The organism is Paenibacillus phytohabitans (assembly GCF_013141775.1).
GTDB classification, from domain to species: Bacteria; Bacillota; Bacilli; order Paenibacillales; family Paenibacillaceae; genus Paenibacillus_AQ; species Paenibacillus_AQ phytohabitans.
On the sequence record NZ_WHOB01000030.1, the window covers coordinates 1 to 57,671 of the forward strand.

Below are 57,671 nucleotides of genomic sequence, written 5' to 3' on the forward strand. Positions count from 1 at the left end.
CATATTAAATTTCATAGTTTCGGGATGTAGCTCAGCTTGGTAGAGCACCTGGTTTGGGACCAGGGGGTCGCATGTTCAAATCGTGTCATCCCGATAACACAGCTAGTAGCTGGCAATGAACTCTTACTTCGGTAAGAGTTTTTTGTTGCACGATTAAAGGAACATACGTTCCTTTAATTCTCTAAAAAAAAGACAACCTCTGCCGGGATGCCGATCCTTGCATAATAGCTCTGTAAAGATTCATCCTGCTCGATAGAAGTGCCAGCGGATAGCAGCTTCACTGCGAATATATTAGCCTGACGCTCCAGCTTCCCCGGTGAGAAAAAAGAGTTTTCCTCTAGAAAAAAACGGTTAACCCCTTTATGCAGACGGTCATGGGCCAATTCATGCGCACATACAAACCGCTGCCATTCCAGAGGTAGCTCATTATGAATGACGATAAACCTTCTTCTTAACTTACGGTAATACAAGCCCTTGGTGCCTTCGCCCAGATTCATGAACCTGATGTGAATGCCGAGGGCCGCAGCCAGCTCGAAGGGGCTGTTGGTTTTATATTTTTTGACCAGACGCTTGATTAGCTCATCCATATTCTTCACCCGCAGCATGTTAATAGTTGTATGATAGCCTGGCTATTCCTTCGTACCTGAATCGTGCTTGGGCTTGGTTCTTTTGTTCATCTGCTTGGCCTCCCAGAATAGACCTGTCAATACATCCTTGATCCGCTGCTTATCTTCCTTGTTCAGTGGGATCCCGTCAAACATCAGCTCACCGTCATCCTCAAGCATTTGGCGGAAATCACGCTTATCCTTACTCGTAGCCCATGCAGGCACTGACCCTCCAGTACCTCCAGTACTACTCTGTGATTCGGTTAAATGACCGGCATGGCCCATAAGCTCCTCATAAGAGACATCGGTCGCTTCAGCAATCTTACGCAGTGTAGCCGGCTTAGGGACACCCCGTAGTCCATTCTCTATCCGCGAAATTTGTGCTCCGCTAATTCCGGCAAGGGATGCCAACTGATTGATTGTCAGTCCCTTTCCTTCCCGAAGCCGTTTCAGATAGTTCCCGAATTCCTCTGCCATTGTTAACCACTCCTTATCACCTAATAAGCTGTTGCTATTAATATAAGCTATTTATGCCAATAGGTAAACAATAAAGCGGCTATTATTGCCAAAAGGTAAGATAATTAATGAATATAGCATGTTTCTGCTCTAAAACGGGCTTAAATGGGATTTTACGGAATTGGCAGATAAGTGGTATATTATTGAAAAAGGCGAACAATATACGAACAAGTAGAATTCTACCACATTTCGCTGCAAAGGTCCGCAATAAAGTTCTCAAATCTGTTCAACATCAAAGGAGTGGTTCACATGATGATTCTAGCTTCGCTGCCCGAGCTTGACCGCCGTCTTACTCAGGTCACTATAGAGAATATGCTGGAGAAATACCGTATTTTTAAGACCGTAACTTTCGAGGCTAAAGAGGCCGGAATTACGTACTCCTATACGGAAAGATTTCATGGCGCGACTAATTCGGTTACGGATCAGACGGCGGCTATAGCAACTCATAACGTGGATGTGCCTGCGGCAAGAAGAGCATACTGTGCACTGATAGATTCCGTAGTAGAAAGGCTTACACTTAGGGAACAGCAGCTTGTGAGGGAGCGTTACTTGCGCAGAGAGGAGAGCTATGACTACACGATCTATAATCATGTGTTCGATCCCCCGGTGAGTAAGGACACTTATGTGAAAATAAGGTCGAAGGCGTTCTATAAAATGGCACTCGCGCTTGCAGATCTGCAGTTGTTATCATTAGCTGCGCTTGAGAAAACATCTTCTGGGGCCCGGAAGGAGAAATAGCAGACTGTCTGCTGAAGCTGAACCTTCTCGCGGAAATTGCCTGGAGATTCAGTTGTTTTAGATAATAAGTAGTGCACGAAGCTGTATTGCCCAATGGGTGATGCGGCTTTTTTTACGTGGACCACTGGCACCACCTTTTTTCATCCCAAGGGTCTCTGGAAGTTAGTCATTTCTCCTCTATAATAGCGTCTGCGCAGAGATTCAAAGGGTCTATATTTATAACATGGCAAATGAAGCAGAAGGACACCGCTGGAGCATGAATGCTCTACAAGATACAGTCCCTTGGGGGCTGAGGCATAAGCGTGGTGAAAGCTCCTTCAGCAGAGGCCTAATACGAGGCGGATATTATTCTTGTCAGGAATCTATCCGTTTGTGATTTCCAGAAGGGGGGAGGGATTATCACAACTTATCTTGAGAGGAATGAAATCATGACTGTACAACAATTGCGGGAGAACATCACAGATGCGCTGGCAGAGTATTATCCGGATGTACCTGTCTATGTGGAAGGGGACAAGCCGCAGTCAGCCTACTTCAAACCGGAGCTAATCTCGGCAACGTACGACCGGCAACGTGAAGGCCGATACATGGCGGTGTACCGTTTCGGTATCCGCTACGAGCAGGGAAGTTTGCTGGATGCAGAGAGCATGGCGGACGGCTTGTGTGAAGCGCTGGCGGCCAGGGAAAGCGGGAATTCATCCTTTCGTGTGATTCGCCAGTCATGGGAGGCAGGAGCAGAGGGACATGGGCCGCTGTTCACAGTGGACTATATGCTCTATCTCCAGAAGCAGAAGCAGCCGCAGGGCGAGGCAGAACTGATGGGTCACTTCACAGAAGGAGCACGGCTGAAATGAGTTCAAAGAAAACGAATGCAAGTGAGCTGAAGCGGGGCGGGGAAGAGCAGAATGCTTTTGGCAAGAAGCAGATTATGGGTTCTGTCTTATTTTCGCCGAAGGAAAAAGATGTACTGGAAGTAGTTCTGCAAGAGAGCGGGAGCTACAGCCTGGAAGAGGCTAAGAAATTAATGAAGCTTTATCTAAATAAGGAGGTTATCTAATGGCTGGAGGAACATGGACAACACAAAACAAGGTGCGTCCGGGAGTATACGTAAATGTGGCTTCGAACGGAAGCGTGTCAGGTAAAATGGGGGAACGCGGTACGGCGGCCTTGGCGCTTACGCTGCCTTGGGGACAAGCTGGAGTCATGCTTAAGCTTACAGCCCAGGATGATTTCATGCAGAAGCTGGGATTTGATCTGACGGATGCGCAGCTGCAGCCGGTAAGAGAGGTACTGAAACGGGCAGGTACGCTGCTGCTCTACCGTTTGAATCAGGGAGTGAAGGCTACAGTCACCAATAACGGGGTGCAGGCTACGGCGCTGTATGGCGGAGAACGCGGTAATGCACTCAAGATTGTTATCGAAAAGAATATCGACGACAACGCTCAGTTCGATGTGCGGACTTTGCTTGAGAATACAGAGGTGGATAAGCAGACAGTAGCTGCGGCTGCCGGGCTGACTGCGAACGATTATGTAGAATTCAAGCCGAATGGACCCGGTGCACTGACGTTAACGGCTGGAATGCCGCTTGTAAGCGGTGCGAATGGTACGGTAACGAATGCAGAACATAGCGACTTCCTGGCGGCGCTGGAGGTTCAGGACTTCCAGACTGTGGGGCTGGTATCCGAGGATAACACGCTCAAGGCGCTATATAGCGCTTATGTGAAGCGTCTGCGCAATACGGAAGGCAAGAAGGTCCAGGCGATATTGTCCGATTATGCTACGGCTGACCATGAGGGCATTATCAGTGTGGCAAACGGTGTGGTGCTGAGTGATGGGACTGTTGTGGATAAAGCTCATGCCGTAGCTTGGGTAGCCGGTGCTACCGCCGCTGCTGCGGTGAACGAATCCCTGACTTATCAGGCCTATGATGATGCCGTTGACGCGGATGTGCGATTCAGCCATTCCGAGACCGTAGCCGCGCTTACAGACGGTGAACTGCTCTTTACGTATAATGGCGGCCGGGCTGTGGTCGAGCAGGATATCAACACGTTCACTTCCTTTTCACCAGACAAGGGCAAGGCGTTCTCCAAAAACCGTGTGCTGCGCGTGCTGGATGGAATCGCCGGAGATTTGAAACGGATTTTTGAGAATTACTTCATCGGTAAATTGCCGAATAATGAAGACGGGCGTGCGCTGTTCTGGTCGCAGTGCGTTACCTATATGAATGATCTGCAGAACCTGGGGGCGATTGAGAACTTCAACGCACAGAGCGATATTGTAGTTACCCCCGGAGCGGACAGTGACAGTGTGGTGCTGGATGTGGCTGTGAAGCCGGTGGATTCCGTAGAAAAAGTATATATGAAAGTGAAGGTGGTTTAAGATGACATTCTTGAAAGCCAGCGATACGCTATCCGGCCAGGAGGGCCGGGCTTATGCCACAATTAACGGACAGACGGAAGAAATGTTCTATGTAAAAACGCTGGAAGCCACGGTGGAGAAGCAGAAGGCGGAAGTGAAAACGCTTGGTCGCCGCGGGGTGCAGCATAAGGCAACCGGATGGTCGGGTAGCGGTACGATGACGATTTTCTATATGACGAGCCGTTTCCGCCAAATGATGCTGGAATACATGAAGACGGGGATTGACCAGTATTTCAGTATTATTGTGACGAATGAAGACCCGTCCTCTACAGTTGGCGCACAGCGCATCATGCTGAAGGATGTCAATCTGGACAGTGTCATTATGGCCTCGCTGGATACGGAATCGGATGCGCTTGAGGAAGAGGTCAGCTTTACTTTTGAGGATGTGGAATTGGTTCAGCCCTTCAGTGCCCCGGCAAATTCCGGCCAATAAGATTAAGCAGGCATATCCATAGACAACAGCTGGAAAGACCCGGGCGTATTATATGGCGGCGGGTCTCTTCTTTTGTTGATACACAATAAGAATCTGGGAGGAACAACATGAGTGAATTAAGTTTATTTTTTGCGCAAAATGCGGCATGTGATACAACAGAGGAGTTTGTGGTCTCGCAACGTTTCAAGGATAAGGAAGGTAAAGCTGCCGTCTGGAAGCTGCGCAGCATGAATGAAGATGAGAACCAGGAATGCCGCAAAGCCGCAACCCGCAAGGTCAAAGGAAAGAACGGTACCTACACCACCGAGATTGATCCGAATGAGTATATGGCCAAGCTGATGACGGCAAGCGTAGTGCATCCGGATCTGAAGAACACCGAGCTGCAGCGCTCTTATGGGGTGATGGGGGCCGAATCACTGCTGCGCAAAATGCTGCTGCCCGGTGAGTTCGCGGCGCTTGGTGAGCGGGTACAGGCTCTGAACGGCTTCGCTACAGATATGAACGAGCTGGTAGATGACGTAAAAAACTAATCAACGAGGGCGATGGTGAGGCTAATCTGGCCTACTACGCCCTCCACGAGCTGCATATTTTGCCGCATGAGCTGATGAAGCTCTCCGTCCGCGAACGTGCGGCGATCTATGCCATGATTGCTGTGCGCGTGGACAAGGAGAAGCGGGAGCGCGCCCGGAGTAAGGGGAAGAAGAGATGAAGGGGGTGAATGAATGGAAATTACGAGTACAGCATTGGTTCCCGTAACAGCATTAACCGTCTGGCAAAATGTGAACTCACAGTGGGACCGGCTGAATCAGAATTTTAACCGGGCCAGCCACTCGCTGGGCGAACTGCAGCAGATACTGGAGCGGGTGTATGAAGAGAAAAACAAGTCTTTCATGGAAGGGTTCATGCAGTCTCAGGAAGCGGCCAGACGGCTCGCGGATGAAGGTGACTCTTCCAGGTCCCGCCGCTCTGCGGGCAGTTCTAACGATGACGATCCGGATAATAACGATGTCCGGAATGCCAAAAGCGGATTCATGGGTGAAGTTCAAAAAATAATGAAGGCACTGGACGTAGGCGGATTCGAACTAATCACTTACGTTGGGGATAAAGCCATAGGTTATATGCAGAACAAGAAGAAGGAAGCTGCAGCGGAAAAGGAACAAAAGGCAGCAGAAAAGGCACGGAAAGCAGCGGAGCCGGGATTCCTCTCCAAAACGAAGGACTCCTTGGGTTCACTGGACCTTGGCGGTGTGTTCGATAAGGTTAAGTCTCTGGGTACGAAAGCGATAGCTGCGAACGCAACGGAGGAAGATAAGGGGAAATGGAACAAGCTGCAGGGCAACATGGATAGCGCAGTTGAAATGATGGGTCAAAAAGCCATCGTTGCGTTGCGTCCGATTCTGGATACCTTGAATAATGCATTTCAATCTGAAGGAATGTCTACTGCACTAAATCTGATCGCGAATGCATTCTTGGTAATAGCTACTGTGATTGGAGAAGTTGTAAATGGCATCTTGTATATGTTTACAGCGTTCCAGGAGAACTGGGATGTTGTAGGGCCGATCCTTGCGGCCATTGCCATTGTCTTCATAGCTGCAATGATTGTGCAGTTATATAATCTTGCTGCCGCGTGGCTTGTAGGCATGTGGCCGATCCTTTTAATTGTTGCGGCTGTAGCGCTGCTTATCTATATTCTTCAACAAGCAGGTGTGTCCGTAAACGAGGTAGTGGCTTTTATCGGGGGAGCTTTTGGCTGGCTGAGGGCAACGATAGAGAATTTTGTTATCGGTCTGTATAATAACTTCGTTTCATTTGCAGACTTCTTCCGTAACTTGTTTATTGATCCGACATATGCTGTGCAAAAGCTATTTTATGACCTGGCCACGAACTTCCTGGGCTTCATTTACCAAATGGCGTTAGGTGTTGAAAGCTTTGCAGGCGGGTTCGTAAAGGCTATAGCAGAAGGCATCAATTTTGTGCTTAAGGGAATTCAAGTTATGGCGGGGTGGTTAAGCAAATTTCCCGGTTTTGAATTTCTGGCCGATTTCAAACCTAACTTTCTTGAAGCAGAGAATCCGCATGTCTTCAGTGATATGGTTAAGAATGCTCAAGGTACCCTGGTAGAGCCTACATCAACTAAGGATGTGTACAATACCAAAAAGAAAGAATTTGTGGATACCGCCAAAACAGTAAAGGAGTATGGGGACAAGGCATCAGATCTCCCCGCAAAATTCAATACCAAGCTGGATCGGGTCAAGCCAAAAAATGATAAATCCCAGAATCCTGCTCAAGCTGCTGCAGCGAACATCAACAGCGTCAACAAAGTGGGCGAAGTAGGTTCCATTAATGAAAAGGTGGATATCTCAAGTGATGACCTGGACATGCTGCGGGAGCTGGCGGAGATTCAGTCGATTCAAAATTTTGTCGAGCTGACGCCAACTGTTCAGGTAACAACGGGTAATATTAATAACTCCGGCGATATTGACTCCATCATCACGAAGATCGGGCAAAAGCTGAAAGAGGAATTTGTCTCTACGGCCCAGGGGGTGTACACGTAACATGGAGGAGTATGGGTTCTATCTTAGCTTCAACAACTATGAAGAGGTGATCCGGCTTCCGGTTAACCCTGAGACCCTCGAGATCAAAGAGAATGGCGACAGCAAGAGCTATACGGTCATTGATTTTGGTGAGATCAATGCTATTGCTTATCCGAAGCTGACGGAGATCACCATTGAGAGTATTTTTCCGGCACAGTATTATCCGTTTGTGGTGTATTCGGGCGAGAATGCCGGCAAGCTGCTGAAGCCCTATGAATATGTGGAGCTGATCCGGAAATGGATGCTGAGCCGCAGGCCGGTCCGGTTTGTTTTCTCGGGGCTGAAGGCTGTGAATGTGCAGGATACGCAGACTCCAGATTGGCTGAAGCAGGCGAATACGCAGGCGCAGCAGACTTTTACCGGGGACATTGGCATCAATATGGCGGTCAGCATTGAAAGCTTCTCCTGGAAGCTGAGTGCGGGTTCTTCCGGGGACATCGAGTATACTATCGGTCTCAAAAAGTATGTATTCTATCAGGCGTTAGCCATGAAGATTGACAACAAGGGTGAAGTGAAGACGCAGCAGAAACGGGCAAGCGAGAAGACAGCACCCGCCACTTATACGATCAAAGCCGGGGATACCCTCTGGTCCATTGCTCAAAAGCACCTGGGTGACGGCAGCAAAAGCAAAACTCTGCAAAAGCTTAACAGTATCCCGGACAGTGAACTGAAGAAGCTTAAAATCGGCAGAGTGATTAAGCTGTCGTAGGAGGCCATGGCGATGGAATTAATAGTAATCAATAAAGAAGGCGCGATCTGGGATGTTTCCGGGATTGCCACTGATATCTCATGGAAAACCACGCGTACCGGAAAGCCTGCTACACTCGAGCTTACGCTGGCGGACAGCGGGATTTACCAGCATGCGAAGTTCGGCATCAGTAACGGGGATATTGTGCAGTTCAGGAAAGACGGAATGGATGTATTCTACGGTTTCGTCTTCAGCATCGATACGGGAGCGAATCAAGAAATTAAGCTGACGGCGTATGATCAGATCCGTTATCTGCTGGGCAACGGCAGCTATGTGCTGCAGGATATTACTGCAAGTGAGCTGATCCGCAAAGTCGCTACAGACTATGGCCTTCGGCTCGGAGTGCTGGACCCGGCGAAGTACACGATCCCCTCCCTGATCGAGGATAATAAAAAATTGCTCGATATTATTATGGGCGCCATCGGCAGTGAGCTGCAGTATATGGGCCAGCTGATGGCTTTTTATGATGATTTCGGAAAGCTGACCCTGCGTGCGCCTCAGGCAATGCTGCTGAATGTGATCCTTGGTGCCGGTCATTATCTGTATGATTATTCGCTTAAAAGAAGCATTGACGATGATACGTACAATACGATCCTTCTCTATCAAGACAATGAGGAAACCGGCAAACGTGAGTTTTTCCCGGCAACGGATAAGGAAAATGTGGAACGCTGGGGAATTCTTCATCTGTACCAGAAGGCGGATGACAAGGCGAATGCTGCGCAAATCCAGGAGAAGGCAGGCAATCTGCTGAAGCTGCATAACCGCGAGAAGCTTAGCCTCTCTGTACAAGCGATTGGTGATATTCGGGTCCGGGCCGGAAATTTCATCTATGTACTGCTTGATGAGTTTGAGACGCAGCTGTTTCTGGTCGACCAATGCAGCCATAAGATTTCAGGAGGGGAGCATACGATGTCCCTAGACATTAAGGTGGTGTAGAAGACATGCTCGATATTATTAAACAAGCAAGCCTCGGGGCCGTATCGAATACGAATCCTGTGGCTTTTTCTTATGGAACGGTAGTCGGGGCACAGCCGTTGCAGATCCAGGTGGAGCAGCGGTTCATTCTGACGGGACCTGCGCTGGTTGTGCCAGAGTCCGTGATGGAGAGCAAGGCAGTGCTTGAGGGCAGAGAAATCTTGCTCCGCCGGGGCCTGGAAACGGGTGACCGCGTGCTGCTCGTCCGGATGCAGGGCGGACAGAGCTATATCGTTCTGGATCGGCTGGTGGACCTATGATCCCGGCAATCGGCAGATCGGGTCCGGTTACGGCAGCTCTTGAGGGGAGTGCAACAGCTTCAGGCATTAGCCCCAGCCTAACGTACCGGATGGACTTTGAGCACAAGCGGATAGCCGGACGTATGGATGGACTTGAGGCAGTGAAACAGGCAGCGGTTAAGGTGCTGCAGACCGCCCGCTTCGAGCATTTGATCTATAGTCCAAACTACGGAACGGAATGGAGTCTCGTACTGGGACAAGACAGGCTGCTGGCCCGGCCGGAGCTGCGCAGAATCGTAAGTGAGGCGCTGCTTCAGGATGAGCGGATTCAGCAGCTTGAGGATGTGGAAATTCTTTTTAACGGTGATACGGTAAGCTTCAGCTGCACAGCTGTCACGGTTTACGGCAATTTTGAACTGAGAAAGGAGGAGATTGCCGGTGTATGAAGATCAGACCTATGAGGCCCTGCTTGAACGTATGCTGGACCGGGTTCCGGAAGGGATGGACAAGCGCGAGGGAAGCATTATTTATGATGCGCTCGCTCCGGCGGCGGCCGAAATGGCCCAGATGTATATTGAGCTTGAGGTCAGCAATAATCTGTATTTCCCTGATACAGCGGGTGGTGAGTATCTGGAACGCAGCATTGCCTGGACGGGAATCACCCGTCACCCCGCAGGAAAAGCGCAGCTGAGCGGAAAGTTCTATACCAGCGGAGGGGAGCTGCTGGATGTTCCTCTGGGCAGCCGGTTTTCGCTGGGCTTGCTCCACTTTAGCGCAGCGGAGAAGCTGTCGCCCGGAACGTACCGTCTTGAAAGTGAGACCGCTGGTGCAGAGGGGAATCAGTACTCGGGTGCGCTGCTGCCCATCGATTATATCCCGGGGCTGGCACGTGGGGAGATTACGGCACTGCTCGTTCCCGGTACGGATGCGGAGTCAGATGAGGCGCTGCGCCAGCGGTACTTCGATTCGGCTAGACGGCCTTCGACGAGCGGCAATAAATATCATTATATGGAATGGGCACAGGACATCCAGGGCGTAGGGGGAGCGCGGGTCTTTCCGCTGTGGGCCGGGCCGAAGACGGTAAAGGTGGTCATTGTGAATGCGGAGCACAAGCCTGCTTCCGCGCTGCTGGTCTCTCAAGTGCAGCAGTATATCGATCCTGCTCCGGGTCTTGGCGAAGGACAAGCTCCGGTCGGAGCCGTAGTGACGGTGGAATCGGCCACAGGCAAAACCATTAACGTCACAGCCAGGGTTACGCTGGCAGCGGGTTATGCGCTGCAGCCGGTTATTAATGCTTTTACAGCGATTCTGGAGAAATACCGCAAAGAGAAAGCTTTTGCCGCCACCTATATCAGTCAATCCGTAGTTGGATCGCTGCTGCTGGATACCGAGGGTGTTATGGATTATAGCGGTCTGAAGCTGAACGGCGGGACGGGAAATGTGACTCTAACCGAAACTGAAGTGCCGCTATTCGGCAATGTCGTACTGGAGGTGTAGCGATGGGATATCCGGAGCAGATTGATGTCTTTCAGGACAAGCTGAACAAAAAAGCAAACGGCAGCAGCTATGTCGTCGAGGAGAAGCTTCTTCTTGCAGGCGGTGTGTACAGCGGGCTTCTTGCCCACGATAACATTAATAATCAGACCCTATCCGTCTATACAGGTTCACGCTATAGCGGGACTGAGGTACGGAATTACTCAGTGTCTTTTCCTGACGAGGCGCCTTGGCGGCGGATGATTAAGATCTATGCCGATGTGCTGGAAGTGTATGTGACTTACGAAACGCCGGGAGATACGGTGGAAGCGGATGATGTGAATCAGCTGCAGTCTGGGCTGACCGCTACACAAAGCGAGCTTGAACGTTACAAAAAAGCCGGGCTGATTGACGGCGGATCCTTCAAAAGAGAGGTGTAAAATGGCACAAACTATTCAAGTGAAACGCGGTACGCGGGCAGAACTGTCCACTTACGGGACGCTGAAGGCCGGTGAAATGGGCTTCTGTACAGACACGAAGGAGATCTACATCGGCGATGGAACATCCAATTCGATGGTCGGGCGGGCGCTGTCCGGTCCGGAAGCTTCGCGTCCTGCGGCAGCGTCTGTGGGCCGTCTGTATTATGTGAGCAGCGGAAGTAACAGCGGTTATTTGTACTTCGATGACGGGGCGGCCTGGCGCCGGGTGAATGCGCAGAAATTAACAGATCTGACCGGCACCGTGGATGATATCGCAGACGGCACTACCTATGCCAAAGTACTCAAGGCGGACATCACCGCAGGTCATCCGAATAAGGTGTCGGACGGCACCAATACGAAGACCGCAGCAGAGATCAAAACCCATATCGACGATGCCACTAAGCACCGGTTGATTAATGATACGGGTACGGCAATTACAGATCTGTGGTCTGCGCAAAAAATCAAAAATGAGATTGAGCTGGCCAAGCATAATATTGAGCCTCAGGCCTCGGTTAAGGATCAGAATCTGACCGCTCCGCCGGCCAGTCCGGTTGAAGGTGAACGGTATATCATCCCGGCTGGAGCTATCGGTGTATGGGCAGGGAAAACCAATCAGGTCGCCGAGTATCAGTCTGCGGTCTGGGTGTATTATGTTCCTGCGGTCGGCTGGACGGCTTATGTGGATGATGAACAGAAAATTTACAGCTGGAACGGGACCGCTTGGGTGCGGACGGGTGGAGCCCTGCAGACCATTACAGCAGGCAGCGGGCTCACAGGCGGCGGACAGGCGGATGCCGTAACGCTGAATATCGGAGCAGGCAACGGAATCACGGTAAGTGCAGATGCGATTGCTGTAACCGCCGGCAAAGGTATTACTGTAGATGCGGCAGGTGTTGCGGCCAATGTGGATGGCAGCAGTATTGTGTATGATGCGGGCAATGGCAACAGGCTGACGGTGGGCAGTATAGATGGCGGAACATTCTAGGGGGCGGTGACCATGGCACTGAAGACATTGATTCAAATTCGCCGCGGCTTAGAAAGTGCGCTGGGTACGCTTGCCGCAGGCGAGCTGGGCTACTGCACCGATACAGGCAAGCTCTACATTGGGAGTGGCAGCAGTAATTTGCTGCTGGTTGCCGCCCAAAGCACCGGCGACATGTTGAAGAGCATCTATGATACCAATAATAACGGCAAGGTCGATTACGCGCAGGCTGCGGATAGTGTGCCTTGGTCCGGTGTGGACGGCAAGCCATCCGTATTCCCGCCGGCGGCGCATACGCATGAGTATATGCCCAAAGGTCCGCTAACCTGGAATCAGCTTAAGGGGGTGTAGCCGTGGCTTACGGAGACAGTATATATGGTCTTTTGGAGTATTCGACAGATGATGTGGCGGGGGAAGGACCGGAGGTTAATGTCCCGGATCTGATGAAGTACCTGCCGGAATATTACCAGGGCGTGCCCGAGATGGAGCAGCTTCAGGCGAGCGCCGGTGCGCAGTGTGGTGAGCTTGCCTATGCGATGGCTGACAGCGATGCGCAGAAGACTCTGGAGTCTGCAACGTGGAGTCTGTCCCGCTGGGAGCGGATGCTGGCGCTGACTTCGGATACGGGTAAGTCTTACGCAACCCGCCGGGAGATGATCAAGGCCAAGCTGCGGGGTAGCGGAACGACCACTCCGGAGATGATCCGGCGGACGGCATCCGCTTTTTCCGGCGGGGATGTTGAGGTAGTGGAGGTGCCAGGAGCGTACAGCTTCGAGGTGCGTTTCGTCGGCACGCTGGGCATTCCGGCCAATATGGCGGGTCTGATCCAGATCATGGAGGAGATTAAACCGGCACATCTGGATTATAGCTTCGTGTACAGCTACACCTGGTGGGACTCTGTTAAGACGCTTACCTGGAATAGTGCACATGCCAGAACCTGGAACGAATTAAGAGTATACGAATAGGAGTGTGAGCGATGAAAACAACGGGGAATTTGGGGCTGAAAAAGCCGGATGGTACAGACATTGTAGATATAACCGATTTGAACGGCAATATGGATATTCTGGACACAGCCGTCAAGGCTGTGCAGGATCATGCCGCTGATGCGATCAAGCATATCACGGCTGCTGAGCGCACAGCATGGAATGCCAAGGCATCCACCGCCGCTGCTACTGCGTCCACCGCCGGGCTGATGGCTGCAGCGGATAAGGCGAAGCTGGACGGCGTGGCTGCCGGGGCAAATAATTATGTTCATCCCAATCATACCGGGGATGTAACCAGCACGGGAGATGGTGTTACCGCGATTGCTCCGGGGGTGATTGTGAATGCGGATGTTAATGCTGCTGCGGCGATTGATGCGACTAAGATCGGGACGGGTGTTGTGTCTAATGCGGAGTTCGGGTATTTGGATGGGGTGACGTCGGGGATTCAGGGGCAGCTGAATGGGAAGTCCCCTACTGTGGACTACGTGCGGCAGCCTGCTTATTCAATAACGTCAGGTACTGGTGCAGCTTATACTGTTAATTTGACTCCTGCACCAGCGAGTTTGCCCGAAGGATTTGGTATTACAATTGTGCCGAATCTGGTAAATACAGCAGGCCCGACACTTAATGTGAACGGTCTCGGGGCTATTCCATTGAAAGATCAAAAAGGTATCGCATACGCCGCCGGGAAGCTGCTTGCAGGCAAACCCTATATGTTCCGCAAGGTTGGAACGGATTTTTTGGCAGATAGCGCGGGTGGCTCCGGGAATGCAGTGGCCGGGGATATTCGCGCGGGAAAAACGGCGGCAACAGATGTGGGGGATGTAACCGGTACGCTGACGGTGCAAACGGGAGGGACGGTTACGCCGGGTCCCAGTGCACAGGTCAAGGCAGCGGGGATTTATGATACAGCGATTACGGTGGCGGGTGTTTCGGTTCCAGCTGCATCTGTTCTAGCCGGAACAACTATTGCGGGTACAGCAGGGACGATGCCGAACAGATCTGCGGAAAATAACAATATGCCTCCAACGGACACTGCTTATTGGCCACCCGGTGCCTACGGGAATGAGTATGCAAAAGCGCACCTTAGACCTCCAGCAGGTTACTATAACGGCTCTACTTGGGTGAGTGCGGATGCCCCGGGGTTGATAGCGAGTTACGTCCGCTCTGATGTTAATATTCTAGGTATGCAAGGCAGTATGCCCGTTATCTCCACTGGGGCAGATCCGGCTCTGTCCGTAGGCAAGTGGGGAGATGGGGCGCTTGCTGTATATCCACGAGAAGGATACCGGAAAGGTGGAGCCGGAGCCGGGGAGATCAAGGTTAGCGTTGATCAGCTTAAAAGTGTGAATGCACATTTACAGCCGTGGTACATTGCACAAGGTGCAGAGATCTTCGGCGTATATGGGACCGTGGCCCCGGCGCTGTCCGGCCGTATCGATATCAGCTTTAGTTCCGGATGGGTGGCGGGGGACGGCCGTGCTTATTTGATATGTTCGATGCCAGCGGGAACGAAACGGTTTACCTGGTCTGGTTCATCAACAGTTTACTATGACTATGGACGCTTTTCCTTATTTGTGCAGGATGGTTGGACGGGTGCTGAAGTTGGTTGGATAAATGTGGAACGGGGTGGCAACCTTTATCTTTATCCAACTGGAATGATGTATGACGCTGCAAAACGAACGCTTACGATATGGAGCGCGTCAACATATAATGGTGGGAATATGATAAGCACTGCAGCCTCAACCTATAACCTTCCGGCTAACTTTAACACTGACGCCCCTCTGAACCTATATTTCAGAGCGGATTCGGCATATAGTTACAGCCCAACAATGAGTTTGTCCGGAAGTATCACATATTCTAATTAAGGAGGGAAATACATGTCTTATTTTTGTGCATATAATGCAAGGGATGGAGTGGGGTACGTTTATGCTACGTACCACGATATGGAATCCCTGAAAGGTGTGGATGGGGTTACAGTCGATGTGTTGCCTGAGCCTGTAAGTAACGGGAAAGAACCGGTGCTGAAGGTGAATCTAACGGATGCCAGTCTCTATTTTGATTACGAAGAACCGGAGACAGCTGATCCTTACACACCGAAAGTCATCGAACTGGAACAACGGATGACGAGTGCGGAACTGGATCTGGCGATGACTCAGCTCGCGCTCACTGAAACATTTGAAGAATTGCAGGTAACTTGGCAAGAAGCAGCTGACTCTCAATTAGCCCTCACAGAGTTGTACGAGCTTATGCTAGCCGGACAAACCGGGCTGGAGGCAGAACAGCTCACTAAAGGAGGTGACGAAGACAATGGCTGAAGTATATGCAAGCTTGATTCGTAAGGGTCTCAAGACGTTAAAGCAGGTACCGGAGATTATCCGCGCCGATGTGACTAAACTGCTAGAAGAATAGATAACCGCAGGCGCCCTATAAGGCGTTTTTATTTTGTCCCTCGGACTCGTCCGGGGGCATTTCTTTTACCAACTCAGAAGGGAGTGAAGCAATGGACAGCAACGATGTTGCGAATTTGGAGAAGCTGCTGCCTTTGGCGGATAAGTATGGGCTGGCCTACATCATCGCTTTGATTCTGCTGATGATTTTTCTTGTGCTTTTGCGGTCGATTGTGAAAGGGAATCTGGTGCCGCGTGAACTGCTGGAGCGTGCCGAGGAAGACAGGGACAGGCTGCAGAATATCCTCGACAAAGAGCGGTCCGACTTCATGGCACCGACACTTGAAGTGCTGCAGCGATTGAAGATCGACCATTCAGTGGGCAACAAGAATTCGGATGATATTAATGAAGAAGACAGGGGGGGATAACGTGCTGAGTGAGTGGATCAAGCGACTATCTCCCCTGCACCGGGATAGAGAACGGAAGCTGACGCAAGCGGGAATGAGAGTATCGCTCTCTATCCGAAGGTACAAGAATGTCTCTAAAGAAATTCAAGAGGAAATCAGGAATAACGGGTTCGCCGAGTTCCTAATCTATGATCGGGGGGCAGAAGATGAGCATCATTGATATTGTGTTGTTAATAGCGTATTCCCTATCCTTTATCTGTGCGCTGCTGCTGATAGCTGCGCTTTTTTTGTATTTCCGTAAAAGGCTCCGGGCGCGCGTAGTCAGTCTGTTTATGCTGGCAGCATTCTTTTTTCTGGGGGCGTATACCGTTAAGATGGCGGTTGCCTTCTGGATCAGATTCAGCAGCACTTCCGGTTCGGACGCTGTCCTAAGCTCGCTGCAATCGGTGGCCTGGGCCATTGCCCAGACGGGCACTACTGTAGGACTGGTCATCCTGACGCTGTTAATGTACACCAAACGCCAGGATCTGTTCGTGGTGTTGTCCGGGATCAGGAAAGGGAGGAATCCGCATGCTGACTCTAACTCAGGTTCTGAATAAATCCGCTGCCCGTCTATCCGGGCTTCATCCCGATGTACTCGCCGCAGCTACAACGCTGATTGAACGCTGCTATGCTTGCGGTGTTCCCATCCTGATTACCCAGGGGCTGCGGACGACTGCCGAACAGGATACGCTCTACGCCCAGGGACGAACCAAGCCGGGGGCGATTGTCACTAATGCTCGCGGCGGCTACAGCTATCACAATTATGGACTGGCGGTGGATTTTGCGCTGCTGCTTCCGAATGGTTCAAGTGTTTCTTGGGATATGAACAGGGACGGGGACAATGACTGCACGGCTGATTGGCTGGAGGTGGTGCAGCAGGCTAAGGCGATCGGGTTTGAATGGGGCGGGGATTGGACCAGTTTCAAGGATTATCCGCATTTTCAGCTGAGCTTTGGAATGACGCTGGCAGCACTTCGGACAGGAGCGAAGCCTGCTGCGGCGGCAGTAGCGGCGGTGTATGAACGCATTAAGCTTAAGGAGGAACAAACTGTGAAGGGTGAAATTACAGCAACGGTAAAAGTGAACGGAGTAAGGATTGCAGAAGGAATAATGGAGAATGGTGTTACTTATGCTCCCGTTCGTGTGATCGCAGAAGCGCTGGGCGCACAGGTTGGCTACAATCCGGCCACAAAAACAGTGGATATTACAAGTAGCCACCAGAAGGGAGCGAACTCATGATTAACAGTGAACTATTTAACAACGTGTTAGCCTTTGCCTCAATCCTGGCTGTAATTATCCTGGCCTTGGTGCAGCTGATCAAAAATAATACCCGTCTGCCCCGTAACATTCTCCCGTTTGTAGGACTAGGAATTGGACTGCTGGTTGGAGCGGCAGCGTATCCTTTTACGGATCTCGGTATGACCCTTCGCCTCTGGGCAGGGGGGCTTGCCGGACTGTCTGCTACAGGATTATTTGAATTGGCATTCAATAACCGCTCAGGGAATACGATGAAATGAAACGTGACTTATAATTGACGGCCGGCTCTGCGGAGTCGGTTTTTTTGCTGTTTTACGTCATATAATATTACATAGTCACTACATAAAACAGACAATATAAATAGGAAGAGATACATAATTAATTCTGACTGTATAAATAACTGGATTGGTGTATAATCTTAATTGCTGTATCGCTTTACCGCGCAATAAAGTTGAAGATTTCCGGGCGGTTTTATTGTATGATATGAGGAAAGCTTTCAAATAGACAATGTTAAGAGCATTGATCCGGAAGAGGATGGGGGGAGCAGCATGACCGAACTTACGACTACCGTTAGCAAAAGCAACTCCAATAATCTGCTGCGGCGGGACGTACGGTTCCTGGGGAATATTCTGGGCGAAGTCTTGGTACACCAAGGCGGCAACGAACTGCTGGATATCGTGGAGAAGATACGTGAAACCAGTAAATCGCTGCGCTCATTGTTTTTGCCTGAACTGCACAATGAATTTAAAGAGCTAATTAGTTCACTGGATACGGAGAACCGGCATCAGGTGATACGGGCTTTCGCCATTTATTTTCAATTGGTGAACATAGCCGAGCAGAATCACCGGATTCGCCGTAAGCGCGATTATGAACGTTCTGCCGGGGAGACCGTACAGCCAGGGTCGATCGAAAGCGCGATTCAGGAGCTCCGCGAGCGGGATTTCTCCCACGAGGATGTTCATGAGATCATGAACGGCCTGTCTCTGGAACTAGTTATGACGGCTCACCCTACGGAAGCCATGCGCCGTGCGATTCTCGATATCCACAAACGGATCTCCGATGATGTCATGGGACTGGATAATCCGACTCTGACTTTCCGCGAACGCGAACAACTCCGTGAGAAGCTGCTGAATGAAGTAATTACCCTGTGGCAGACGGATGAGTTACGTGACCGCAAGCCTACCGTGCTCGATGAAGTGCGCAATGGCATGTATTATTTCCATGAGACGATTTTTGAAGTGCTGCCGGATGTGTATCAAGAGCTTGAGCGATGTCTAAGCAAATATTATCCGGGCCAGAACTGGCATGTTCCGACCTATCTGCGTTTCGGTTCATGGATTGGCGGCGACCGTGACGGGAACCCTTCGGTGACTGCGGCCGTAACCTTGCAGACACTGCGTCTGCAGCGCAAGCTGGCCATTCGTGAATATCAGCGGATTATGCGCGAATTGATGCAGTACCTGAGCTTTAGTACAAGCATCGTCAATGTGACGCCGGAGCTGCTGGAGTCCATTGAGAAGGACCGTAACATTATCAATCTTAACCGGGTTGATGCCTGGCGCAATGATAATGAACCTTACCGGATTAAGCTCAGCTATATGATCTCCAAGACACAGAATGTTCTGGATGATGAGAAAAAAGGTACGCCTGAGCGCTATTCCTCACCAGAGCAATTTATAGATGATTTGAACGTGATTGACCGCAGCCTGCGGCATCACTATGCCGACTATGTAGCAGACACCTACATTAAGAAGCTAATCCGCCAAGTGGAGCTGTTCGGCTTCCATACGTCGACCCTGGATGTCCGCCAGCATAGCCAGGAACATGAGAATGCGATGACGGAGATTCTGGCCAAAATGAATGTTACACCGGACTACTCCAAGCTGGAGGAGAAACAAAAGATTGAGCTGCTCGAAAAGCTGCTGAATGATCCGCGTCCGCTGACATCCCCTTACCAGTCTTATAGTGAAGGTACGGAGGAATGCCTTGCGGTATACCGGACGATCTTCCAGGCACAGGAGGAATACGGCAAGCAGTGTATCACAAGCTATCTGATCAGTATGGCGGAAGCAGCCAGTGATATTCTTGAGGTCATGGTATTCTCCAAAGAAGTGGGCCTGTTCCGCAAAGACAACGACGGTACGGTTGTCTGTACTTTGCAGGCGGTGCCGCTGTTTGAAACCATTGACGACCTCCATGATGCACCGCAGATTATGCATACGCTGCTCAGCATGCCAATCTACCGCGATGCCGTTACTGCGATGAATGACCTGCAGGAAATCATGCTTGGTTATTCGGACAGTAATAAGGACGGTGGTGTGGTTACTGCGAACTGGGAGCTGCGCGTTGCCCTGAAGCAGATTACAGCGACTGCCGATGAATTCGGCATTAAGCTGAAGTTCTTCCACGGACGCGGCGGAGCCCTGGGACGCGGCGGTATGCCGCTGAACCGCAGTATTCTGGCCCAGCCGGCTTCCACCATTGGCGGCGGTATTAAGATTACCGAGCAGGGGGAGGTTATCTCTTCCCGGTATTCGATGAAAGGCATTGCTTACCGCAGTCTGGAGCAGGCGACATCTGCTCTGGTTACGGCAGCGATTCACGCCAGATCGCCGCAGGCGGATCTGTATGAAGCGAAGTGGGATGAGATTATTGCCCGCATCTCTGAAGTCTCCCTGAACAAATATCAGGATCTGATCTTCCGTGATCCGGATTTCCTGACGTACTTCAAAGAATCAACCCCGCTGCCGGAGGTTGGGGAACTGAATATAGGTTCACGCCCTTCGAAGCGTAAGAACAGTGAACGCTTCGAGGATCTGCGTGCCATCCCTTGGGTATTCGCCTGGACGCAGAGCCGTTATCTGCTGCCTGCGTGGTATGCTGCCGGAACTGGACTGCAGAGCTTCTATGAGGATAAAGAAGAGAACCTGAAGATCATGCAGCATATGTATGCCAACTTCTCTTTCTTCACGACCTTGATCGATACCCTGCAGATGGCTATTGCCAAGGCGGATCTCGTAATCGCCAAGGAATATGCCGGAATGGGCAAAAATGAGGAGGCGCGTGTGCGTATCTTCGGCCAGATCGAAGCCGAGTTCAAGCTGACCTCCGAGCTCATCCTGAAGATTACTGGCCAGCAGGATATTCTGGATAATGTTCCAGTTATTCAGGAGTCGATCCGCCTGCGCAACCCGTATGTTGATCCGCTCAGCTACCTGCAGGTCCAGCTCCTTGCCGAGCTTCGTGCCCTGCGCGATGCTGAGGGGGATGACGCTGAGCTGCTGCGTGAGGTGCTGCTTACGATCAACGGTATTGCCGCCGGCCTTCGGAATACCGGCTGATGCCCTTGCTCTCCGCTCTTGACCTAGCCGATCTTGATCTTAAAGTCGGCGAAGCCGCTTTGCTTTAAAGGGTTTGACCTTGTTCTTTCGATGATCTTGCTCTTGATCTTCAAAGTCGGCGAAGCCGCTTTAAAAGGTTTGTTTGTGTCTGAAGTCGGCGAAGCCGCTTCAGGAAACCCCGTCCCCCCTCTTACCCAGAGGATGGACGGGGTTTTTATTTTTCTAAGTGAGGCCGGGAGTCATAGACCCGGCCGAACCCATGCCCTACCCCATTGTTGCCTGAGATATACTTTGGGCAACAAAAAAGAGGTCCACACTGGCTGATGGAGACGGCGGAGCGGAAATTTGGAACTGGAGGAGCGGCAGCGTTCGCCTTTATTGGCAGATTTCGACCGCAGACTGCGGTTCCAATCAGGAAATCTGCAAATAACAGCGACCGGAAGTCCAAATGTTTCGCGCAGTCCGCGACTAATCTGCCTCCCGTCCGCTTTTCAGAGCACAATATATATAAGGTAACAATACAAACCTTGATTTTTGCAAGAACTTGAATTACGATTTAAATGCTTGTACCGTGGATGATCAAGAGCTGAGATACCAAGGGCGGCAAGTCTGGGGGAGTTAACAGGTGGAGAATCTGGAAGGCAGATTGACAAAGCTCGCCTTGAAGGGCGACCAAAGGGCATTTGCCGAGCTTGTGGAACTATATAAAGACAAAATATATCATCTGGCCTACCGCATGCTGAATAACCGCCATGAGGCGGAAGATATTGTTCAGGAAACTTTTTTGCGCGTGTACCGGAATTTGGACCGTTATGATGATAAACAGAAGTTCTCAACATGGATCTACCGTATCGGCACGAACCTTTGTATTGACCGGCTGCGCAAGCGGCGGCCGACGTATTCACTGGATGCCGAGATGAACGATCAAGAGGGAATTGACGGGTATTCAATGATTCCGAGCGACAATGTGACACCGGAGACGGAACTGCTGCTCTCGGAGACACAGAGCCTCATCTATGAGGCCATTGACAGCCTGCCTGTGAAATACAGGTCGGTGATGATACTGCGCTATCTGCAGGATTTATCGCTTCAGGAGATCAGTGATGTGCTGGATATGCCTGTGACGACGATCAAGACCCGTGTGCATCGCGGACGTGAGTTTTTACGTAAAAAATTAGGCCCTAAATTGTAAAAATAGATTATTTTTTTATGAAACTCCTGCATGGCAGTGACGTATGTAAGTTAAGCAAGTCTTATGCGTCCTGCTCCTATGTCTTGAAAGAATTAAATAAGCACTCATGAAAGGATTGGCTCCTATGGAATGCAAACTGGCCGTCTCTATGATGCACGACTACCTGGATGACGACTTGCCCGAACTGCAGCAGAGGGAATTGAAGGAGCATCTTCTATCCTGTACGGATTGCCGTGCGAAGTTCAAGGAACTGGAACAGACCGATATGCTGATGTTTTCCCTGATGCACCAGACCCCTGTTGCCTCGGAGGATCTTGTAGGCCGGATTATGAATTCATTACCGAAACCCAAGAAGGAAAGAGCTTTTATCACCTGGATCAAACGACATCCGGCGCTTACGGCAGCCTCTGTGTTTATCTTCGTGATGCTGATGAGTTCTGTAACTTTTTGGAATCAGGATAGACAGCTTGTAGTCAGAGGGACTGACCTCGATCAGGTTGTTATCAAAGGGGATACGGTTATCGTACCCTCCGGCAAAATCATTTCCGGGGATCTGACGGTGGAGAACGGTAAAACTCAAGTATACGGGGAAGTCAACGGCAATGTGACGGTGATCGACGGCTCGCTGTATCAGGCTTCAACCGCCCATATTTCCGGGCAAGTCAAAAGCATAGACCAAGCGGTAAGTTGGCTCTGGTATAAAGTGACGAACATGTTCTCTGAAGTTGCCTACCGATAGCTAATGTTGGTCGCTTGTAGCAGAAAACTCATTTGCGCCTCTTTTTCCGGAAAGATGGCGCTTTTTTGTTGCCTGAAAACACCAGTTTTGCAATTTGCTTCAGCCCTAAACTTGCAACCGGAGGCTGAACGTTATAACCTAGATATGATAAAGTGCTAACAGACAATTTACATAAACCCAGCTAATTTTGAAATGACGGGGGTTTTCGGCAATGAGCTATTTTACCGACCTTACATGGAAAGAGTCCATTAAAGATATAATCGATATTCTGATTGTCAGTTACATCATCTACAAAGTTCTGAATATGGTGCGCGGTACGCGGGCCGTTCAGCTCCTGAAGGGGATTCTGGTCCTGGTTGTAATCTGGGGGGGCAGTACCCTGTTGGATTTGTACACGCTCAAATGGCTGATGAACCAGATGTTTACGTTTGGGGTATTTGCGATCTTTATTATTTTTCAGCCGGAACTGCGCAGGGGGCTGGAACAGCTCGGCCGGGGGAAATTCTTCGGGCGGACTGCGGAGAATGATGAAGAGATCAGTAAATTAATCGGTGAAGTTATTAAAGCGGTGAATTATTTAGCTGTGCGCAAAATCGGGGCATTAATCGTCTTCGAGCGGTCTACGGGACTCAACGAATATACGGAATCCGGTATTGCTATGCGTTCTGAGGTCAGCTCCGAACTGCTGATTAACATATTCATTCCGAATACACCGCTGCACGACGGGGCGCTGATTATGCAGGGGAGCCAGATTGCTGCAGCCGCCTGTTACCTGCCATTGTCAGAGAATCCATTTATCAGCAAGGAGCTCGGAACAAGGCATCGCGCCGCCATCGGCATTAGTGAAGTGGCAGACTCCGTATCTGTTGTCGTCTCCGAGGAGACCGGACAGATCTCTCTGGCCATTAACGGACAAATCGTCCGGGATATCAAGGAAGAGTCGCTGATCTCGAAGCTGCATCAAGAGCTGAGTGCAAGCTCACTCCTGAAGGATAAAAGTTCCGCTTTCTGGAAATGGAGGGGGACTAAGAACAATGGATAAATGGATGAAGAATAATAACTTCAACAAAATTCTTGCGCTTGCCCTCAGTATTATTCTCTGGACCATTGTGCATGTAGATACGGCGCCGGCGAATCAGACTACGGTTAATACCGAATCGAAGACCATCGAGAATGTCAAAGTGGAGATCGAAGGCTTCGATAGTGACACCTATGTGCTGACGAAGGATGTAGAGAGCGTCAGGATGGAGGTAAGGGGCAAAAAGTCCGATCTTACCTACAAGTTCTCCGATGCCTACCGGGTGTGGCTGGATCTTAGTGATGTGAAACCCGGCGACAATACGCTTCCCTTAATGTATTCGACGCCGAGTGGTGTAACCTTGGATGATATGGTGCCGAATCAGGTGAATGTGCATATTGAGCTGCGGACGACCAAGTCTTTTCCGGTTACCCTGAATATCACGGGGGAGCCTGCAGCAGGCTATGAAGTGGGGACTCCGGTGGTTGATCCGTTATCGGCAGAGGTGACCCTTCCGGCCAGTGAACTCGGACGGGTTGCGAAGGTACAGGGGAATATTGAGCTGGATGGCGAGAATGAGCCGTTCAGTGAGAAGAAGCTGAAGCTCTATGCTTATGACAGTGAAGGGAACGAGCTGAAGGATGCTGTGATCGAGCCTTCAACAGTGGGTGTAGAGCTGCCTATTACGCTTCCGTCCAAAACACTGCCGCTGGATATCAGCTTTACCGGCAGTCTGCCCGGTTCACTGGTCCTGTCCCGGGTTACGCCTGAACAGGATATGGTGACTGTATATGGCAGCGCGGAGACTTTGCAGAACCTATCCTCCTATGAGGCGGTTCTTAATCTAAGCTCCATTACGGCTGCCGGTACAGAACAGCTGAAGCTGGAGTTGAAGCCGCCGGAGGGGACCGGGAAGATCGAGCCTGCGGCCATGAATGTATCGGTCTCAACAGCGGAGATCGCCCAGCGGACGATCTCCGCTGTGCCTATTAAGCTGGAGGGTGTAGGAAACGGGCTGACAGCCCTTATATTAGATCCTGTGAGCACTTCCATGGATCTGACGGTATCGGGTGCGCCTACCCTGCTGGACCAGCTGGACCAGGATAATGTCAGTGTGGTTGCTGATGTGGGCGGGCTTACGGCTGGAATTCATGATATTCCGCTGCAGGTCTCCCTTCCCCGGTTCATAGCACTGCAGAATGACGGTCCGCAGCTTACGGTAAAGGTAGAACTGCTCGCTCCAGCTACACCGGAGCCTTCTGCCGGAGCTGACAACAGCACGGCGGTTCCTACTACGGAGCCCAGTGCTGAGCCGGCTGCTGTTGAGGAGACGCCCCTAGAGCCGTCTCCTACCCACACTGACGAGTCTGTAGAGCCGACCCCGACTCCTTCACACACTCCTGCAGAGAACGCGGCTACACCGGCAGCAGGCGGCAATAACGCCGCCAGTACGGGTGGAACGTAACTTTTTGTTCAAGAACACGTCTATTTATATGCATCTCATATACACGGAATAAAGAATCAATCATACTATAATTTATTAAGCTGAAGCAGCGTATTAAAAGGAGAAAAAAGATGGGTAAGTATTTCGGAACAGATGGCGTGCGCGGAGTCGCAAACCGTGAATTAACAGCAGAGATGGCCTACAGCATTGGACGCTGCGGGGGATATGTACTGGCAGGAAATGTGGAAAAGCCTAAGGTCGTAATTGGGATGGATACACGGATTTCCGGTCCGCTCCTGGAATCGGCACTAGTTGCCGGCTTATTGTCCATTGGCGCGGATGTGATCCGCCTGGGTGTGGTATCTACACCTGCGGTTGCTTATATTACAAGATTGCTCAAGGCTGATGCCGGTGTCATGATTTCAGCTTCGCATAACCCGGTGGAGGATAACGGGATTAAGTTTTTTGGCGGAGACGGCTTCAAATTGACTGATGAAACAGAGCTGCGGATTGAAGAGCTGATGGATGCCGAGCAGGATGAGCTGCCGCGTCCGGTCGGATCGGGTCTCGGAACGCTTCGGGTAGATAATGATGCGAAATATCTGTATCTGGAATATCTGAAAACGACGATCGACCAGAACTTCAAGGGCATTAAGGTAGTACTGGACTGTGCGCACGGCGCGGCTTATGAGCTGGCGCCACGGCTGTTCAGCGAGCTGGGAGCCGAAGTAATCTCCATCGGTGCAGAGCCGGACGGGCTTAATATTAATGACGGATTCGGTTCCACACATCCGGAGACCCTGCGTGCGGAAGTACTGCGCCACGGGGCGGACCTGGGACTCGCTTTTGACGGCGATGCCGACCGCCTGATTGCTATCGATGAGAACGGCGATGAGGTTGACGGCGACTTTATCCTCTGCATTTGCGGGGATGCCATGAACCGTGCGGGTAAGCTGAAGGATGGTACAATTGTATCCACCGTAATGAGCAATATCGGATTCTACAAAGCTACAGAGAAATTATCGCTGAATACAGCGAAGACTGCTGTCGGCGACCGTTATGTCATGGAAGAAATGCGCCGTGGCGGTTATAACCTGGGCGGAGAACAATCCGGCCATGTAATCTTCCTGGACTACAATACGACAGGTGACGGGATTCTGACGGCGATTCAACTGGTCAATACGATGAAGACTTCCGGCAAGAAGCTTAGCACGCTGAAGTCCATGATGACCAAATATCCGCAGGTACTGGTAAATGTGCGTGTGCAGGACAAAACCAATTATCCGAACAATCCGGCGATTGAAGCCGCGATCATAGAAGTGGAAGGCAAGCTGGGCGACAACGGGCGTGTATTGGTGCGTCCTTCGGGAACCGAGCCGCTGATCCGTGTAATGGCGGAAGGACCGGATAAGGCCGAGCTTGATCTTTTTGTAGGACAGATTGTTGAAGTGGTTCAGCGCGAGCTGGTGTAATTACGCTAATAAGGCAAGAATGGGCAGCCGGTGGACGGAGGAGTAATGTTCGTTCACCGGCTGAACCTTTAGTGTGGACGATGTTTTCAATTGAAATGGATGAAAAAGGTTTTCTTTGCCGCATCATTGCCAAAACGATGTAAGGTGCATATAATAGACTAAGTGTCATTCCAGAAGGAAAGCGGGGATAGTAAGGTTGAAGCAATGCAAGCGCCAGAGCTTGATCTTGCGCGGGGGAGAAGGGAAGACCGGAAGCTGCCATTAAGGGCAGAGCGGCCTGAACGGATCACGGCAGATGTAAGCTGACGAGGTGGAGGTGTTCGAAATGTTCGGCGGGGACCTCCCGGTGATGCACCAGAGCCGTAAATGGAAGCGGAAAATGCGAGGGCGACCTCTCACACAACGCTCCTGTGGGTGCCAATTGAAATGTACAAATCATGGGTATGCGCATATGCAGGAAACGCAGATGGTTCTGCCACGGCAGAGGAGAAGACTGTGCATTTTCAAAAGATAAGAATTTATAGGCTTCACGCTATAAATGTCCCTTATCTTTCTCGCTGAAACGGTACCGTCCTTGAAAAGGACGACAAAGCCGTTTCTACTTGTGACTATAGATGCAAGTGACAGGTTATTTTGTTGAGCTGTAACGGACAACAACATATTTGCTTTTCTTCAAAACATGCCGTACGGCACGTTTCTTTCCTCATGGCCGCCCTTACTACGAAAAATTGGACGGAGGAAAATATAATGTGTGGTATTGTAGGATATATTGGTAATCAGAATTCGCAGGGGATCTTGGTCGAGGGTTTGAAGAAGCTGGAGTATCGCGGGTATGATTCCGCAGGTATTGCCGTATTTACCAAGGAAGGTCTGCAGGTTGTAAAGGCACAGGGCCGTATGGCGAACCTGGAATCCCGTCTCGAAGCAACTCCGCTGACAGGAAGCGCAGGAATTGGCCACACCCGCTGGGCTACACACGGCAAGCCATCCGATGAGAACTCTCATCCGCACACAGATAACACCCACAAATTCTCCGTAGTTCATAACGGGATTGTTGAGAACTATCTGGATCTCAAGGAAGAACTGATTGCCGGAGGAGCTAATTTCTCTTCCGAAACAGATACCGAAGTTATCTCCCATCTGATTGCGCGTGAATACAATGGGGATATCGTGAAGGCTGTGCAAAAAGCGATTACTTACATGCGCGGAGCGTTCGCACTGGGTGTTCTGACTGAATACGAACCGGATAAACTGGTAGCAGTACGTCAGGCCAGCCCGCTTATTATCGGTCTTGGAGAAGGCGAAAACTTTATCGGGTCTGATATTCCTGCATTGCTGGAATACACCCGCAACGTATATATTCTGAACGACGGCGAAATGGCTGTATTGACACGGGATGCTGTCGAATTAATGACGATTGAAGGCAACTTTATTTCTCGGGAAATGATTACTGTCGATTGGGATGCTGTTACCGCAGAAAAAGGCGGTTATGAGCACTTCATGCTGAAAGAAATCCACGAGCAGCCAAAGGCTTACCGCGATACCATGCGCGGACGCATGAATGCTGCAGGCAACAAAGTCATTCTGCCTGAGCTTAACCTGACAGAAGAACAAATCAAGAACATCCGCAACATTCAGATCGTAGCTTGCGGTACTGCTTATAATGCTGGTCTCGTAGGACGTAACCTGATTGAGTCTCTGGTGCGCATTCCGGTAGAGAATGACATTGCTTCAGAATACCGTTACCGTGCGCCGATCGTGACTCCGGAGACACTGGTTATCGTAGTCAGCCAATCCGGTGAAACTGCAGATACACTGGCTGCTCTTCGCGAAGGTCAAGCCAACGGAGCCCATGTTCTGGCAATAACTAACGTAGTAGGCAGTTCCATTGCCCGGGAAGCCAACAGTGTACTGGTAACACTGGCTGGTCCGGAAATCGCTGTAGCATCGACCAAAGCTTACACTTCCCAGCTGATCGCATTCACGTTGCTGGGTCTGTACCTGGCTGAAGTACGCGGCACGCAGTCTGAACCAGAAGTGGCTAAGATTCTCGCAGCTATGCAGTCCCTGCCTGAGCAAGTAGAAGTAATCCTGGCCCAGAAAGATGCGATCAAAGCCTATGCTGAACAAATCGCTGAGCATAAGCACCTCTTCTTCATCGGCCGTGGCGTAGATTACGCAGTAGCCCAGGAAGGATCGCTGAAGCTGAAAGAGATCTCTTATATTCACTCCGAAGCTTATGCTGCGGGTGAACTGAAGCATGGTACACTGGCGCTGATCGAAGAAGGCGTTCCTGTCATTGCCCTGGCAACCCAGGAATCCGTGCTTGAGAAGACCGTCAGCAACATCAAAGAAGTGAAAGCCCGCGGCGCACATGTCCTGGCGATCACTCATGAAGAACACAAAAATGACCTGCTCAGATCTGTTGACCAGGTGTTCGTGATTCCTCAGACTCTGCCGCTGCTGACCGCTACTTTGTCTGTAGTGTCGCTGCAGTTGCTGGCTTACTACGCGTCGTTGGCTCTGGGTCATGATGTGGATAAGCCAAGAAACTTGGCTAAGAGTGTTACTGTGGAGTAAGGGTATTGTTACTGAACATGTGTCCAAGACTTTGGATACTTTAGAGTTATGAATTGTCTGATGTAAAATTTCAGACAACAAGCCAGACATCATGCGCCGTCCTGAAATCTCAGGACGGCTTTTTTTTGATGGAGGACAAACCCAAATTATTAAACAATTAATATTGTTAAGAGAAAATGCTTCATTAACTAACAGGGGAAAATAACGCGAAAAGTGATAAAACTAAAAATTTCTAATTATGGTAACCTGTAATTGTGAATGCTTTTAATTTGAATAAGTGAGGGTTTATTAATGAGTGACTTGAACACTGTTTATATCGAAACAGAAAGGCTGGTCGTCAGAACTTTTGACGATAATGATTTCGAGCAATTCGAAAGGCTTTTGGATTTGTATGGAGGTTGGCAAATGCAGAAGCCAAGGGCAAAAGAGTTTTTTAATTGGCACCTTTCTAACTATAAAAATATGGATATTATATCTGGAACATTATGCTTAGGTGTTTTTGAAAAAGAAACAGGTGATATTCTTGGCCAGGTCGCTGCACAAGAACATGATGAGTTACATGAACCTGAATTTGGCTATGGAATCCTCCCAAGTGCAAGAGGGAAAGGTTATGCTAAGGAGGCTGCAAAGGGAACACTTGAATGGATAGCGGGAAAATACGATATTCCCTATATCATTGGAACCGTTGAGCTTGACAACATCCCATCTCAAAGGGTTCTTGAATACTGCGGATTCCAGCTTATGGATGAGCAAAATTTGCTGATTCATATATTAAATGAGCGACATGATTTTAAGTATTACCGGTATTATTTGAGTCCTCCTGAATAGGCCGATATGCAATATATCGACACAAAGGCAGTCGGTTAATAGTCGGCTGCCTTTGTTCAACGAAAGGGCAGGATAGCTCAATAATTCCGCGAATATTCTACATATGTGGTTATTTACGAAGTACTATTGGAGGTTATTCATGGAAGTTATTATGAAAGACTCAATCGTTCAGTTGGTCCGGGGAGATATAACTAAAACGGAAGTATAAGCAATAGTCAATGCTGCCAACACTAGTCTGTTGGGTGGAGGCGGTGTAGACGGTGCTATCCATAGAGCTGGGGGAAAAACAATATTAGAAGAGTGCATGAAGATCCGCAATCAACAGGGTGGCTGTGCAGTTGGAGAAGCGGTAGTTACCACAGGAGGGAACTTGAAGAGCCGTTTGGTTATCCATACCGTGGGGCCCGTTTGGAATGGCGGATTGAACAATGAGGAACAAAAGCTAAAAGACTGTTACAGGAATTCATTAACGCAAGCGGAGTTAAACGAAGCTACAAGTATTGCTTTTCCAAATATAAGTACAGGTATATACAAATATCCGAAAGACTTAGCCTGCTACATAGCCGTAGAGGAAGTCTCTAAGTATTTATTAAATAAGGAAACAAATATTAAAAAAAGTAGTATTTGTATGTTTTGATGAAGAAAATTTTGAAATATACAAGAATGAACTAAAGAAGTATTGAAATTGACTAATTAGAGATTGACTAATTCACTAAAAAATAAAGCGAATGGCTCCGCCCCTATCATCAAAGGGCGGAGCCATTTGTGATTTCTTTAATCAGCAATAATACACTTTCTCTACCTTATATAAAGTATCCTCAATCACCGGGCAGAGAGCGGCATCTGCTTTGTAGAATTTTACCCGGAAGTACAAGCTTTTCAGGAAATTCTTAATATTATTTTTTTGCCTGAAGGCAGGCAGGAATTCGGGGCTCTTCTCAACCTCACCAAAACGTTGAATCCATTGCTCTACGTCAGTCTGACTAAGCAGTTTTCTGTTTAAAACACTGATTACGGGTCTGACCATCCGCTCATCCTCACCATCGGAGTAAACCCGTTCGGTTATGGTCATCTTGTCGTAAACCAGGTCGAGGATGGTGAAGAGGTCAGCCTGATCCAGTTCGGAGCATTGGGCCAAATCATCTAAAGCATCTGCCCCATGGGCTATGGCATGAGCCCAGCCCTTTTCTTCGTCATACCCGCGGTAATCCCGCTCTTCCTGCACACTGTAGAACACCTTCTCTTTGATCTGGTGAACTTGCTCTCTTGAGAGGAATGGGGATTCCCTATGCTTCATGATGAGGAGCGGGATGACCAGCATAGAGAAAGACCGTGTGAATACAGAGTCTGTATTGCCTTCACCAAGCTTATAGTGCAAATGGTCAGTATCCAATAGGGCAGGGAGAAGTTGCTCCAGCTCGTCTTCGGAAAACGAATTACCGGGAATCCAGTGGGATAGGGTTGTATAGATTAGATCATCACGCAGCTCGGCATCCAAGGAGCCGATGTTATGTATCATTTCTTGTACCAGCTGGAAGGGTTCCGCAGGTGTCTGGTAGTCATTTTCTTTGATTAGGATCAACTGATCTTTTAAATTCATGGTTTGCGCTCCTACTGGGTATTTTCCGGACTCTTCTCTTACTATAAGATACAGGCACGATGGGATACAACTTCATCATATCTTAATGCAATCTTAATGTCTTTGAGGAATCCTTAACGCTATATTAATGCCGGAAATGATAGGCTGAACTTGGAAGTAAATCATAGTTTACTCCGCAGAATTCGAACAGTTCCTTGCCTCTATAATCACGGAATATTCTTCTGTGGTCTTTTTGTTGTGTCTGAGTAAGGTACAGATGCTGCACTATCAAGAATTTTACAAAATAATAAGCGAGTGGTGAAACCCGTGATCTCATTTTTAAAACGATTTCTGATCGGCAGGCCCTTAAAGTCTACTGAGTTAGGGGAGCAAAAGCTAAATAAAAAGAAAGCGCTGGCCATACTGTCTTCAGATGCCTTGTCTTCCGTTGCGTACGGGCCGGAACAAATCTTGATTGTTCTCGTTACGATTGGAGCCGCTGCCTTCTGGTACTCCATCCCGATTGCGATTGGCGTATTAGTATTGTTAACCGCACTCATTTTGTCCTACCGGCAGATTATTTTTGCTTATTCGCATGGTGGTGGAGCCTATGTGGTATCCAAGGAAAACTTGGGGAAATACCCCGGACTGATTGCCGGCGGTTCGCTGTTGGTGGACTATATTTTGACGGTGGCTGTAAGTATATCGGCCGGCGCGGACGCAATTACCTCAGCTTTTCCAAGCCTGCATGAGCATAAAGTAGTTATCGCTATCGTCTTCGTGATCCTGATTACGATTCTTAACTTAAGGGGTGTCACGGAATCCGCTTCCGTACTTGCTTATCCGGTTTATTTATTCGTGCTGGCTTTATTCATTCTAATTGGTACAGGTTTGTATAACATTTTAACCGGTAACGTTCCGGCAGAGCTGCATACCTCATTGGGTACGCCGGTAGCGGGGATCAGTCTATTCCTGCTGCTGCGCGCGTTTTCTTCCGGGAGCTCTGCGTTAACGGGTGTAGAAGCGATATCCAATGCCATTCCGAATTTCAAAAGTCCGGAGGCTTCTAACGCCGCCAAAACCTTAGTAGCCATGGGAGCCTTACTTGCTGTTATGTTCTCAGGAATTGTAGTGCTGGCCTATTATTATGGTATAGCTCCCCGTGCTGATGTGACGGTCGTGTCGCAAATTGCTGAGCAAACGTTCGGCCGGAATGCGATGTATTTCTTCATACAGGGAACCACTGCATTAATACTGATTCTGGCTGCCAACACCGGATATTCCGCATTCCCATTGCTGGCTGTGAATCTGGCCAAGGATAAGTTCATTCCGCGGATGTTCACCATGCGTGGAGACCGGCTGGGTTACTCTAACGGCATTATCATCCTGGGTGTTCTTTCTATGGTCCTGATTTATGTATTTGAAGGGAAGACAGAGCAGTTGATCCCACTTTATGCTGTAGGTGTGTTCATTCCCTTTACGCTGTCACAGACAGGGATGATGGTTAAGTGGCTCCGGGAAAAACAGGCGGGCTGGCTGCAAAAATTCATCATCAACACCGTTGGTGCTCTAATCAGCCTTATTGTTACGATGATGTTCTTCTTGACCAAGTTCACACAGGTCTGGCCGGTCTTTGTATTTTTGCCGATTCTCCTTCTGGTGTTCCACCGGATTCATAAGCATTACGAGGCCGTTGCCGACCAGCTCAGAATAACGACCTGTGAGGAAACGATTAAGATTGAAGGCAATGTAATCATCGTGCCGGTTGCCGGAATCACTCATGTGGTGATGAACTCCTTGGAATATGCCAAATCGCTGAATCCGCAGCAGATTATCGCCGTGTATGTGCCCTTCGAAAGAGAAGAGGAAGCCATATTTGAGGAGAAATGGAAAAAGTGGCAGCCGGAGATAAGATTAGTGACACTGTATACTCCCTATAGAAGCATCGTACAACCATTGACCAAATTCATTGATACGATCAATTGGAAGGCCGCAGAGTTGAATCATAGGGTAACGGTCATCATTCCACAGTTCATTCCGAAGAAAGGCTGGCATAACATCCTTCATAATCAATCGAGTCTGCTGATACGTGCCCGGTTACTGTTCCGCAGCGATGTTATTGTCACTACAGTGCCTTATCATTTGAAGAAGTAATGTATTATAAAAAAAGCCCGCACCCCATACCGGGAGTGCAGGCTTTTGGCTATTTCATCCCCTAAGCTAAAGCCTACGCGGCCTGCTTAGACGGCAATGCGCGGCGGACAAGCTTCGCCAGCTCCATCACGATGACCGAGCCTAGGGCAAGGCCAGTGGCTGTGAGCCAGTGGTCCATCCCGAAGGAAGCGGGGATGGAGAAGATGTCTCTGACGCCGGGCAGGACAGCAATGCCGTAGAAGGCAAAGCAGACCATCACTGCGCCGATCACATATTTGTTGCTGAAGAAGCCGGCTTCCACAGAGGTCTGGCTGTTGGAGCGGGCCGCGAAGGTCTGGAGCGTACGCGCCAGAATCAGCGTGGTGAAGGCCATCGCGATGCCCATTTCATCGGAATGTTGCAGCCCGATGTACTGGGAGACAATGACGGCAATCCCGATCAGCAGCCCGCGGGTAATGACAGCCTGCATCATGCCTCCGGCGAAGATGCCTTCGCCAATGTCCCGTGGCTTGCGGCTCATTACATCCGGCTCAGCCTTCTCCATGCCCAGGGCAATGGCCGGCAGGGAATCGTTCGCTAGGTTAATGAACAGCAGCTGGATGGCGGTGAACGGGTTGATCCAGTCGAAGATCAGCGCGAACAGGATGGCGATGATCGCCCCCAGATTGCCGGCGAACAGATAGGCAATGGCCTTCTTGATGTTGTCGAATACCGTCCGGCCGACAGCGACCGCATTGACGATCGATACGAAGTTATCATCGGTCAGGATCATGGCCGCAGAATCCTTGGCCACATCGGTTCCGCTGCCCATGGCTACACCGATATCGGCCTGCTTCAGGGCCGGGGCATCATTGACGCCGTCACCGGTCATGGCAGTGATTTTGCCTTTACGCTGCCAGGCACGGACTATTCTGATCTTATTCTCCGGAGAGACACGGGCGTAGACGCCAATCTGCTCCAGTCTGCTGTCCAGCTCCTCCTCGGACATGGCGTCCAGCTCCTGGCCGGTGACCGCGATCTCGTGCTCAGCCATCAGTCCGATATCGCGACCAATCGCCTGAGCCGTGGTCTTATGGTCCCCGGTAATCATGATCGTGCGGATACCCGCCTTGTTGGATTCAGCAATGGAGCCATATACCGCCTCGCGCGGCGGATCAATCATCGCTGAGAGGCCAACCAGCACCAGGTTCTGCTCATCTTCAAGGCCTACTTCGGTGACGGTATTTGGCACGGTCTTATAGGCATAAGCAAGCACCCGCAAGGCTCTGCTGGAGAACTTCTCGTTAGCTTCGGTGAAGCGTTCCAGAACCTCCGGTGTCAGCGGAACCTCCTGGCCGCTCAGCAGCACGTGGGTACATCTGCTGAACAGGACGTCCGGGCCGCCTTTGGTAAGCAGGGCCTTCTGCCCGTCAAAGGTATGCAGCGTCGTCATCAGCTTGCGTTCCGAGTCAAACGGCAGCTCGGCTTCGCGCGGGAAGTTATCGCGGATTTCGCGGTAATCCCTGTTCTTGCTGTTACTGAAGGCAATCAGCGCAACCTCTGTAGGGTCACCCAGCTCCTTGCCTTCCTCGTTAATGTTGGAATCGTTGCAGAGTACGGCGATATGCAGCAGTCTGCGGGCTTCTTCCGACCATTCATCGGCCTGCAGGCTGAACTGCTCCTGCGATCCTTCCGGCAGGAAGTAATCGACAACTGTCATTTTATTCTGTGTCAGCGTACCGGTCTTATCTGTACAAATTACACTGGTTGATCCCAGGGCTTCAACAGCGGGCAGCTTGCGGATAATGGCGTTCTGCCGGGCCATCTTGTTGGTGCCTACGGAGAGCACAATGGTTACAATCGAGGACAATGCCTCGGGAATCGCGGCGACGGCTACAGCGACGGCGAACATCAGGGCATTCAGAATCGCTTCGGTCGTGTCGACCGTATCGTTCGAGAGCCAGACGCGTGCAGCCTGAATGGAGAAGATAAGGATGGACAAGCCGAGAACGGCCAGGCCCAGCTTCTTGCCGAAGCTCTCCAGCTTGCGCTGAAGCGGGGTCTGCTTCGCTTCAGCACTCTCGATCAGACCGGCAATCTTCCCAAGCTCGGTGCCGAGTGCAGTTCCTGTAATGACCAGCGTTCCCCGGCCATAGACAACGAGCGAGCCGCTGAAGGCCATATTGCGCCGGTCTCCAAGCGGAGCGTCATGATCAATAGGCTGAATATGCTTCTCTACGGCTTCAGATTCTCCGGTCAGCATTCCTTCGTCAATCCTCAGACTCCCGGATTCAATAATCCGCCCGTCCGCAGGCACGTAATCGCCAGCCTCCAGGAAGACGATATCGCCGCGGACCAGTTCCCTCGCGGGAATGGACAGCAAGGCTCCGTCCCGGATGACCTTGGCTTCAGGCGCAGACATTTTGCGCAGTGCGTCAAGCGAGCTCTCAGCCTTACGGGTCTGAACAACGCTGATCACAGCATTCAGAATCAGCACTACAAAGATAATGACGGATTCCATGACATGCCCCATCACAATCTGAACTGTTGCTGCTATGAGCAGCACAATAACCATCGGATCTTTGAAATTCTCCAGAAACAGCTTCCAGAGCGGGTCTTTCTGTTTACCCTTTAACTCATTGTAGCCGTCCTTGGTGAGCCGGTTGTCTACTTCAGCAGACGTAAGCCCTTTGGCCTGGCTCTGCACTTCTTCCAGGGTGTCTGTTACACTGCGGCGGTAATACTCCATCAGGTACAAGCTCCTCTCCAGTTTTTCATTCTCTGTATGGTCCAAATCTACGTTAGAAAATATGACAAGTTTCAACATTTCTCGTTCAGACAGTTAAATACTTATACCCAGATGGATGATGTTCGTATAGAATAGAATGAAATTATCTTCTGAAAGTGAGCTGAGAACTAATGCTGTGGTCACCACTATTCGAGAATGATGTACCTGTAGTTCTGCTTCCTTAACGGCAGAAAACTACAACTCCGTTAAGGACAAGGAATGTCTAGAGCAACGGAGGGTACAAAACATGAAAAACACTTTATTAGGTTCTTTGTATTTATCGCTCGCTGCCAGCATCTGGGGCGGGATGTATGTGGTTGTCAAATACGTGGTGGACGTTGTACCGCCGCTTGAATTAGTATGGATCCGCTATGTAATTGCGGTTATTGCATTGCTGCTTATTGGTATTATTACCAGACAATCGTGGCGTATCGAGAAACGGGATATCCTGTTAATTGTCATGATCGGCGTGATTGGAAATACCATTTCAATCGTAACCCAAGAGATAGGCACGATGCTCTCTACCGCACAAATGGGTGCGATCATTACTGGGGCGACACCTGCATTTATGGTTCTGTTTGCGCGGATTATTTTGAAAGAGAAGATCACCTTCCAAAAGGCCTTTTCCGTTATTTTAGCAACGCTCGGTGTCGGTATTATTGTCGGAAATGCGGGCATTGATCCATCGCTTCAGCTCGGCGGGATATCCCTGCTCGTTGCGGCGCTTACCTGGGCGCTTATGTCAGTGCTTATTAAACGGGTGCCGGGGCACTATTCGCAGATTGTGGTAACGTTCTATGCTGCCCTGGTAGCCGTTGTTTTACTTACTCCTGTTACGATTAGCCGGTTGCCTGATCTGGATGTTAGCGCGTTGATGCATCCGTCAATTTGGGGCGGCCTTGTATACCTGGGGGTAATCTCTACAGCCTGTGGTTTTCTGCTGTGGAACCGTGGATTGCAAATGCTGAATGCTTCAAGCGGGGGATTATTTTTCTTCTTCCAGCCGGTAGTCGGCACTTTCCTGGGGTGGTTATTACTCGGGGAGCAGATAGGCTTGTCCTTTTGGGCAGGGACCGCTCTGATTTGTATGGGAGTTCTGCTGGTCATTAAGGAAAAATGATTGTGAAAACATCCGGTCGTCCTCAGTTGAGGGCGGCCTGATTTCCGTTCTGCAGAGAGGATAGTGCGGGGGTACTCCCGAATACTGATGAATGGGAAGCATGTAAGCGTTAAGAAAGGAAGTGCAAAATGGTTGTATTAAGATTCACGCAGGCTTTATTGAAGGAAATGAAAGCTGCACCGATAGAGAATGAGCTAACCGCTCCGTTATTCAGTTGGCACGCGAATATGGTATGGGTAAATAGACGGAAGCATATCCTCCTCATCAATGATCTAAGCCGGTTGAGTGTGATTTTTAACGGGGTAAGATCGGCTCAGTTAAATAGTTTAACCGATAAGTTCCGCACAGAATTGAGGGATTATCTGGTAAGTGAAGGAATTGAACCGAAGTTAATTGAATCGTATATGAAAGACAGCCAGCAGATCAATATAGCAAGGACCAACAATAGAAGTGTCTTAGGAACAATGAAAGAAGTAACCTTCTTTAATGATCATGCACAAGGAGAACATGCAAGTAAGGAACAGCATATGAAATGGCTGAACAGAATAATTCACAAACCTATAGATTATGAAAAACCCATAGACGTATTCAAAAAAGCAATTGAAAAGCATTATTTGTAAGGACCGGAGGATCTGACAATGATCACAGAGCTTAATAAAGAGGACTTTTATAAGATACGGCATCTCATAGACCCATGTAAAAATATTGAGGCCAAGGCTATAGTTGATGGGATGAACCCGGGTAGGGTCTACGCAGATCATCCGACAGAACCAACAGCAGCGTTAATCTGGATTCAGGGACAGCAGGGGTTTCAAATCGTTGGTGATGCGCGGAGTTCAGTGTTTGCAGAGAAGCTGGGCGAATACATGCGAACCGTTATAGAACCTGAGCTACAGAAGCAGGGCATAACTTGGGTCGAGATTGGCGCGGAGATGGATACCTGGGATGATACGCTTAGTGCCATCTTCGGGGACCGTAATATTTCGGCGGAAAATCAGCATGTGTTCTGTGCAGGAGAGCAAGCGGGAGCTGTGGAATTTCAAGCTAATGAAATAACGATCCGGTCAATCGACAGGGAGCTGCTTACATCAAGGCGATTAGAGAACCATTCATTTGTATAAGAGAAAATACTGCATTACTGGGAGTCGGCAGATGTTTTCCTTCAGCAGGGACTGGGGTGTTATGCCGAGTATAATAACCAGGTCATGAGTTTGTGTTTCTCGGCTTTTATTGCAAAAGAGACGCATGCGATTGATATCGAGACCCTGGAAGGATACAGAGGAAGAAATTATGGTACGGCAGTGGCTACTGCACTGTTACAAGAATTCAGACGAAAAGGAATCCGGCCTTACTGGGACTGTACTCCGGAGAACACCGGCTCTATCCGCATAGCCCAAGCAATCGGGATGAAGCCGGATTTTGATTATCGGATATTCTGGTATAAGTTCTCGTGAGGGAGTCATGACTGATTCTAGTTAAAGCTATAGGGTTTGAAATTGCAGGGTGTATGCTAGGAGACTCGCGCTCGCTTAATAATGTTGTACGTTTTGCAACTTTGAGACCTCAATACCTGTGTGTGCGGAAGAATTGTTGTATGAAATACAGGAATTTCCCGTTAGGATGCTTGGAGAAGGTGGGAATGTTGCCTTTTGTACAACAATTTTGGATTTGAATCGATATATTGAGGCGAATGTTGTATTTTGGGCAGGATTTCTTTAGAAGTTACCGGATCTCGGGCGCGAATAGCGGAGGATTCGAGAAATTCCTACGTCAAAGCAGCCACCCGGAGTTACGTGAGGAGAGGACCCTAACATGGCTATCTGCATTGATTTTGAGCTGATTGAGATTGAGAATACGATTGCCAGATACCGGTACGGGGATTGCTTGAGAGAGCTTGATGGTATGTTTGAAACGGATTTATACAGATTTACAAGTGGAGAATTACCTGGTGATACCTCGATGGCAGAGGTAGTGGTGTTACTAAATAATAATCAGAGTCAATGGAGCGCCATCAAGGCATTCACTAAAATATACCGGCACTTTCAGGAGCATGGAGAATATCCGGTCAAAGGCGGATACTATGCATAACATCTCTTCAAAAATTATTGAAAAGAAATTTGAGAGATCATAGAGACGCTAGGGCAAAATGCCTTGGCGTCTTTTTTATACCTCCTTTGGAACAGGAACCAAAAATAGTGGTATTTTTCCCAATGAGGGGTTCCTTATGTCTGAGAGAGTCTGGCACTATAATATGAATGCGGTTACATAAAACCGAGGATTGAATATAAAAGGGGAGGCAAAGTATGAAAAGTATGAAGCGTGTTCTAGCTGGGATCTCTACATTGGTCTTGATGTCATCTGCTCTGGCAGCGTGTGGAGGAAATAATAATTCAAGCTCATCCGGCGCAAACGCCACAACAGCTCCGGCAGCCACAACGGCCGCAGCAGCTACAACTGCTCCAGCAGCAGGATCCGGTGAGAAAGTTACCATCAATCTCTGGAGCTTCACCGATGAGATTCCGAACATGACTACAAAGTATATGGAAACTCATCCCGATGCAAATGTGGAGTTTAAAACTACGGTTATTGCAACTACCGATGGCGCTTATCAGCCTGCTCTTGACCAGGCGCTGGCCGCTGGCGGTAAGGATGCCCCTGATATTTTTGCAGCGGAGTCGGCGTTCGTACTCAAATATACCCAAGGTGATGCATCCACTTATGCCGCCAACTATGCTGACCTGGGTCTTGACGACCAGCTGGTAAAAGACGCAGGCATTGCTCAATACTCGGTTGATATCGGCAGCAAAGACGGCCAGCTGAAAGGTCTCGGCTACCAGGCGACAGGCGGAGCCTTTATCTACCGCCGCTCAATCGCCAAGGATGTATTTGGAACAGATGACCCGGCTGCGATCAAGACTGAAATTGGTCCAGGCTGGGATAAATTCTTCGATGCAGCTGCGAAGCTGAAGGCTAAAGGCTATGGCGCGATTTCTGGTGACGGCGACATGTGGCATGCGATCGAGAACAGTTCTGAGAAAGGCTGGATTGTGGATGGCAAGCTGCATATTGATCCGAAGCGTGAAGAGTTCCTTGATCTCTCCAAGAAGCTGAAAGACAATGGCTACCACAACGATACAACAGACTGGACAGAAGCCTGGTATGCTGATATGTCCGGCTCCGGCGCTCAACCGGTCTTCGGATTCTTCGGTCCAGCTTGGTTGATCAACTACGTAATGAACGGACAGGTAAAAGATACAAATGGTGACTGGGCAGTTACCGAGCCGCCGACTGGCTTCTTCTGGGGAGGCACCTGGTTGCTTGCTAACCAAGACGTAACCAAGGACGATGCCAAGAAACAGGCTGTTGCGGACTTTATCAAGTGGGTAACACTCGATACCTCCGAAACCGGACTCCAGTATTACTGGGCTAACGGAACGATGAAAGAGGGCGAGCAAGGTACGAAGGATAGCGTTGCTTCTGCTGTTGTCATGGATAAGTCTAACGGCGAAGTTCCATTGCTTGGCGGACAGAATATGTTTGATGTGTTCGTTCCGGCTAATGCCAACGCTTCCGGTAAGAACTTGACCCAGTTCGACGAAACGATCAACAAGCTCTGGCGTGATCAAGTACGCGAATATACTGCAGGCAACAAGGATCGTGCGAAAGCAATCGAAACCTTCAAGCAGCAGGTTAAAGATCAGCTGGGTATCGAAAGCGAATAACAAGCGCTGGGTATCGAGCGAGAATAACAAGCATTCGGAGGGGCGGGGAGTCATCCCGCCCCTTCATATCAACTAAAGGGGTGAGAGCATGCGCCGCAAAGGTGTGAACTACTCTAAATTCGGCTATATCTTCACATTTCCGTTTGTTTTGGCATTTCTGATTTTCTCGTTATATCCCATTTTATACACCGCATTCATCGGGTTCACCAATTTGCAGGGATTAATCCCAAAACCGATACATATTTTGGATAATCCTTTTCAGAACTTCAAAGATCTCCTCTTTGATAATGTCTCCTTCAGAAAGTCTCTGATTAACACCGGGATACTCTGGATTGTCAACTTCGTTCCCCAGATCGCTCTTGCGCTCCTACTCACTGCATGGTTCACGAACCAGCGTCTGAAAATAAAGGGGCAAGGTGTTTTCAAGGTTCTGCTCTATATGCCTAATATTATTACAGCAGGTACAATCGCTGTGCTTTTCAGCACTCTGTTCGCCTACCCAATGGGTCCGGTAAACAGCTTTGTTGAATTAATGGGCTGGTCCGACACTCCGATTTTCTTCCTTCAGGATAAGACGACAGCACGTGGCATTGTGGCGTTCATCCAGTTCTGGATGTGGTACGGCAACACGATGATCATTCTGATCGCTGGCGTTATGGGGATCAATCCTGCGCTCTTCGAGTCTGCATCGATTGACGGTGCGAACGGAATTCAAACCTTCTTCCGGATCACGCTGCCGAGCTTACGTACGATTCTGCTCTTCACACTGATTACATCGATGGTCGGTGGTTTGACCATGTTTGATATTCCGCAGCTTTTCCTTGCAGGCGGACCGGATGACTCTACCCTTACCACGTCCATGTTCATCTACGGGCAAGCATTTAAGGGAAGCTATATGTACAATCGCGCTGCCGCGGCGAGCATGATCATGTTCGTGATTTCAGCGATATTGTCCGGATTTGTGTTCTATTTAATGCGTGACCGCGATGCGGCAAAAATGAAAAAAATCGAAAAAATGCATCGTAAATCCGTCAAGAGCAGCCGTGAGGGGGGCGTAGCACATGAACAATAATAATAGCGGAGGCGTCACCCGGAGAATTAACAAGACGATTATTTATATCGTCTGCATCTTTTTGGCGGTGCTCAGCATCCTCCCGTTTTGGATCATGTTTGTGAATGCCACCCGCTCTACAGCGGAAATTCAAAGCGGCCTGTCACTGCTGCCTTCGTCGCATCTGATGAGCAACCTGCGGGTGCTGCTGGACAAGAGTTTTGACCCCATTCAAGGGTTTATGAATTCATTTATTATCTCTTCCTCAGCTACCCTATTAACGGTCTATTTCTCGTCCCTGGCGGCTTATGGGCTTGTGACCTACAGCTGGAAGCTGCGCGGTCCATTCTTTACCTTTATCCTGTGCGTGATGATGATTCCTTCCCAGGCCAGTGCCATCGGATTCTATCAGTTCATGTATAAAATACATTGGACCAACAGCTTCCTGCCGCTGATTCTGCCTGCAATTGCTGCGCCGGCCGTGGTGTTCTTTATGCGCCAATACCTGCTGGCAACGCTGTCGATTGAGATCGTGGAAGCAGCACGCGTAGACGGGTCAGGTGAATTCAAAACCTTTAACCGGATCATCCTGCCGCTGATGGTTCCGGCAGTGGCGACGCAGGCCATCTTCGCCTTCGTAGGCAACTGGAACAACCTGTTCATGCCGCTGATTCTGCTTACACAGAAAGAGAAATACACAATGCCGATTATGGTCAGCTTACTGCGCGGGGATATCTACAAGACGGAGTTCGGCTCGATCTATATGGGGCTGGCGCTGACAGCCTTACCGCTGTTCGTAGTGTACTTCCTGTTATCCCGTTATATTATCGCGGGTGTAGCGCTTGGCGGCGTCAAGGAGTAGTTCCCTATAATTTCATTCCAAGGCCAGGTCTGTTGATTAGCTAAATTGTAGTTATGGTAACGTAGCAGACTTTGGCTAATCAACAGGCGTACTCCTGATAATGGACAACATTATCGGGAGTTTTTTATTATTAGTGTGTATAATAAACGTTACTTGTTCATAAGGATGGAGTTTCATAGATGTCTGAATACCAGGGAGCGGTGGCTATATGATGAGGCTGCAAGATGAATACGCGGTGACAACGGAGCCTGGGAATGCAGAGAGGCTGCTTGAGGCAGAAACAGCCAGACTGGTCCAGCTGATCTCTGCTCTTGTTCCTCATGACGGTACCTTTAGCCAGCGCATACCCGGGCTCTATGTCAGCCGGTATTCACGTACCGATAGGGATACCATCAAAACCTTCTATTCCACCTCGTTTATAATCGTGGCCCAAGGGTCAAAGGATGTCATGATCGGGCAGGAGGTTTATCATTTTGACAAATCGCAGATGATTCTGTTGCCTGTCGCCCTGCCGTTAGCCATGCAGCTCATGGAGGCCAGTTCATCTGAGCCTTATCTTGCCGTGAGGCTGGAGCTTGATCCGCAGCGGATTAGCGAATGGGTCCTGAAGCTGTACCCCCAGGGTTTGCCCCCGGTACGTCAGATGAGTAAAGGTTACATTGCTGATGTCAATCTGAGTATCATTAACGCAGTGGCGAGACTGGTGGAATGCCTCCACAATGACGGTGATGCTGAATTGCTTGCCCCGCTGGTTCTGGATGAAATTCTGATCCGGATTCTGCGCAGTCCGATTGGCGCCCAGGTTGTGGAGATGGGGTTCGCGGAGTCGGATATGCAGCGGGTGTCGAAGGTCATAACCTGGCTGCAGGGCAACTTCTCCCGGCAGATGAAGGTTGCTGAGCTGGCGGAGCTGGTACATATGAGTCCATCTTCTTTTCATGTGCATTTCAAGTCCGTCACCTCCATGAGCCCGCTGCAATATCAAAAAGCGCTGCGCCTTCACGAAGCCAGACGTCTAATGTTAGCCAGTGCCATGGACGCGACCACTGCCTGCCGGCTTGTCGGTTATGTAAGTGATTCCCAATTCAGCCGGGATTACAGCCGGTTCTTCGGAAATCCGCCAAGCAGAGATATCGCCAGATTACGTCAGCAAACCCACAGAACCGACTGAACCATTCCTTCGGGAAGCCCGCAGCCGCTTGGTCTGCGGGTTTTTGTGTGCGGTCATAAGACCAGTTCGCCCTTCTTGTAGGATCGGGCAAAAAGCGAAAGGGAACAGGCAAAGGTTCCGGTAATGCGCAGACTATAATGAGTGTAGCCTTGTACGAGCGGCGGCAACCGGTTATGCCGCCAGGGTGCACCGGGCAGTTCTACCACATAATAGTTATTGGAGGAATTTAATATGCGTGTTTTTGTCACAGGTGCTACTGGTTTTGTCGGCTCTGCCATTGTACGTGAATTGATAGATGCGGGGCATGATGTACTGGGCCTCGCCCGTTCGGATGAGGCGGCAGCAGCGCTTGCTGCTGCCGGGGCCGCCATACACCGCGGTTCTTTGGATGATCTGGACAGCCTGCGGCGGGGAGCGGCTGGAGCGGATGGTGTTATCCATGCCGCGTTCATTCACGACTTCTCGGATCTTACGGCTGCAGGCGAGTCAGACCGGCTTGCGGTCGAAGCAATAGGGGCCGAGCTTGCGCAGTCCGGCCGGCCGTTAGTCGTAACCTCTGTGATCGGGCATCTAACGCCGGGTCAGCTGGGAACAGAAGAGAATGCACCCTATCCTGGCTCTGTGAAGCATCGCTCGGCCTCGGAGGAAGCGGCCCTTGCATTGGCAGCGCAGGGCGTACGCGTATCGGTGCTGCGGCTCCCGCTATCCGTGCATGGTGATGGCGATATCGGCTTTGTTCCGGGCCTAATCAATATGGCCCGTACTACAGGAATCTCGGGATATGTGGGCGATGGCGCAAACCGCTGGCCAGCTGTGCACCGGCTGGATGCCGCACATCTCTACCGGCTGGCGCTGGAATCAGCTCCTGCCGGAGTTCGGCTGCATGCAATCGGCGATGAAGGTGTGCCGGTCCGTGATATTGCCGGCGTAATCAGCCGCCGGCTCGGGATACCTGTAGTCAGCATTCCCCCTGAAGAGGCAGGAGGGCATTTCGGCTGGCTGGCTCACTTTGTGGCGCTGGATATCCCAGCTTCGAGCATCTGGACCCAAGAGCAGCTTGGATGGAAGCCTGTGCATCCGGCACTCCTTCCAGATTTGGACCGGGAGCAGTATTTCATACTGAGGTAGAGATGGATTACAAGATAAGACCTGTGAACGAAAGTGATAGAGGCTGCCGCGGGCAGTCTCTTTGTCTTGAAAGCTGCATTCATAGAAGGGCAACTGGAGCTGTCAAAAAAATGAATATCGGATGAGTCAGGGCTTATTGTACAATTGGAGGGATGATGTGAAGTTCCTTTTATTTAGCTAATAAGGAGGAAGAATGGATGAAGATCGGTTTGTTAATTATTGACGTGCAAGAGGTGCATTTGAGAAAGGTGGAACAGAAAGTAATAGATCAGGCCTGCGAGTTCATTAACTATGTCTCGGAGCTGCTGCGCTCCAAAGATCATACTGTGATTCATATCCAGGACATTGAGGGGATGCAGCCTTCCGATGAGGAGAAATTCAAGATTATTCCGGGCATTGAGATTAAGGAGACAGATCTTAGAGTGACGAAGGAATATTCGAATGCTTTTTGGAAGACGGATCTGGAAAAGATTGTGCTGGAGCAGGGCGTCGATCTGCTGATTCTCTCGGGATATGCCGCTGAGCACTGCGTACTGTTCACCTATAACGGGGCTATGGAAAGAGGGTTCAAGGCTGTACTTCTGCAGGATGGGATTCTAAGCTCGAAGAGTGACGTGATTCCTGCAACCTACAGGGACCGCAAACTGATCTCGTATCCTGTGATTGAGGCGTTAGTGCAGTAAGGGAGAATCGCAGGGCTGGAGGAAGAACAATGGAACGGTATATTGTCTACAATGCGGAGAACAACGATAGAACGGTTGTGGTGCTTCCGGCGCTTGGTGAACGAAAGGAAATATACGCTCATTTAGCTGAGCAATTGCCAGATTTCAGGTTCATAGCAATCTACCTGCCAGGACATAACCAGGACGATCAGCCAGATGTGTCGATTGGAGCTTTTGTACGGGAGATTAAAAGGATTCTGAATGATCTGCAGATTCCGGCAGCACATTTCGCAGGGAATTCCATTGGCGCATGGATATGTGAGGCCTTTTATGCGGAGTATCCTGCTGATGTGAAATCACTTACTTTGCTCGATGGCGGATATTATTTCCTTGCGGACAGGGGAGAGGATGAGGGGGAGATTACGTTACCCGTCATTGATAGTCTGGAGGAGCTTGAACAGGCAGTGGATGAAACCGTCCTGGCGATGGATAAGCTTGCTGAATCTGAACGACAATTATTCAAGGACTATTTAATGAATAACTTCTACCTGTTGGATGACTCTTACATACATCATAGCCGTAAACAAGCCCTAGATCATCTGAGCAAGGAAGTAACTGCCACCGATTATTGCCTGAAGCAAGCGGCTGATATTCCTTTGATATTGCTGTTGGCAGAAGAGAGTATGGATGAGTTCAGTCTGGAGAAAATGCAGCCTTTCAAGGTTGCCCACCCTGATGCGGATGTGAAAATAATCGGTAGCGGTTATCACTTCCTCCCGATTACGAATGCGGCAGATGTGGCAGCGGCGATGCGTGAATTGCTAAGTCCGCTGTAACGCCGCTTCTTTAATTCAGCAGAGCATAAGAATACACCAAAACACTTCAAGAGCTGTTAAGCGCCTGAAGTGTTTTTGGCGTATTAGGGTCACAATATCAGTTATTTAGCCTCAGTGCGTGCTAATTCCTTATGCACGATAGGGGCAACCTTGGTGCCCAATAGCTCAATGGCGCGCAGCACCTCGCGGTGCGGCATGGTGCCGACATTGACATGCAGGAAGAAGCGGGTCACGGCAAGATTCTTGCGCAGCAGGAGGATCTTCTCGGCTACATATTCAGCGTCGCCGACATAGAGTGCGCCGCGCAGGCTGCGGGCATCGTCAAAGGCCGCACGATTGTAGGTTCCGCCCCAGCCCCGTTCGCGTCCGATGACATTCATCTGGGCTGCGGTAGACGGGTAGAACAAGGCGGCTGCCTGTTCGTTAGTTTCACCTACGAAGCCGTGGGAGTGCGTGGCAATCTGCAGCTTGTCGGGATTATGTCCCGCGCGGACAGCGGCCTCCTTGTATAAGGCGACGAGCGGAGCGAAGCGTTCCGGCATACCGCCAATGATCGCGAAAGCGATCGGAAGGCCGAGCGTTCCGGCCCGCACGGCAGATTCAGGATTGCCGCCGCTGGCCACCCAGACGGGAAGCGGATCCTGGACGGCGCGGGGATAGACGGCAAGGTTATTAATCGCCGGGCGATGACCGCCGCGCCAGGTGACCTTCTCGGAAGCGCGGATCGCCAGCAGCAGCTCCAGGTTCTCCTCGAACAATTCATCATAATCATCCAGGCTGTAGCCAAACAGCGGGAAGGACTCAATGAATGAGCCGCGGCCTGCCATAATCTCTGCCCGGCCATTCGACAGTCCGTCCAGAGTGGCGAAATCCTGGTACACCCGGACCGGATCATCTGAAGACAAGACGCTGACCGCGCTGGTCAGTCTGATCCGCTTGGTCGTAGCTGCCGCTGCGGCAAGAACTACAGCCGGAGCGCTGCCTGCATAATCGGCCCGGTGATGTTCACCTATGCCATATACGTCCAGGCCCACCTGGTCAGCGAGCACAATTTCTTCTACGGCTTCGCGCAGTCTCTCCGCATGGCTAATGGCCTTGCCGGTTACCGGATCAGGCGTAGTCTCCAAAAACGTGCTTATTCCTATTTCCATCAATTGTTTCTCCTCGGCCATATCAATCCGCCCCCTTCTTCATGTACTCATTCTACTATACTTTATAATGTTTCTCAACTTTAGTAAGTGAAATTTATGATGGAAATTGATCTATAACTTGGCCACGTTCGCCGTTACCGCCGCTCGTCCGCAGACATAAATATATTGTAATACGAAGAAAGCGGTGATCAGGATGGGAAGCGGAGTAGGGAATACGGCGAGCGGCTTTGCTGCGCATGCCGAGGGTCTCAATACAACAGCAAGCGGTGCAGCCGCTCATTCTGAAGGGTTCTCTACACTTGCCAGCGGAGATACCTCGCATGCAGAAGGCAATACTACTATTGCCAGCGGAAGCGCATCACATGCGGAGGGCTATCTCTCCCAGGCAACGAATGATACAGCGCATGCAGAAGGATCTTCTACCATCGCCAGCGGAGTGGCGGCGCATGCAGAAGGTTATTTAACCAACGCGCTGGGCGAAAGCTCACATGCGGAAGGCTCGACGACGCTGGCTGCCGGCCTCGAAGCCCACTCCGAAGGATTCGGCACACAGGCCTGGGGCGCACGTTCTCATACAGAAGGCTTCAATACTTCGACGCAGACGACAGCCATCAACGCCCATGCGGAGGGAGAGGGCAACTCAGCCAGCGGCAGGGCATCCCACGTTGAAGGCGGCGGTGTGGATGCGCAGGGGAATCCGGCCCCCAACTTTGCCAGTGGTTCCGGTTCACATGCCGAAGGGGTGGGGACCACCTCCATGGGCTTCGCTTCCCATGCTGAAGGTGGCACAGCAGATATTACGTTAGGTGCAGGACCTTCTGCCCTTGGCGATTATTCACATGCTGAGGGGCAGAACACTGTAGCCAGCGGAACCTCATCGCATGCAGAAGGATTAGCAACAACAGCCAGCGGTAATGTGGGTGCGCACGCTGAAGGGCAGAATACAACGGCCAGCGGAACAGCCTCGCACGCCGAGGGCTTCCAGACTACAGCCAGCGGAGCTTCCGGCCATGCCGAAGGGGCCGACTCACAGGCCAGCGGCTCCTTTTCCCACGCCGAGGGAGTCGGTACACTGGCGAATGCGCCTTATGCGCATGCCGAAGGTGCGGATACTACTGCTTCCGGCCAGGCTTCCCATGCGGAAGGGTTCCAGACCCAGGCTTTTGCTCCGAACTCCCATGCCGAGGGGGAAGCGACGATTGTTCTCGCGGAGCATACAGGGGCCCATATCATGGGCCAGAACGGCTCAACGCGGTTTCCGTATTCGTGGCATTTGGCGAACGGGCTGGCGGTCGGCCCGACCTTTAACTCGGCAGTGATTGAAGGGCTTACGGGTAATATTTATCTGGATGGTACGCTGATGTCTCCAGGTGCCGCGGATTATGCAGAAATGTTCGAAACCTCGGACGGGCTCGCCATTGACGCAGGTTATTTCGTTACGTTTGATGGGGCCAGTGAAAGAATCCGTAAAGCCAAGGCAGGGGATGAATATATTCTTGGTGTCATCAGCGCCAGACCGGCTATCGTTGCAGATTCGAGTGACCTGCGCTGGAACGGCATGTTCGTAACCGATGAGTGGGACCGGATTTTGTATCATGAGGTAGAGGTAGCGGAGGTGAAGAATGAATACGGTCATATCGTCCGCGAAGCTGGAACCAAGACAGAACCGGTGCTTAATCCTGAATGGGATGGCTCCCTGGAATATGTTTCCCGCCAGGACAGGGAAGAATGGGTAGCTGTAGGGATCATCGGCAAGCTGCTTGTCCGTGATGACGGTACCTGTGTAGCCGGGGGCTACTGCCGCCCGGATGATAACGGAATGGCAACGGCAGCGGATACTGGTTACCGGGTAATGAAGCGTACGGGTGAACGTCAGATTCGCATTTTTGTGAAATAACCGGCCGGATCAGCGGCCCAGCCAAACAAAGCCAAGCGAACCGGGATGACCCCCGATCTGCTTGGCTGTTTGCTGTCCTTAGGATTTATCCTTTTTGACAGCAAGCTGTACGATCATAATGATGAGAACGAGCAATGCGATGAGCTGATCTGTACTCATGGTGGTCCGGCCTCCAATCCACTGGCAAGGATGGCTCTTCGGACCTGCATCTCCTCTCCAAGAAGCTGCTGCGTTCCCCATAATCTAGCCTATGAAGAGATAAATGCAGTTAGTACTTAAGGATATAAAATATTCAATAAAGCAAAGCAATGCAATTAATCATTGGACTTTTCTCTTGTCCTTTTGATAAGACTGTTTTAGTATATAAGCATTGGCTTATATACTAAGGAGGCTGAACCGCGATGGATAAGCTTAACGAGGTGGCTGATGACCTGAAGCTTCTGGGGGACAAGACCCGCCTGATGATGCTTGGACTGCTGCAGGAGCGGGAATGGTGTGTCTGTGAGTTCGTCGAACTCTTTGAGATCTCGCAGCCGGCGATCAGCCAGCATCTGCGTAAACTGAAGGATAAGGGGATGGTGAAGGAGAGTAAACGCGGGCAGTGGGTGCATTACTCCCTGAATGTGGAGGGCAAGCCGCATATCACGGCCGTCCTGCATGGATTGCCGGATTCACATACTCTGCTGTCGTCATTGAATAAGACAGGGGTTACTGCCTGCTGCGACTGATATAATACTAGATCGATGAGAACGTCTGGAGGACAGGCTGGCGTTACTCTTATATATAAATTTATCTATTGGGGAGTGCTGCGGGAAATGTTGCTGCGGGTCAGACGGAGGGCGGGATTATGGTTGTCCTAGCCAGCCTTATTTTTGTTATTACTTTAATCTTTGTGATCTGGCAGCCGCGTAAGTTATCCATTGGCTGGTCAGCCTGCGGCGGGGCGCTGCTGGCCCTGGCGGCAGGTGTGGTCAGCTTCGGAGATGTCCGCGATGTGACGATGATTGTGTGGAATGCCACGCTGGCTTTTGTAGCTATTATTCTGATTTCTTTGATCCTCGACCGTGTTGGATTCTTCGAATGGGCGGCACTGCATATGGCAGCGGCGGCACGCGGCAACGGTACGCTGATGTTCATCTATGTCATCCTGCTGGGCGCAGTGGTAGCGGCGTTGTTTGCCAATGACGGGGCGGCGCTGATCCTGACGCCGATTGTGCTGGCAATGGTCCGGGCGCTGAATTTTGATGAGAAAAAAGTGTTTCCCTTCATTATCGCCAGCGGCTTCATCGCCGACACGACTTCGCTGCCGCTGATCGTCAGCAATCTGGTCAATATTGTATCCGCCGATTTCTTCGGCATCAGCTTCACAGAATATGCAGGACGTATGCTGCTGCCTACGCTGTTCTCGCTCGCCGCCAGTATTCTGGTCTTATACCTGTTCTTCCGCAGAAGTATACCCAAAGTGTACGACACTGCCGGGATGAAGCTCCCGGAGGAGGCGATTAAGGACAAGCGGATGTTCCGGTTATCCTGGGGCGTGCTGGCGCTTCTGCTGGCCGGATATTTTGTCAGTGAATTTCTGAACATTCCGGTGTCTGTCGTGGCAGGTGTAATCGCGGTTTGCTTCCTGCTCATGGCCCGCCGGAGTCCCTACGTCAAGACGATGGAAGTGGTCAAGGGCGCGCCGTGGGCGATTGTCTTTTTCTCCATTGGCATGTATGTCGTAGTGTATGGCTTGCGCAATGCCGGACTGACCGATGTGCTAGCAGAGATGATCAGTGAGGTGGCGGAGCACGGTTTGTTCGCAGCAACGATGGGGATGGGCTTCCTCGCCGCGATCCTCTCCTCAGTGATGAATAATCTGCCGACAGTGCTGATTGGGGCGCTGGCCATTGATAACGCACAGGCGACAGGTCTCATTAAAGAGGCTCTGATCTACGCGAATGTCATCGGTTCAGACTTGGGTCCGAAGATTACGCCGATCGGCTCGCTCGCTACTCTGCTGTGGCTGCATGTGCTATCAGGCAAAGGTGTAAAGATCTCTTGGGGCACTTATTTCAAAACAGGAATTATCCTGACGATTCCGACGTTATTTATCACATTGTTAGGTTTGTATCTGCAACTGAAGCTGTTCTAATCTAATCCTGAAGGAGAAATCAGACATGGGCAAAAAGACGATCTATTTCCTGTGCACGGGGAATTCGTGCCGGAGCCAAATGGCGGAGGGCTGGGCGAAACAATTTCTCGGGGACGGCTGGAATGTGTACAGCGCGGGAATTGAAGCCCACGGCTTAAATCCCAAGGCGGTACAGGCAATGAACGAGGTGGGGATCGATATTTCGGCCCAGACCTCGGATATTATTGATCCTGCGCTGCTTAACAGTGCTGATCTCGTAGTAACATTATGCGGGGATGCCGCTGATAAATGTCCGGTGACGCCTCCGCAGGTGCGGCGGGAGCACTGGGGATTCGATGATCCGGCCAAAGCGCAGGGCAGTGAGGAAGAGAAGTGGGCGGTATTTCAGCGGGTCCGTGATGCAGTCGGCGAGCGGATCAAGCGGTTTGCTGAGACCGGTGAGTAGAGGTTTCCTATACGGGAACGAAACCCAAACTAATGATAAAGAACAAAAAGCGGTGCAGACGGGGTGTCTGACCGCTTTTTATGTTGTTCTGGAAAGAATACAGTTCGAACAATTGGAGTTACCCATTAATTATAGGACGATCATTAAAATCTTGCAGAAAATACAACAATTTTCTCCGGATATTGCTTCTAAAGCAAGATTGTAGTATGAATTACAACATTTTAACTGCTTTAGCTTCGTAATGGAGGATAATGTTGTATTTTGTGCAACAATTCTCCCAAACAGCCGGATATTCAGATGATCAAGTTGCAGAATGTACAACATTAAGGTAGGTCTATACAGCTGAGCTTAAGGATTTTCACTTCAGCCGCCTGGTTGGGGTAAAGATAAGGCCATAGGGCAGACTGACCTGCCCAATCCAGTCTTAAACTGGGCAAAACCACGCGCTACTCCTTCTGCTTCCCATGCCCATGCCCAAGCTCATGTCCGTGCTCGTGTCCCTGATCCGGGTATTTCACCACAGGCCATTTCACTTTGCGCAGGGCATCCATCAGCTCCGGCCCCACATTCAGATTGCTGCTGACCAGTTCATGGGGAGTAAGCGCCATCCACTGGTTCAGGGAGACATCGGCGAACCGGTCGCTCCGGAACATTTCCAGGAACCAGAGCGTGTCAGTCCCGGTATTCTGAATATAATGTCCCTGGGCAAAAGGCACATAGCCGACATCGCCGGCTCTGACGTTAAATGTACGCGCTGCGCCGTCCCCGCCGAAGACCGTCATCCGGCCTTGCCCGGTCAGATAATACTGCCACTCGTCATTATTCGGATGCCAGTGCAGCTCCCGCATGCCGCCGGGCTCAATCTCCACCAGCGCGGCGGCAATGTTCCGGGAGATGGGGAAATTGCCGGAGTCGACAATCCGCACACTGCCTCCGGGCGTCCGAAGCGGCGGCTGGGCCAGCAGCTGATGCTTGAAGCTCAGCGGAATCTCTCCATAAGGTGACTCCACCCTCTGACTCTCCAGGGGGCCAGGCACCTGATCCTGATATATATACACTTGTTCCTTCGGAATACATTCAAATGCAGATTCAGGTACGCCGAAGTTGGCGGACAGGACCTCGGGCGGCGTATGGGCGAACCAGTCGGAGATCGACAGGGTGTTCAGATCCGAGAAGCTTCCATCGTCAAAAACAAGCAGGAACTCGCATCCCTCGGCCAGCCCCTGGATTGAATGCGGGATGCCCGGAGGGAAATACCACAGATCGCCCGGGCCGACATCGGCAATGAAGTTCCGGCCATTCTGGTCCACGGCGGTAATCCGGGCGCTGCCGAGCAGCATATAGGACCATTCCGCCTGCTGGTGCCAGTGCAGCTCGCGTACTCCGCCCGGGGTCAGGCTCATGTTCACTCCTGCAAGTGTGGTGGCGATAGGCAGCTCTCTGACGGTAACCTCCCGGGACCAGCCGCCGAAGTTCAGCTGCATATGGGCGTCGGAGAAAGAGAATTTCAGATTGGGGATCAGCCCGTTATCTGTAGAGGGCGGGACGAACATATCGGGATTCTCCCGGTCGCGCAGAATATCGCGGGGGCCGAGGTCGACATTGCCTGCACCGTCGCTGCGTATAGGCTGGGGGACGCTTGGCTTGCTTGAAAAACCGGATTCGGCAGGGTTCATGGCAGAAGCTCCTTTCTGGATTGCACAGCACTCCAAGAAATATATGCGCCAGTATGCCACTTATGAGTTGTGAAGGGCTGAGCGAAATGTGATAATATTTGACTACCGGACAAATTTCCGTACGATAATCAGAGAGCAGGGTTTGAACTAATGACAATAGACGGACAAGAACGCTACCGCTTCAGTGAAGCGCCAATATGGGAACTGCAGCGCAGGTATTATGAGCAGCTGGGACTGCAGGCTTGGGCGAATGACCAGGTCCCGCAGTACATTACAAGCAATCCGATGATCGGAACAGCGTATGCGGAGATGATCTTCGGATTTCTGCAGGACCGTGCAGAGAAGGGGCATACTACAGAACCGGTTATTATTCTGGAGCTTGGCGCAGGTGTGGGACGCCTGGCATTCCATGTCCTACAGCAGCTGTGTGAGCTGATCCAGTATGCCGGAGTGCTGCTGCCTCCTTTCCGCTACGTAATGAGCGATCTGCCCTGGAAGAACATTGAGGGCTGGCAGAAGCATGAAGGGCTAAAGCCTTTTGTGGAGCGGGGTATTCTTGATTTCGCCCGCTTTGATGCGGTGCAGGATACAGAGCTGTCCCTGACGCAGAGCAGAATGGTGATTAAGCCCGGCGGACTGCAGCAGCCGCTGATGGTGATCGCCAACTACTTCTTCGATAGTATTCAGCAGGAGCTGCTCTATATTGATGAAGGCAAGATTTATGAATGTGAGGTTTCGTTAAAATATCCCGAGCAGTCCGGCTCGATGAGCACGTCCGAAGTCCTGCGGGATCTGGTGCCGGAATATCATTACAAGCGGGCCGAAGGCTATGAGGACCCTTCATACAAGTACCATGAAGTAATTTCATTCTATCTGGACAAGCTGGAGGATTCGCATATCCTGTTCCCGGCTGCTGCCATTTCCTGTATGGAGCGGCTCGGGTCACTCTCCCAGGGGAGCTTCCTGCTGCTTACCGCAGATAAGGGCGACCATCGGCTGGAGAACTGGGAATTCGCCGAGCCGCCGAAGCTGATTCATCACGGCAGCATTTCCCTCACGGCAAATTATCATGCGCTGGTGCATTATTTTGAACGGAAGGGCGCCAAGTCCCAGTTCACGCAGCATCATTATAAGAATCTGAATGTCGGCTGCATTCTGATGCTTGAAGAGCCGATGCTCCATCCCCATACCCGTCTGGCCTACCGGCGGTTTGTAGAGCGGTTCGGCCCGGATGATTTCTTCAGCCTGAAGGTGTGGATCGATAAGAATTACGATACGATCGGCATGCAGCAGATCCTGGCCTTCTGGCGTCTGGGCGGATATGATGCCGAGCTGTTCATCCAGAGTGCGGAGCGTATCTCCGCTCTGCTGCCGGATGCCAGTGATGATGAGCTGCTGGACCTGCAGCGCGGGATTGACCTGATGTGGAAAGGCTTCTATCCGATGCCGCAGAAATATGATCTGGCGCTTGACTGCGGTCTGCTGCTGTTCGAAATGGAGCAGTACGGGGAGTCCCGCCGTTTCCTGGAGCATTCGCTGGCGACCAGTGACGAGGAGCCGGTAATTACTGTGTTGTACTGCCTGGCTATTTGCAGCTACGAGCAGGAGGATGACGAAGCGGCGCTGGATTACACGCGCAGATCGCTTCTGATTGAGCCGGAGCATGAGGAAGCTTTGGAGCTTTTGGCGGCGCTGAGTCAGGGGTAAGGTTGTCCCGCAGGCTGCTGCCGCCTACGGACATTGCTACACTTTACACCCGGCCTGTGATTTGTTATTCTGGATCAAATGATCAAACGCGATGACGAGAAGAGTAGGTCCATTCATTCCCTTGCAGAGAGCTCCGGGTGGTGCGAAGGAGCAGGGAAGGGTGGATCGAAACAAGCCTCTGAGCGGTGTACCGGAACCGGCTATAAGGCGGGGATGGTACAACAGGAGCTCCTGTTACAGAGCTAGAGTATAAGCCCTGCCTTGCCGGCAGCGCCGTACTTGATGAGATTAATATGGCGACATATTAATAAACCTGGGGTGGTACCGCGAGAATCTCGTCCCCAAGACTACAGTCTTGGAGGTGAGGTTCTTTTTTGTTGTCCCGTAAGGGCAGGTATCACCAATATACAGGAGGAGATCAGAATGACTGACGTTAATGTGAATGAGAGTGAACCGGCCTTGCCGGAGAATTATATGGATAAGCTGATCAGAGAAGACGTGGAGGGCGGAGTCTACAGCAGGGAGATCTGCACAAGGTTTCCGCCGGAGCCCAATGGTTATCTGCATATCGGCAGTGCTTTTGCCATCCACACGAATGTTGAGATTGCCCGTAAGAATGGCGGCAGATTCCATTTGCGCTTCGATGATACCAACCCGCTGAAAGAGGATATGGAGTATGTAAAAGCTATTACCGAGGACTTGGAATGGCTGGGCTGCAGCCCGGGAGAGCATATCTATTATGGCTCCGATTATTCGGAGGAAATCTGCCGCAGCGCAGAGGAGCTGATTCTTAAGGGGAAAGCTTATGTCTGCGACCTGACTCCGGAGGAAGTGACGTCCTACAGGGGGACATTAACCGAACCGGGTAAGGACAGTCCGTACCGGGAACGCTCGCCGGAAGAAAATTTGCGGCTGTTCCGGGAGATGCGTAATGGAGAATATCCTAACGGTGCTAAGGCGCTGCGGGCCAGAATCGACATGTCATCGCCGAATATCAATCTGCGCGACCCGATACTCTACCGGATCATTCATGCGGAGCATTACCGCACGGGGGAGGCCTGGTGCATCTATCCGATGTATGATTTTGCCCATCCGATTCAGGATGCCATTGAAGGGGTGACGCATTCACTCTGCTCCATTGAGTTCAAGGATCACCGGCCGCTGTATGAGTGGGTGCTTACGGAGCTGAATATTCCTGAACCCCCCAAGCAAAGGGAATTCGGCCGGGTGAATCTGACGGGAGTGGTCACGAGCAAACGTTATCTCCGGGCGCTGGTTGCCGGGAAGTATGTGGACGGCTGGGATGACCCGCGTCTGCCTACGCTCCGTGGACTGCGCAGACGCGGATTCACGCCGGAGAGCATTAAGGCTTTTGTCCGGGAGATCGGGATGGTCCGCAATACGGCGATGGTGGATTTCTCACTGCTGGAACACTGTGTAAGACAGGATCTTAAGGCGAAGGTGCCGGCCATTATGGCCGTGCTGAATCCGCTGAAAGTCGTGCTTACCAACTATGAAGCCGGGGCTTCTGAATTTCTTAACATTGAGTACAACAGTGAGAATCCCGCGCTCGGCACAAGGGACGTTCCGTTCTCCGGCACACTCTATATTGAGCGGGAGGACTTCATGGAGGTACCCTCCAAGGGCTTCCGCAGACTGACGCTTGGCGGTGAAGTACGGCTGAAGGGCGGGTATTTCATCCGCTGCAACGAAGTG

General features: G+C 50.7%; 56 protein-coding genes, 1 tRNA gene, 1 pseudogene and 1 other annotated feature (1 of these 59 running past the window's edge). Of the genes and pseudogenes, 52 read left to right on the top strand and 6 right to left on the bottom strand.

The genetic code is table 11. From position 1 onward, the window contains the following. Positions 1–20: 20 nt before the first annotated feature. Positions 21–94: transfer RNA gene (locus GC101_RS12300), tRNA-Pro, on the top strand. A gap of 79 nt (positions 95–173) precedes the next feature. Here GC101_RS12300 and GC101_RS12305 read toward each other — a convergent pair. Both GC101_RS12305 and GC101_RS12310 read right to left on the bottom strand, forming a co-directional pair. Continuing rightward, entirely contained in the window at positions 174–587 is a 414-nt protein-coding gene (locus tag GC101_RS12305) for an ImmA/IrrE family metallo-endopeptidase (RefSeq protein WP_171717517.1), read from the bottom strand. A gap of 42 nt (positions 588–629) precedes the next feature. Beyond that, positions 630–1,082 carry a helix-turn-helix domain-containing protein gene (locus GC101_RS12310; protein ID WP_171717518.1) on the bottom strand — a complete coding sequence of 151 codons (453 nt, stop codon included), beginning with the start codon at positions 1,080–1,082 and terminating at the stop codon, positions 630–632. 291 nt (positions 1,083–1,373) lie between these two features. On the opposite strand from GC101_RS12310, the gene GC101_RS12315 reads away from it, so the two are divergent. The 33 genes from GC101_RS12315 to GC101_RS12470 all read left to right on the top strand — a co-directional run bounded on the left by GC101_RS12315 (position 1,374) and on the right by GC101_RS12470 (position 30,527). Next, positions 1,374–1,859, top strand: coding sequence for an ArpU family phage packaging/lysis transcriptional regulator (locus tag GC101_RS12315; RefSeq protein ID WP_216626582.1), 486 nt, complete (start codon positions 1,374–1,376; stop codon positions 1,857–1,859). A gap of 428 nt (positions 1,860–2,287) precedes the next feature. Continuing rightward, positions 2,288–2,710: a phage tail terminator family protein gene (locus tag GC101_RS12320; protein ID WP_171717519.1), complete on the top strand. Its 423-nt coding sequence runs from the start codon at positions 2,288–2,290 to the stop codon at positions 2,708–2,710. Then, positions 2,707–2,913, top strand: coding sequence for a hypothetical protein (locus GC101_RS12325; protein WP_171717520.1), 207 nt, complete (start codon positions 2,707–2,709; stop codon positions 2,911–2,913). Before GC101_RS12320 ends, GC101_RS12325 begins: the two co-directional genes overlap by 4 nt. Then, positions 2,913–4,235 carry a phage tail sheath family protein gene (locus GC101_RS12330; RefSeq protein ID WP_171717521.1) on the top strand — a complete coding sequence of 441 codons (1,323 nt, stop codon included), beginning with the start codon at positions 2,913–2,915 and terminating at the stop codon, positions 4,233–4,235. Before GC101_RS12325 ends, GC101_RS12330 begins: the two co-directional genes overlap by 1 nt. A 1-nt stretch (position 4,236) precedes the next feature. Beyond that, positions 4,237–4,707 (top strand): phage tail tube protein, encoded by a 471-nt coding sequence (locus GC101_RS12335; protein ID WP_039294168.1) that lies wholly within the window; start codon positions 4,237–4,239, stop codon positions 4,705–4,707. Between the two features lie 107 nt (positions 4,708–4,814). Next, positions 4,815–5,237: a phage tail assembly chaperone gene (locus tag GC101_RS12340; protein WP_039294170.1), complete on the top strand. Its 423-nt coding sequence runs from the start codon at positions 4,815–4,817 to the stop codon at positions 5,235–5,237. A gap of 192 nt (positions 5,238–5,429) precedes the next feature. Then, positions 5,430–7,262, top strand: coding sequence for a phage tail tape measure protein (locus tag GC101_RS12345; protein ID WP_171717522.1), 1,833 nt, complete (start codon positions 5,430–5,432; stop codon positions 7,260–7,262). Between the two features lies 1 nt (position 7,263). Next, the gene (locus GC101_RS12350) at positions 7,264–8,010 is read left to right on the top strand and encodes a LysM peptidoglycan-binding domain-containing protein (protein WP_171717523.1); all 747 of its coding nucleotides are present in this window, start codon (positions 7,264–7,266) and stop codon (positions 8,008–8,010) included. Between the two features lie 12 nt (positions 8,011–8,022). Then, on the top strand, positions 8,023–8,985 hold the full coding sequence (locus tag GC101_RS12355; protein ID WP_171717524.1) for an XkdQ/YqbQ family protein: 963 nt from the start codon (positions 8,023–8,025) through the stop codon (positions 8,983–8,985). A 5-nt stretch (positions 8,986–8,990) separates the two neighbouring features. Beyond that, entirely contained in the window at positions 8,991–9,284 is a 294-nt protein-coding gene (locus GC101_RS12360) for a DUF2577 domain-containing protein (RefSeq protein WP_171717525.1), read from the top strand. Further along, positions 9,281–9,709: a DUF2634 domain-containing protein gene (locus GC101_RS12365; protein ID WP_052422123.1), complete on the top strand. Its 429-nt coding sequence runs from the start codon at positions 9,281–9,283 to the stop codon at positions 9,707–9,709. Before GC101_RS12360 ends, GC101_RS12365 begins: the two co-directional genes overlap by 4 nt. After that, positions 9,702–10,760, top strand: coding sequence for a baseplate J/gp47 family protein (locus tag GC101_RS12370; protein WP_171717526.1), 1,059 nt, complete (start codon positions 9,702–9,704; stop codon positions 10,758–10,760). Before GC101_RS12365 ends, GC101_RS12370 begins: the two co-directional genes overlap by 8 nt. A 2-nt stretch (positions 10,761–10,762) precedes the next feature. After that, on the top strand, positions 10,763–11,176 hold the full coding sequence (locus GC101_RS12375) for a phosphoglucomutase (protein WP_171717527.1): 414 nt from the start codon (positions 10,763–10,765) through the stop codon (positions 11,174–11,176). Between the two features lies 1 nt (position 11,177). Next, positions 11,178–12,200 (top strand): DUF2793 domain-containing protein, encoded by a 1,023-nt coding sequence (locus GC101_RS12380; protein WP_171717528.1) that lies wholly within the window; start codon positions 11,178–11,180, stop codon positions 12,198–12,200. Between the two features lie 12 nt (positions 12,201–12,212). After that, positions 12,213–12,548: a hyaluronate lyase N-terminal domain-containing protein gene (locus GC101_RS12385; RefSeq protein ID WP_171717529.1), complete on the top strand. Its 336-nt coding sequence runs from the start codon at positions 12,213–12,215 to the stop codon at positions 12,546–12,548. Positions 12,549–12,550: 2 nt separating this feature from the next. Further along, the gene (locus GC101_RS12390; protein ID WP_171717530.1) at positions 12,551–13,162 is read left to right on the top strand and encodes a putative phage tail protein; all 612 of its coding nucleotides are present in this window, start codon (positions 12,551–12,553) and stop codon (positions 13,160–13,162) included. Between the two features lie 11 nt (positions 13,163–13,173). Then, entirely contained in the window at positions 13,174–15,048 is a 1,875-nt protein-coding gene (locus tag GC101_RS12395) for a hypothetical protein (protein WP_171717516.1), read from the top strand. 12 nt (positions 15,049–15,060) lie between these two features. Beyond that, complete coding sequence (locus GC101_RS12400; RefSeq protein WP_171717531.1) at positions 15,061–15,498, top strand: hypothetical protein; 438 nt, start codon at positions 15,061–15,063, stop codon at positions 15,496–15,498. Further along, positions 15,491–15,592, top strand: coding sequence for a CD1375 family protein (locus GC101_RS35760; protein WP_216626580.1), 102 nt, complete (start codon positions 15,491–15,493; stop codon positions 15,590–15,592). Before GC101_RS12400 ends, GC101_RS35760 begins: the two co-directional genes overlap by 8 nt. A gap of 91 nt (positions 15,593–15,683) precedes the next feature. Beyond that, positions 15,684–15,998 (top strand): hypothetical protein, encoded by a 315-nt coding sequence (locus tag GC101_RS12405; RefSeq protein WP_171717532.1) that lies wholly within the window; start codon positions 15,684–15,686, stop codon positions 15,996–15,998. Further along, positions 15,976–16,197 carry a hypothetical protein gene (locus GC101_RS12410; protein WP_216626581.1) on the top strand — a complete coding sequence of 74 codons (222 nt, stop codon included), beginning with the start codon at positions 15,976–15,978 and terminating at the stop codon, positions 16,195–16,197. Before GC101_RS12405 ends, GC101_RS12410 begins: the two co-directional genes overlap by 23 nt. After that, entirely contained in the window at positions 16,184–16,576 is a 393-nt protein-coding gene (locus tag GC101_RS12415; RefSeq protein ID WP_171717533.1) for a hypothetical protein, read from the top strand. Before GC101_RS12410 ends, GC101_RS12415 begins: the two co-directional genes overlap by 14 nt. Then, positions 16,548–17,258, top strand: coding sequence for a M15 family metallopeptidase (locus GC101_RS12420; RefSeq protein ID WP_171717534.1), 711 nt, complete (start codon positions 16,548–16,550; stop codon positions 17,256–17,258). Before GC101_RS12415 ends, GC101_RS12420 begins: the two co-directional genes overlap by 29 nt. Next, entirely contained in the window at positions 17,255–17,536 is a 282-nt protein-coding gene (locus GC101_RS12425) for a holin (protein ID WP_171717535.1), read from the top strand. Before GC101_RS12420 ends, GC101_RS12425 begins: the two co-directional genes overlap by 4 nt. Before the next feature lie 288 nt (positions 17,537–17,824). Then, the gene (ppc, locus tag GC101_RS12430; protein ID WP_171717536.1) at positions 17,825–20,617 is read left to right on the top strand and encodes a phosphoenolpyruvate carboxylase; all 2,793 of its coding nucleotides are present in this window, start codon (positions 17,825–17,827) and stop codon (positions 20,615–20,617) included. A gap of 625 nt (positions 20,618–21,242) precedes the next feature. After that, positions 21,243–21,809 carry an RNA polymerase sigma factor SigW gene (gene sigW, locus GC101_RS12435; RefSeq protein ID WP_039294228.1) on the top strand — a complete coding sequence of 189 codons (567 nt, stop codon included), beginning with the start codon at positions 21,243–21,245 and terminating at the stop codon, positions 21,807–21,809. A gap of 124 nt (positions 21,810–21,933) precedes the next feature. Then, complete coding sequence (locus GC101_RS12440; RefSeq protein WP_076247115.1) at positions 21,934–22,548, top strand: zf-HC2 domain-containing protein; 615 nt, start codon at positions 21,934–21,936, stop codon at positions 22,546–22,548. A 211-nt stretch (positions 22,549–22,759) separates the two neighbouring features. Then, positions 22,760–23,590, top strand: coding sequence for a diadenylate cyclase CdaA (cdaA, locus tag GC101_RS12445; protein WP_039294234.1), 831 nt, complete (start codon positions 22,760–22,762; stop codon positions 23,588–23,590). Beyond that, a complete protein-coding gene (locus GC101_RS12450; protein ID WP_171717537.1) occupies positions 23,583–25,031 on the top strand; it encodes a CdaR family protein in 1,449 nt (482 codons plus the stop codon). The genes cdaA and GC101_RS12450 overlap by 8 nt, the downstream gene beginning before the upstream one ends. A 110-nt stretch (positions 25,032–25,141) precedes the next feature. Further along, a complete protein-coding gene (gene glmM / locus GC101_RS12455) occupies positions 25,142–26,482 on the top strand; it encodes a phosphoglucosamine mutase (RefSeq protein ID WP_171717538.1) in 1,341 nt (446 codons plus the stop codon). A 747-nt stretch (positions 26,483–27,229) separates the two neighbouring features. After that, positions 27,230–29,062, top strand: coding sequence for a glutamine--fructose-6-phosphate transaminase (isomerizing) (gene glmS / locus GC101_RS12460; protein ID WP_171717539.1), 1,833 nt, complete (start codon positions 27,230–27,232; stop codon positions 29,060–29,062). A 291-nt stretch (positions 29,063–29,353) separates the two neighbouring features. Beyond that, entirely contained in the window at positions 29,354–29,890 is a 537-nt protein-coding gene (locus tag GC101_RS12465) for a GNAT family N-acetyltransferase (protein WP_171717540.1), read from the top strand. Between the two features lie 238 nt (positions 29,891–30,128). Further along, positions 30,129–30,527, top strand: a complete 399-nt coding sequence (locus GC101_RS12470) for a macro domain-containing protein (protein ID WP_343049677.1) — start codon at positions 30,129–30,131, stop codon at positions 30,525–30,527. Between the two features lie 141 nt (positions 30,528–30,668). Here GC101_RS12470 and GC101_RS12475 read toward each other — a convergent pair whose 3' ends face one another. Next, on the bottom strand, positions 30,669–31,490 hold the full coding sequence (locus tag GC101_RS12475; RefSeq protein WP_171717541.1) for a DUF2785 domain-containing protein: 822 nt from the start codon (positions 31,488–31,490) through the stop codon (positions 30,669–30,671). Positions 31,491–31,796: 306 nt separating this feature from the next. Between GC101_RS12475 and GC101_RS12480 the strand changes: the two genes are divergently transcribed. After that, the gene (locus GC101_RS12480; protein ID WP_039300618.1) at positions 31,797–33,623 is read left to right on the top strand and encodes an APC family permease; all 1,827 of its coding nucleotides are present in this window, start codon (positions 31,797–31,799) and stop codon (positions 33,621–33,623) included. A 73-nt stretch (positions 33,624–33,696) separates the two neighbouring features. Here GC101_RS12480 and GC101_RS12485 read toward each other — a convergent pair whose 3' ends face one another. Further along, entirely contained in the window at positions 33,697–36,351 is a 2,655-nt protein-coding gene (locus GC101_RS12485) for a cation-translocating P-type ATPase (RefSeq protein WP_171717542.1), read from the bottom strand. Between the two features lie 286 nt (positions 36,352–36,637). Between GC101_RS12485 and GC101_RS12490 the strand changes: the two genes are divergently transcribed. From GC101_RS12490 to GC101_RS12540, 11 genes and pseudogenes are all read left to right on the top strand, one after another. Then, on the top strand, positions 36,638–37,510 hold the full coding sequence (locus GC101_RS12490; RefSeq protein WP_171717543.1) for a DMT family transporter: 873 nt from the start codon (positions 36,638–36,640) through the stop codon (positions 37,508–37,510). A gap of 128 nt (positions 37,511–37,638) precedes the next feature. Further along, on the top strand, positions 37,639–38,130 hold the full coding sequence (locus GC101_RS12495; RefSeq protein ID WP_171717544.1) for a DUF6933 domain-containing protein: 492 nt from the start codon (positions 37,639–37,641) through the stop codon (positions 38,128–38,130). Positions 38,131–38,148: 18 nt separating this feature from the next. Further along, positions 38,149–38,964 (top strand): annotated as a pseudogene (locus tag GC101_RS12500) (GNAT family N-acetyltransferase). A 358-nt stretch (positions 38,965–39,322) separates the two neighbouring features. Next, entirely contained in the window at positions 39,323–39,598 is a 276-nt protein-coding gene (locus GC101_RS12505; RefSeq protein ID WP_171717545.1) for a hypothetical protein, read from the top strand. A 215-nt stretch (positions 39,599–39,813) separates the two neighbouring features. Next, positions 39,814–41,232 carry an ABC transporter substrate-binding protein gene (locus tag GC101_RS12510; RefSeq protein ID WP_171717546.1) on the top strand — a complete coding sequence of 473 codons (1,419 nt, stop codon included), beginning with the start codon at positions 39,814–39,816 and terminating at the stop codon, positions 41,230–41,232. Between the two features lie 88 nt (positions 41,233–41,320). Next, complete coding sequence (locus GC101_RS12515; protein WP_171717547.1) at positions 41,321–42,304, top strand: carbohydrate ABC transporter permease; 984 nt, start codon at positions 41,321–41,323, stop codon at positions 42,302–42,304. Continuing rightward, complete coding sequence (locus GC101_RS12520; RefSeq protein ID WP_171717548.1) at positions 42,294–43,145, top strand: carbohydrate ABC transporter permease; 852 nt, start codon at positions 42,294–42,296, stop codon at positions 43,143–43,145. Before GC101_RS12515 ends, GC101_RS12520 begins: the two co-directional genes overlap by 11 nt. A 208-nt stretch (positions 43,146–43,353) precedes the next feature. After that, positions 43,354–44,316, top strand: coding sequence for an AraC family transcriptional regulator (locus GC101_RS12525; RefSeq protein WP_231575232.1), 963 nt, complete (start codon positions 43,354–43,356; stop codon positions 44,314–44,316). 231 nt (positions 44,317–44,547) lie between these two features. After that, positions 44,548–45,444: an SDR family oxidoreductase gene (locus GC101_RS12530; protein WP_171717549.1), complete on the top strand. Its 897-nt coding sequence runs from the start codon at positions 44,548–44,550 to the stop codon at positions 45,442–45,444. A 197-nt stretch (positions 45,445–45,641) separates the two neighbouring features. Next, on the top strand, positions 45,642–46,127 hold the full coding sequence (locus GC101_RS12535) for a cysteine hydrolase family protein (protein ID WP_171717550.1): 486 nt from the start codon (positions 45,642–45,644) through the stop codon (positions 46,125–46,127). A gap of 29 nt (positions 46,128–46,156) precedes the next feature. After that, entirely contained in the window at positions 46,157–46,942 is a 786-nt protein-coding gene (locus GC101_RS12540) for an alpha/beta fold hydrolase (RefSeq protein WP_171717551.1), read from the top strand. A gap of 101 nt (positions 46,943–47,043) precedes the next feature. On the opposite strand, the gene GC101_RS12545 is transcribed toward GC101_RS12540, so the two are convergent. Then, the gene (locus GC101_RS12545; RefSeq protein WP_246354313.1) at positions 47,044–48,093 is read right to left on the bottom strand and encodes an LLM class flavin-dependent oxidoreductase; all 1,050 of its coding nucleotides are present in this window, start codon (positions 48,091–48,093) and stop codon (positions 47,044–47,046) included. Between the two features lie 193 nt (positions 48,094–48,286). Here GC101_RS12545 and GC101_RS12550 point away from each other — a divergent pair, with 193 nt between their 5' ends. The 4 genes from GC101_RS12550 (at position 48,287) to arsC (ending at position 52,572) form a co-directional block, all read left to right on the top strand. Then, positions 48,287–49,990, top strand: a complete 1,704-nt coding sequence (locus GC101_RS12550; RefSeq protein WP_171717553.1) for a peptidase G2 autoproteolytic cleavage domain-containing protein — start codon at positions 48,287–48,289, stop codon at positions 49,988–49,990. Positions 49,991–50,391: 401 nt separating this feature from the next. Then, positions 50,392–50,718, top strand: coding sequence for an ArsR/SmtB family transcription factor (locus GC101_RS12555; protein ID WP_042140085.1), 327 nt, complete (start codon positions 50,392–50,394; stop codon positions 50,716–50,718). 119 nt (positions 50,719–50,837) lie between these two features. Next, positions 50,838–52,127, top strand: coding sequence for an arsenic transporter (locus GC101_RS12560; RefSeq protein ID WP_171717554.1), 1,290 nt, complete (start codon positions 50,838–50,840; stop codon positions 52,125–52,127). Positions 52,128–52,152: 25 nt separating this feature from the next. Continuing rightward, positions 52,153–52,572, top strand: coding sequence for an arsenate reductase (thioredoxin) (gene arsC / locus GC101_RS12565; RefSeq protein WP_171717555.1), 420 nt, complete (start codon positions 52,153–52,155; stop codon positions 52,570–52,572). A gap of 446 nt (positions 52,573–53,018) precedes the next feature. On the opposite strand, the gene GC101_RS12570 is transcribed toward arsC, so the two are convergent. After that, entirely contained in the window at positions 53,019–54,248 is a 1,230-nt protein-coding gene (locus GC101_RS12570; protein WP_171717556.1) for an oxalate decarboxylase family bicupin, read from the bottom strand. 150 nt (positions 54,249–54,398) lie between these two features. Here GC101_RS12570 and GC101_RS12575 point away from each other — a divergent pair, with 150 nt between their 5' ends. Continuing rightward, positions 54,399–55,955: a class I SAM-dependent methyltransferase gene (locus tag GC101_RS12575; RefSeq protein ID WP_171717557.1), complete on the top strand. Its 1,557-nt coding sequence runs from the start codon at positions 54,399–54,401 to the stop codon at positions 55,953–55,955. An 82-nt stretch (positions 55,956–56,037) separates the two neighbouring features. Next, positions 56,038–56,301: a binding site (T-box leader), on the top strand. A 77-nt stretch (positions 56,302–56,378) separates the two neighbouring features. Continuing rightward, positions 56,379–57,671: the 5' portion of a glutamine--tRNA ligase/YqeY domain fusion protein gene (locus GC101_RS12580; protein WP_171717558.1), read on the top strand. Its footprint extends 411 nt past the window's final position; only the first 1,293 of its 1,704 coding nucleotides appear in the window; the start codon lies at positions 56,379–56,381; its stop codon lies beyond the right edge, outside the window.

Bases quoted from the DNA above. Each gene is read 5' to 3' on its own strand.
- GC101_RS12490 (WP_171717543.1), top strand. From the start codon at position 36,638: ATGAAAAACACTTTATTAGGTTCTTTGTATTTATCGCTCGCTGCCAGC.
- GC101_RS12375 (WP_171717527.1), top strand. From the start codon at position 10,763: ATGGGATATCCGGAGCAGATTGATGTCTTTCAGGACAAGCTGAACAAA.
- GC101_RS12420 (WP_171717534.1), top strand. From the start codon at position 16,548: ATGCTGACTCTAACTCAGGTTCTGAATAAATCCGCTGCCCGTCTATCC.
- GC101_RS12335 (WP_039294168.1), top strand. From the start codon at position 4,237: ATGACATTCTTGAAAGCCAGCGATACGCTATCCGGCCAGGAGGGCCGG.
- GC101_RS12465 (WP_171717540.1), top strand. From the start codon at position 29,354: ATGAGTGACTTGAACACTGTTTATATCGAAACAGAAAGGCTGGTCGTC.
- GC101_RS12315 (WP_216626582.1), top strand. From the start codon at position 1,374: ATGATTCTAGCTTCGCTGCCCGAGCTTGACCGCCGTCTTACTCAGGTC.
- GC101_RS12405 (WP_171717532.1), top strand. From the start codon at position 15,684: ATGGACAGCAACGATGTTGCGAATTTGGAGAAGCTGCTGCCTTTGGCG.
- GC101_RS12530 (WP_171717549.1), top strand. From the start codon at position 44,548: ATGCGTGTTTTTGTCACAGGTGCTACTGGTTTTGTCGGCTCTGCCATT.
- GC101_RS12540 (WP_171717551.1), top strand. From the start codon at position 46,157: ATGGAACGGTATATTGTCTACAATGCGGAGAACAACGATAGAACGGTT.
- GC101_RS12535 (WP_171717550.1), top strand. From the start codon at position 45,642: ATGAAGATCGGTTTGTTAATTATTGACGTGCAAGAGGTGCATTTGAGA.
- GC101_RS12450 (WP_171717537.1), top strand. From the start codon at position 23,583: ATGGATAAATGGATGAAGAATAATAACTTCAACAAAATTCTTGCGCTT.
- GC101_RS12560 (WP_171717554.1), top strand. From the start codon at position 50,838: ATGGTTGTCCTAGCCAGCCTTATTTTTGTTATTACTTTAATCTTTGTG.
- GC101_RS12570 (WP_171717556.1), bottom strand. From the start codon at position 54,248: ATGAACCCTGCCGAATCCGGTTTTTCAAGCAAGCCAAGCGTCCCCCAG.
- GC101_RS12340 (WP_039294170.1), top strand. From the start codon at position 4,815: ATGAGTGAATTAAGTTTATTTTTTGCGCAAAATGCGGCATGTGATACA.
- GC101_RS12555 (WP_042140085.1), top strand. From the start codon at position 50,392: ATGGATAAGCTTAACGAGGTGGCTGATGACCTGAAGCTTCTGGGGGAC.
- glmM (WP_171717538.1), top strand. From the start codon at position 25,142: ATGGGTAAGTATTTCGGAACAGATGGCGTGCGCGGAGTCGCAAACCGT.
- GC101_RS12515 (WP_171717547.1), top strand. From the start codon at position 41,321: ATGCGCCGCAAAGGTGTGAACTACTCTAAATTCGGCTATATCTTCACA.
- GC101_RS12350 (WP_171717523.1), top strand. From the start codon at position 7,264: ATGGAGGAGTATGGGTTCTATCTTAGCTTCAACAACTATGAAGAGGTG.
- GC101_RS12325 (WP_171717520.1), top strand. From the start codon at position 2,707: ATGAGTTCAAAGAAAACGAATGCAAGTGAGCTGAAGCGGGGCGGGGAA.
- GC101_RS12355 (WP_171717524.1), top strand. From the start codon at position 8,023: ATGGAATTAATAGTAATCAATAAAGAAGGCGCGATCTGGGATGTTTCC.
- GC101_RS12385 (WP_171717529.1), top strand. From the start codon at position 12,213: ATGGCACTGAAGACATTGATTCAAATTCGCCGCGGCTTAGAAAGTGCG.
- GC101_RS12395 (WP_171717516.1), top strand. From the start codon at position 13,174: ATGAAAACAACGGGGAATTTGGGGCTGAAAAAGCCGGATGGTACAGAC.
- GC101_RS12550 (WP_171717553.1), top strand. From the start codon at position 48,287: ATGGGAAGCGGAGTAGGGAATACGGCGAGCGGCTTTGCTGCGCATGCC.
- GC101_RS12360 (WP_171717525.1), top strand. From the start codon at position 8,991: ATGCTCGATATTATTAAACAAGCAAGCCTCGGGGCCGTATCGAATACG.
- GC101_RS12520 (WP_171717548.1), top strand. From the start codon at position 42,294: ATGAACAATAATAATAGCGGAGGCGTCACCCGGAGAATTAACAAGACG.
- ppc (WP_171717536.1), top strand. From the start codon at position 17,825: ATGACCGAACTTACGACTACCGTTAGCAAAAGCAACTCCAATAATCTG.
- GC101_RS12380 (WP_171717528.1), top strand. From the start codon at position 11,178: ATGGCACAAACTATTCAAGTGAAACGCGGTACGCGGGCAGAACTGTCC.
- GC101_RS12400 (WP_171717531.1), top strand. From the start codon at position 15,061: ATGTCTTATTTTTGTGCATATAATGCAAGGGATGGAGTGGGGTACGTT.
- glmS (WP_171717539.1), top strand. From the start codon at position 27,230: ATGTGTGGTATTGTAGGATATATTGGTAATCAGAATTCGCAGGGGATC.
- GC101_RS12505 (WP_171717545.1), top strand. From the start codon at position 39,323: ATGGCTATCTGCATTGATTTTGAGCTGATTGAGATTGAGAATACGATT.
- GC101_RS12320 (WP_171717519.1), top strand. From the start codon at position 2,288: ATGACTGTACAACAATTGCGGGAGAACATCACAGATGCGCTGGCAGAG.
- GC101_RS12415 (WP_171717533.1), top strand. From the start codon at position 16,184: ATGAGCATCATTGATATTGTGTTGTTAATAGCGTATTCCCTATCCTTT.
- GC101_RS12545 (WP_246354313.1), bottom strand. From the start codon at position 48,093: ATGGAAATAGGAATAAGCACGTTTTTGGAGACTACGCCTGATCCGGTA.
- GC101_RS12495 (WP_171717544.1), top strand. From the start codon at position 37,639: ATGGTTGTATTAAGATTCACGCAGGCTTTATTGAAGGAAATGAAAGCT.
- GC101_RS12525 (WP_231575232.1), top strand. From the start codon at position 43,354: ATGATGAGGCTGCAAGATGAATACGCGGTGACAACGGAGCCTGGGAAT.
- GC101_RS12410 (WP_216626581.1), top strand. From the start codon at position 15,976: ATGAAGAAGACAGGGGGGGATAACGTGCTGAGTGAGTGGATCAAGCGA.
- GC101_RS12475 (WP_171717541.1), bottom strand. From the start codon at position 31,490: ATGAATTTAAAAGATCAGTTGATCCTAATCAAAGAAAATGACTACCAG.
- GC101_RS12330 (WP_171717521.1), top strand. From the start codon at position 2,913: ATGGCTGGAGGAACATGGACAACACAAAACAAGGTGCGTCCGGGAGTA.
- GC101_RS12425 (WP_171717535.1), top strand. From the start codon at position 17,255: ATGATTAACAGTGAACTATTTAACAACGTGTTAGCCTTTGCCTCAATC.
- GC101_RS12345 (WP_171717522.1), top strand. From the start codon at position 5,430: ATGGAAATTACGAGTACAGCATTGGTTCCCGTAACAGCATTAACCGTC.
- GC101_RS12510 (WP_171717546.1), top strand. From the start codon at position 39,814: ATGAAAAGTATGAAGCGTGTTCTAGCTGGGATCTCTACATTGGTCTTG.
- GC101_RS12310 (WP_171717518.1), bottom strand. From the start codon at position 1,082: ATGGCAGAGGAATTCGGGAACTATCTGAAACGGCTTCGGGAAGGAAAG.
- cdaA (WP_039294234.1), top strand. From the start codon at position 22,760: ATGAGCTATTTTACCGACCTTACATGGAAAGAGTCCATTAAAGATATA.
- GC101_RS35760 (WP_216626580.1), top strand. From the start codon at position 15,491: ATGGCTGAAGTATATGCAAGCTTGATTCGTAAGGGTCTCAAGACGTTA.
- GC101_RS12365 (WP_052422123.1), top strand. From the start codon at position 9,281: ATGATCCCGGCAATCGGCAGATCGGGTCCGGTTACGGCAGCTCTTGAG.
- GC101_RS12440 (WP_076247115.1), top strand. From the start codon at position 21,934: ATGGAATGCAAACTGGCCGTCTCTATGATGCACGACTACCTGGATGAC.
- GC101_RS12575 (WP_171717557.1), top strand. From the start codon at position 54,399: ATGACAATAGACGGACAAGAACGCTACCGCTTCAGTGAAGCGCCAATA.
- GC101_RS12485 (WP_171717542.1), bottom strand. From the start codon at position 36,351: ATGGAGTATTACCGCCGCAGTGTAACAGACACCCTGGAAGAAGTGCAG.
- GC101_RS12305 (WP_171717517.1), bottom strand. From the start codon at position 587: ATGGATGAGCTAATCAAGCGTCTGGTCAAAAAATATAAAACCAACAGC.
- arsC (WP_171717555.1), top strand. From the start codon at position 52,153: ATGGGCAAAAAGACGATCTATTTCCTGTGCACGGGGAATTCGTGCCGG.